Below are 55,290 nucleotides of genomic sequence, written 5' to 3'. Positions count from 1 at the left end.
AGGTCGTGGTCAGGGAGGGGCTGTCCAGCACGCCTTACTTCGGGCTGGCGCGGGGGTTCCTGACCGGCAAGTACGCGCCCGGGGCGAACGTGGACTCCCCTCGGGCGGGGAAGGCGGCCGAGTACCTGGAGACCGAGCGCGGGCCGAAGACGATCGAGGCGCTGGCCAGGGTGGCGCGGGAGCGGGAGGTCGCTCCGGCGTCGGTGGCGCTGGCCTGGCTCGCCGCCCAGCCGACGGTCACGGCACCGATCGCGAGCGCGCGGAACGTGGAGCAGCTGGGGCCGTTGATGGCGGCGGCGGCGCTGACGCTGAGCGCCGGAGAACTGGCCCTCCTGGACGAAGCCTCCCGCCCCTGACCCCTGACGCCTGGTCCCTGACCCTGACGCTTGGCTCCTGACGCCTGGTCCCTGACCCTGACGCCCGCCCTAACACCCGCTTTGTGCGCCCGGCCCGCTTGATCGCGGGCCGGAGGGCGTGGGCGGGTCGGCCGGGTCGGGCAGGTCAGCCGGAGGTCCAGCGAATCGGGCAAGTCGGGCAAGTCGGGCGGGTCAGGCAGAGGTCCAGCGGGTCAGGCGGGGAAGCCGTGGTCACGGCACCAGTCCGCGACGCTGCCCGCCTCGCCTTCGATGGTCTGCGTCCAGTGCGGGTCGGCGGTGATCGCGGCCTGGACCGAGTCGTGCGAGGCGAACACGGCGGTGAGCCCGGTGATCTTGAAGATGCGCGAGATGCGGTCCGTGGTCATCACGAGGGACAGCGACCCGTCCTGCGTACGCAGCCGCTTGAGCCCGCCGACGAGGACGCCCAGGCCGGTCGAGTCGAGGAACTCCACCGAGCTGAGGTCGGCGACGATGTGCACGACACCCTTGGCGGCGAGGTCGACCACCTGCTCGCGCAGCTTGGGGGCGGTGAAGACGTCGACCTCGCCGGAGATCTTGAGCACGGCACAGTCGCCGATCGGTCCGGCCACCTCAATGACGATGTCCTGCATTTCGCGCCTCACCATCGCTCGTGTCATCCACTACATTGACGGGGAACTCTCTGCATTTACACTACTGCGGTGAGCGAGCGCCTGTCAATGGCGGCCTGTCGGTGTCATCGTGCAGAATGACAACCGGGTTGGAGGGGTGAAGCGGATGCGGGTGGAAGAGGCCATCGGGCGGCAGATAGCCCGGCTGCGCGCGGAGCGCCGGATTTCGCTGACCGAGCTGGGCGAGGCCATGGGCCGTTACCTGGACAGGCCGTGGAGCCGCCAGGCCGTCCACCAGGCCGAGCGCGGTCAGCGGTCCTTCACCGCCGCGGAGCTGACCGCGCTGGCCCTGGTGCTGGACACGTCCGTGCCGGTGCTGTTCCGCGCCGAGGACGACGGGATCGAGCTGCCCGGCGGGGCCGTCTCGCCCGAGGACTACCGGGGGATCCTGCTGAACAGGGAGCCCGACATGCCGCTCGACGGGGTGGAGGAGCTCATCGTGGCCCTGCACGACATCGGGGAGGTGCTCGCCCGCCCCGCCCTGGCCCGCCTGGCCCGGATCGGCCGGGTGGCCGACCAAGTCGCGGGCCCCGACCACGGGCGGGACGGATGAACCCAGGGTCCAATGAGCCCAGGGGCTGGTGAGCCCAGGGGCTGATGACCCCGGAGGTGGATCGGTCAGTGGTGCTGGTCGGCTGAGGTCACGTCCAGGTCGCGGGGCGTGAGCAGCCACACCACGAGCGTGCCCGCCAGCATCAGCAGGGCGCCGATTCCGCTGGTCAGGACCAGTGACTCGGTGAACGCCGCCCTGGCCTGCTCCGCGATTCTCCCGCCTGCCGCGCCCAGCTCGGCGGCCAGGTCGAGTGCCCCGCCGAGCGACTCCCGTACGACCTCGCCGCCTGGCCCCGTGTACTCCACCCCGGCCCGGTAGACGGCGGCCGCGACGCTGCCCAGGACGGCCACGCCGAGCGCGCCGCCCACCTCGTAGCTGGTCTCCTCGATGGCCGCCGCGCTGCCCGCCTTGGCCGGCGGCGAACCGGACATGATCGCGGCCGAGGCGATCGCCAGCGAGCCGTTCCCGATGCCGATCAGCGTCAGGGCGATCGCGACCGGCCAGTAGCCCAGCGGGCTCGGGGCCGCGTACAGCAGCAGGAACGCCAGCGCGGTCAGCGCGAGCCCGCCCGCCAGCACCGTGCGGGCGCCGATGCGGCCGGCCAGCGCGGGGGCCAGCGGGGAGGCGACGATGGCGGCCAGCGCGGCGGGCAGCAGGCGAACGCCGGTCTCCAGCGGCCCGTACCCCTGCACGAGCTGCATCCACTGGGCCAGCAGCAGCAACACCGCGGCCATCGCGATCGACGTGGTCAGCGCCGTCACCACTCCGGCGGAGAAGGGCGCGCTGCGGAACAGCCTGACCTCCAGCAGCGGATCCGGCCTGCGCAGGCACCGCCGTACGAACCAGGTCAGCGTCACCACCGCCACGGCGGTCGCCACCAGGGCGGACGGGGAGGACAGGCCGTACTTGCCGATGTTCTTGACCGCGTACAGCAGCGCGACCATGCCCGCCATCGACAGCAGCGTGCCGAGCGCGTCCCATCGGCCGGGGGCCGGGTTCCTGGACTCGGGCAGCAGGAACAGCCCGGCGGCGATCGCGACCACCATGACGGGCACGTTCACCAGGAACGCCGAGTGCCAGCTGAAACGTTCCAACAGCAGCCCTGCCACGATCGGCCCCATCGCGGCTCCGACCGCGGCCATCGCGGCCCACACGCCCAGCGCGCGGGCGCGCTCGCCGGGGTCGGTGAACAGGTTACGGATCATGGACAGGGTGGACGGCATGATCATCGCGCCGCCGATGCCGAGCAGCGCCCGTACGAGGATCACCTCCAGGGCGCTGTCGGCCGCCAGCACCGCCAGCGAGGCCAGCCCGAACACCGCGAACCCGGTCATCAGCATGCGCTTGCGGCCCCACCGGTCGCCCAGCGCGCTCACGGTGACCAGCAGGCCCGAAAGGACCAGGGCGTAGGCGTCCACCATCCACAGCAGCTCGATCGAGTCGGGCCGCAGGTCCTCCGAGATGGCGGGCAGGGCCACGTTGAGAATGGTCATGTCCATGACCACGAGCAACACGCTGGCCGACAGTACGGCGAGGCCCGCCCAGCGTCGCCGGCTCGACGCGACGGGCGGCGTGGTGGTCTTCATGAGTCCTCATTCCTGACGGCGGCGCCGTGCATGAACGTGGTGAACACCAGCCGGGAGGCGTCCCGGCGGGCGATGTCGCCGCGGCTCAGGCTCTCGCGTACGGCGACGAGCAGGCCGAACACGAGGTTGCTGATCCAGCGGGCGGGCAGGTCGGCCCGGAGCAGGCCCGCACGCTGGGCCGCGGCGTAGAAGTCGACCTCTCGCTCCTCCAGCTCGTCGGTGCGTTGCCGCAGCTCCGGATGGTCGTCCAGGGCGTGGTCGGTCAGGCTGAAGCCGTACTCGTCCGCGACGTCGGCCAGTCCGGCCAGCAACGCGTGCAGGGCCGCCTTGATCGCTTCCGGGTCGCCGGAGGCGGTCGCTTCGAGCAGGCCGCTGTCCACCTGCGCCTGGGCCCACTGCTCGTTGGCGCGCCGGCCGAGGGCGAGCGTGAGGTCGTCGCGGCTGGTGAAGTGGCGGTTGAGCGTGGCCCTGCTGATTCCCACGGCCTCGGCGAGCTGCGCCATCGAGAGGGTCGGGTTCTCGTTGAGGTGGTGGATGGCGGCCGTGATGATCTGGTCGCGCGTTATGGCCATATAAGACATCCATGCAGTGAATGAGACGTATTTGTCTCATATGCTACAGGATTGTCTCTGATGGTGTGACGGCGCGGCAGGGTCCTCTGCCTTTCCCGGCATGGCGGTGCGGTCGCGGGTGGGGCTAGGGTGCGAGCTGTGGTGATCGGTGTCGCTGACGCACGCACGCGCATCCTGGACGCGGCGGAAGAACTGTTCGCGGGTGGCGGGTACGAGGCCACCCCGACCGCGGTCATCGCCAAGCTGGCGAGGGTGCCCAAAGGGCTGATATTTCACTATTTTCCACGCAAGATCGACGTGCTGGTGGCCCTCGTTGACGAGCGTACGCAGGTCGAGGAGGGCCACGAGATCGACGCCGTGCCCGGCGACCCGGCGGGCACGCTGTCCCGGCTGGCGCGCGTGTTGCCGCTGCGGGCCTCACCCGCGATGCGGCGCATCCTGTTCCGTGAGGCCGACACGCACGGCTCCGTCAAGGAGCGCCTCGGCCGCCTCAACGGCGAGCTGATCAGGCGTTCCAGGTTCGCGCTTGAGCTGGCGCTGCCCGGCGCGCGCGGGGACGCGGCCAGGCTGGAGGTGGCGGCGGCCACGTTCGCCGCCATCCTGCTCTACCAGGAGAACCTCTGCCAGCTAACGGGCCACCAGATCGACCCCGACGCCGTCGCGGAACTCATCGCCCACTCGCTCGTCTAGCAGTTCGTCGAGCGCGGTGCGCAGGTGCTCCAGCAGGCCCCACACGTCGTCCATACGATCGGGGCAGGCCACGATGCCGAAGTCCAGCATGCCGTCGTAGGAGAAGCAGGTGATGTTGAGGCCGCCGCTCATGTCGGTCAGCACCGACAGCGGATAGTAGGACAGGACCCGGCCGCCGCACAGGTACAGCGGGAACTGCGGCCCAGGGACGTTGCTGACGATGAGGTTGATCGGCGGGCAGGCCAGCCCCGCCAGCCGGAAGATCAGCGGTGTCGCCAGGCTCGTGACCGGAGCGGGCAGCACCGAGCACAACTCGCTCAGCCAGGTCGCCGGCGCCAGCGCGAAGCGCCGCTTGGCCTTCCCCATCGCGCTGCCCACTTCCCGCAGGCGTTCCCAGGGGTCGGGCAGGTTCGTGGGCATGGGGGCGACCATGGCCGAGATCTGGTTGCCCACCAGGTCCTTCGCCTTGGCCCGGCGTACCGCGACGGGCACGCCCACGATCAGCGGCGCCTCGGGCAGCGCGTCCCGCTCACGCAACCACGAGCGCAGGGCCGACGCGCACAGGGACATCACGACGTCGTTGACGCTGATGTCGTTGGCCTTGGCGACGTTCTTGACGTCCTTGAGCGACACCGAGCCGAAGGACAGGTGGCGGCGGGCGCTGATGGGGCCGTTGAGCCGGGTGCGGGGCACGGCGAGGTTCGGCAGCTCCGGGCGGTGGGGGCGGTGGCCGCTGACGATGCGGGCCGCCTGGGCGATCAGCTTCGCGCCGGGCAGGCCGGCGACGACCGGGATGGCGTCCAGGTCTCCCGCCGCCCTGACCACGGACTGGACCGAACGTACGGGGTGGATGGCGGTACGCAGGGCGGCCCCGGCCAGCATCCCCAGCAGACCGGGCGCGTCGTCGTGCCGATCGGGCTCACTGGTTGCGGCGGGCTCACCGGTTGTGGCGTGCTCACTGGCTGCCGAGCGGTAACCGGCTGCGGAGGGGGCATCAGCGGCGGAGGGATGGCCGGTGGGGGAGAGGGCGATGATGGGGGCGGTTGGGCCGCGGGGCTTCGGAGGGGTGCTGGGCGGTTGGGGGCGGCGGGGCGTGAGGTGGCCGTCCGGGGTCAGGTCGAGCAGGGTAGCGAGGGTCTCGGCGCCTGAGATTCCGTCGATCGCGGCGTGATGCACCTTGGTGTAGACGGCCACCCGGTCGCCCGGCAGCCCGTGGATCAGATGCATCTCCCACAGCGGATGCGCCCGGTCGAGCCGGCGGGCGTGGATGCGCCCCACGGCCTCGGCGAGTTGCCAGTCGTCCCCCGGCGCGGGCAGCGTCTGCTCGAAGAGGTGGTTGCCGATGTCGAAGCGGGGGTCGGGCGCCCAGTAGGGACGGTCCAGCCCGAGCGGCACCTCGGCCAGGCGCAGGCTGAGCGCGGGGGAGAGATGCACCCGATCCAGCAGGAGCCTGGCCAGCGCGTCCCTGTCGACCGAGCCGTTCGCCGAGTCGAGTACCGCCAGCCCGGCCACGTGCGCGGCGGTCGTCGTGGTCTCGACATTGAGGAACTGAGCGTCGAGTGCGGTCAGCTGGCGCATCGGCTCTCCTTTTCCCGTTGTTTTATGGGCAGCATCACATGATGGGATGTCGGGGAGGTTTCTGCGCGAGTCTTTCAGATGAATTCAGTCGCGCCGAACACGGGTAAAGGAAATCTCCAGCTCAGCCCGGATAGGTGACATTTTTCTATCCATTGACGACGTGAATGGGGTGTTGCACGACGGCGTCGAAGTGATATCCGAACGGATGCCGTGGAGTGGTGAGGGGCTGCGTGGCGCCGGTCTCGTCGGTGGCGCGGGCCATGAGCAGCCGGGTGCCCGTCTGCTGGGGCGCCCACTCGATGTGCCAGGGCAGCCAGGCTTTCACCAGGCGATGCCCGCGGTGCTCGGCCCCGCGCCAGCTCAGCCCGCCGTCGAAGCTGACCTCGACCCGGACGATCCTGCCTCGCCCCGACCAGGCCCGCCCGCGCAGGATGTGCGGCCGGGAGACCGGCAGGCGCGCATTCCATTGGAGTTCGAATGCGCTCTTCACCGGCTGCGTCGTGACGTCGGCGTAAAAGACCGTGTTCCACGGCGTGAAGAGCGGTGCCGTTGAAACTTCTATATCGCCAAGCCATTTGATGGACGCGATTCCCACCCATCCCGGCACCACCAGCCGCGCCGGAAATCCATGGTCGGGCGGCAGCGGGACGCCGTTCATCTCGTACGCGACGAGGACGTCGTCCAGGGCCTTGCCGAGCGGCAGCGGCCGGCGTACGTGCCCATGATCCTCGAACGGCGCGTCGAGCCCGGTGGGCAGCACGTCCACCGCCTCCGGGCGCACTCCGGCCTGGTCGAGCAGGTATCTGAGCGGCACCCCGCGCCACCGCGCCACCCCGATCGCCCCGAGGCCCCACTGCGTGCCGGGAGCGCCGTCGTGCTGCTGCGTCCGGTAGAAGCGCCGGCCGTTGCCCGCGCACTCGATCGCCACGTCGTACGTGCGGGAGGGCATGGCTCGCAGGTCCTCGTAGCCGAACTCGCGCGGACATCGCACTCCGGCGCCATGGATCCGCAGCCGCCAGGTCGTGGCGTCGATGAGCGGGGTGAAGGTGTGGTTCCTGACGAAGAACCGGTCGTTCGGAGTGTGATAGCCGAGGCCCGACATGGCCTCCCAGCGCATCTCGGCGCTGTTGCCGTGGACTCTGAACAGGTGGTCGGGCAGCGGTTTGACGATCGCCGCCGTGGCTTGCTTCATGGGGCATCACCTCGTAGTCCCTATTTCCTACCTGTAAACCATTTAATCTCCTCACGCTGCCGTCCGCTGCCCTTCATTGCCAAAATCTGCCCCGAACGGCACAGGAACGTTCCATCGCTCCCTCTACCCGAGCCCGCCCCACGCCAACGCCGCCTCCCCGCCCGCGCGCACGACCGCGGCGATCCAGGCAGCCGGGCGCTGCGGAGCCAAGGGAAGGTCTGGCCTGAGCCTGCTGGGCTCCACAGAAGCCCGAACACTAGGGCAAGCATCCGCATTTATGGCGTTAAGTCCGTATTTGCGAGAAGGGGCTTGGCCGACGCACGTTTCTTCGTAAGGGGGACTGCTCATGGGAACCGCAATCAGAACCTTCGCCGGCCTCGGAACCGCCGCCGCGCTCACGCTCGCCACGCTCACCACCACCCCGACCAGCCACGCCACCGCGAGCACCGCTCCAGTGAGCGCCGCCACCACAAGCAGCGCCGCCACCGCGAGCGCCGCCACCACGGATGCACGCCAGGCCCCGAGCTGCCGCTACGTCAACATGACGGACAACCCGGCCCCCATCAGGCTGGGCCCCGGCAAGAAGTACCGGAAGCGCGCCGAGCTGGCGCCGTCAGAAGACCCCATCCGCGCCACCTGCGCCGCCCGAGGCCGTGGCCGCGACCACTGGGTGCAGCTGAAGAGCGGCGAGCACAAGGGCCTCTGGGTCTGGCGCAACCGACTCCAGACCTGGAGCGGGTGACCCCGCGCACGGGGGCAGCAGCTCCGAATGAGACGACGGGCCCGTGAACGGGCAGCGGCCTCACCTGGATTCGGAGGGGGTTGGTCAGCGGCCCAGGAAGGACAGGAGGCGGTCCAAGGGCCAGGTGTTGATGATGTCGTCCGTGGTCAGCCAGGCCCGTTGCGCGATCCCCACCCCGAACCGCTGGTTCGCCAGGTGCGGGATCGCGTGCGAGTCGCTGTCGATCGAGAACTTCACCCCATGGTGCCTGGCCAGCCGCACCAGGTCGGACGGCAGGTCCGAGCGGTCGGGGAAGGAGTCGATCTCCATGGCGGTGCCGGTCCTGCCCGCCGCGCGGAAGACGGCGTCCCAGTCGGCGTCCACGGCGTCGCGCTTGCCGATCTTGCGGGTCGTGGGGTGGCCGATGATGTCGACGTACGGATTCTCGCAGGCGGTGATGAAGCGGCGGGTCATCTCCTCGCGCGACTGGTTGAAGTGCGAGTGCACCGAGGCCACGCACACGTCGAACTCGCGCAGCACCTCGGCGGGCCAGTCGACAGAGCCGTCGGGGGCGATGTTGAGCTCGGTGCCGTGCAGGAGGCGCATGTCGGGATATTTCCCTTGCAGCTCGGCCACCCGGCCCCGCTGCTCCAGTGCCTTGTCCAGGGTCATGCGCTGCATCGCCAGGTCGGGTGCGTGGTCAGTGACCGCGTAGTAGGCGTAGCCGCGGGCGTGGCCGGCCGCCACCATGTCCTCCAGTGAGGCGATGCCGTCCGTCAGGTCGGTGTGGGTGTGCAGGTCGCCCTTGAGGTCGGCCAGTTGCACCAGTTCGGGCAGTTCGCCGGCGAGCGCAGCCTTGACCTCCCCGCCGTCCTCGCGCATGGGCGGCGGCACGTACTGCATGCCGAGCGCGTCGTAGATGTCCTCCTCGGACTCGGCGGCGATCACCCGCTCGCCCTCGAACAGCCCGTACTCGGACAGCTTCCAGCCCTTCTTCACCGCCATCTCCCTGATGGCGACGTTGTGCTCCTTGGAGCCGGTGAAATACTGCATGGCCGCGCCCCACGAGCCGGCGGGCACCACGCGCAGGTCCACCTGCAGGCCGGACGTCGTGCGGACGGAGGTCTTCTTGTCGCCCGCGGCGATCACGTCGGCGACGTAGGGCTGGGCTCGGAAGTCGGCCATGATGGACTCGGGCGCGACCGCGAGGATGTCGATGTCGCCGATCGTGTCCTTCATCCGCCGCAGCGAGCCCGCATAGGCGATGCGCTCGGCTTGCAGCGAGCCCATCACCTGCTCGGCCAGGGACATCGCGACGCCGATGTGCACCCGCAGGCCGGACAGCTCAAGCTGTTCGATGCCCTTGAGCAGGTTGAGCAGGGTCTTCGGGCCGAGGCCCTTGACGCCGTCGAGGCGGCCGGAGTCGATCGCCTCGCGCAGCGCCGTGGTGGAGTCGATGCCGTAGTCCTCGAACAGCATGATCGCCGTCTTGGGGCCGAGCGTCGGCACCCTGGTCAGCCGCCGCACCCCGTCGGGAACGCGGCCCCGCAGGTCGTCGAGCTGCCGGAAGCTGCCCCGCTGGAGGAACTCCTCCATCTTCTTCGCGATCGCCTCGCCCACCCCGGGGACGGAGCGCACGTCGGCGACCGAGATGTCCTCGGGGAAACCGGCGATCGCCTTGGCCGCCTTCTGGTAGCTCCGCACCCGGAAGGCGTCGCCGCCGCTGAGCGCGAACAGCTCCGCGTATTCCTGCAGCGCCGCCGCCGCCTCCTCGTTTGCCCGCATGCCCATACCTTAGGGGCCCGCCCCGACAATTCCGGCCGCCGAACGGCGGCCCCCGAAAGCGCGCCTCCAGCGGTTCCTAGAAGCGCACCTCACGCGGCCGGTACGGCGCCTCCAGGAAGGCCATCTCCTCCTCCGACAACGACACCGACACCGCGGCCACCGCGTCGTCCACGTGCCGCTCCTTCGTGGCGCCCACGATCGGCGCGGTGACGCCCGGCCTGTTCAGCACCCAGGCCAGCGCCACCTGCGCGGCCGGCAGCGAGCGCGCCGCGGCCACCTGCGCCACCCGGTCGACGATCAGCTTGTCGCCGTCCGGTTCGTACAGGGCGTCGATGCGCTCGTCCGAGCCGGTCCTGGCCGTCGTGGCGGCCGAGGAGCCGGCCCTGGCCAGTACGCCGCGCGCCAGCGGGCTCCACGGGATCACGCCCACGCCCTGGTCGGCGCAGAGCGGCAACATCTCGCGCTCCTCCTCTCGGTAAAGGAGGTTGTAGTGCGGTTGCATCGCGACGAACTTCGTCCACCCGTTGACCTCGGCCACGTGCTGCGCCTTGGCGAACTGCCAGGCCCACATGCTGGAGGCGCCCAGGTAGCGGGCCTTACCCGCCCTGACCACGTCGTGCAGGGCCTGCATGGTCTCCTCGATGGGCGTCTCGTCGTCCCAGCGGTGGATCTGGTAGAGGTCCACATAATCGGTGCCGAGCCGCCGCAGTGAGGCGTCGATGGCGTCATGAATGTGCTTGCGCGAAAGGCCTCGGTCGTTGCGGCCCCGGCCCATCGGGAAATACACCTTTGTGGCCAGCACGTAATCCTCGCGCCTGGGAAAGATCGCGCGGAGCAGATCGCCGGTCACGACCTCGCTCTCGCCGGCGCTGTAGACGTCGGCCGTGTCGAAGAACGTCACACCGGCGTCCGCGGCCCTGCGCACGAGCGGCTCGGCCGCGTCCCGCGAGAGCGCCCATTCCTGCCGGTCGGGGTCGCCGTAGCTCATCATGCCGAGGCACACCCGGGAGACCTTCAAACCGGAGTTTCCAAGTCGCTGGTATTCCATGACGCTCACCTTATGACCTCCAATGTCTGGTTGACCAAGTGGGTGGACGGGAAGTCAGGCGTGTCCAAAAGCGGAAACGACCTTTACACGGGCGATGGTGATCGGGTCCTTTAGAGGAACGTTGCAAAACGGTGGGCAGCCTGGCGACGCGGCGGACCAGACGTATACCGGGGGTGAGGTGGAGGAAACACATCGTGGACTCGTGTCTTGGGCGCGTACCAAAATCGAGTTTCTGTCATCTCCGTACTGGGTGGGCGGCCTGGGCCTCGGGGCGGGGATCATGGGACTGGCGGGGGCTGTCCTGTCCGGGCTGGGCGAGACGGGATCGGCCATCGAAGGGGCCGTCACGCTGCTCGTCCTGCTGACGCTGCACGTCAGGTTCATCACCGAGACTCCGGCGCGCCGGGCGGGCTCGTGGTGGATCGTGGCCGTGCAGGCGTGGCTGACGTACCTGCCGCTGCCCGCGTTCGGGGCGGGCTGGACCCCGGTGTGCGGGCTGCTGGCGGGCGCCATGATGGTGATGGCGGGCCGGATTCGCTCGGTCGTGCTGGTGCTGCTGGCGCTGGCCTGCGGGCCCGTGATGCTGGCCGCGCCCGATTCCTCGGCCATCGATCCGCTCTGGGCGCTGTCGGCCCCGCTGGTCGGCGCGGCCGAGTACGCCATGGTGAGCCTGGCGAAGCGGGCCGGGCGGCTGGGCGAGGCGCGTACCGAGACCATGCGCAAGGCCGTCGCCCTGGAGCGCCGCCGCTTCACCCGCGACCTGCACGACCTGGTCGGGCACCGGCTGACGGTGCTGGTGCTGAAGGTGCAGTTGCTGGAGCGGCTGGTGGTCGAGGGGGACGCCAAGGCGCGGGAGGAGGTGGGCGAGACGCTGGAACTGCTGCGCAGTCTGTCGTCCGACGTGCGGGCGGTGGCCCACGGCCTGCGCAGCTCCACGCTGGCGGCCGAGCTGGGCTCGGCGCGCGCGCTGCTGGAGTCTGCGCGGGTGCGCTGCCAGATCAGGGTGGCCTGCCGGGATCTGCCGGGGGAGGTGGAGGAGGCGCTCACGCACGCCCTGCGTGAGGGGGTCACGAACGTGCTGCGGCACGCCGAGGCCCGCCAGTGCAGCGTGCATCTTCTGGAACGTGACCAGATGGTGCGCCTGACGATCAGGAACGACGGTGTGCGCCCGCCGCGCCGGCCGGGCGACGCCGGCCAGGGCCTGCTCAACCTGGCAGAACGCGTCGCCAGCCTGGGCGGCTGGCTGGAGGCGACCTCCTCCAGATCCGGTCAGTTCACCTTCAGCGTGTACGTCCCACGAAAGAAATAATCGCGCCCCCGTTATATTGTGAAGGATTCACAAATGGCCATTAAATAGGCATGTAAATCGTCTGAACAATGTGACTAGCCGGACGGCCTCCACGGCGGCAAGCTTTGAGCCAGCACACCGCCCTGGAGGTCCCCGCCAGATGGACAAGTACGAGCTGTATTGCCTTGTGGATCCGCGTTTCTACGACACGCTGGAGCACACCACGGCCGACGACGCCGACTTTCCCATTCTGCGCAGGCCGTTGCCCACCGGCTGGTCCACCGCCCTCACCGACACCTGGTGCTATTACGCCCCGGAGACCGAGACCCCGCTTCCCATGCAGGGCTGGAAGATTCACGTTTCCGCCCGTGTGGAAGACGCCGAAAAAGCCATCGAAACCATCTGGGACTACTGCCTGCCGCGCGGCATCGCATTCAAGTTCCTGCGTGGCATGCCGGTGCTCGTCATGGTGAACTCCAAGGCCGCCTCCAGAGCCTCCAGCGGCAAGCTCGTCACCATCTACCCGAGGGACGAGGCGCAGCTCGAACTCGTGCTCAAAGAACTCGACGAGTTGTTACGCGACGTGCGCGGCCCCTACATTCTCAGCGATTTACGCTACAACGAGGGACCTCTGTTCATCAGGTACGGCGGCTTCGCCGAGCGCCACTGCCTGTCCCCCTCGGGCGAGCGCGTGCTGGCCATGGAGGACGGGGACGGCCGGCTCGTGCCGGACGTGCGCGGGGCCACGTTCTCGGTGCCGCCATGGACGACCCTGCCCGCCTTCCTGGAGCCGCAACTCGCCGCGCGCAACGCCGTGACGACGTCCGGGCTGCCGTACGACATCGAGAGTGTCCTGCACTTCTCCAACGGCGGCGGCGTCTACCTGGGGCGCGACAGGCGCACCGGCGAGCGCGTGGTGCTCAAGGAGGCCAGGCCGCACGCCGGGCTCGACGCGGCGGGACGCGACGCCGTCGCCCGCATCGAGCACGAGCGCGACGTGCTCGAACGCCTGTCGGGGCTGCCCGCGGCGCCGGCCCTGCTCGACTACTTCACGCTCGGCGAGCACCGCTTCCTCGTCGAGGAGTTCGTGGACGGCACGCCGCTCCAGCGCCGCCTGGTGCACCGCTACCCGCTGACCAGGGGCACCTGCACCGAGCGGGACCTGGCCGAGTACACCGACTGGGCGGTCGAGACCCTGGACACCGTGGCGGCGGCGGTCGGCTCGCTGCACGAGCGCGGGGTCGTCTTCGGCGACCTGCACCCCGACAACATCCTGCTGACCGACGACGGCCGGGTGGCGCTGATCGACTTCGAGGTCGCCACGAAGGCCGAGGACCGTGGCCGCGCCGCGCTCGCCCATCCGGCCTTCGCCGCCCCCGCCGACCGCCAGGGCGTGGAGGTCGACCAGTACGCGCTGGCCTGCCTGCGCCTGGGCCTGTTCGCCCCCCAGTGCACGATCATGTTGCCGCTGCACCGGCCCAAGGTCACCCACCTCGGCGAGATCGTCAAGGAGACGTTCCCGGTGCCCGCCGGCCTGATCGACGGAGCCGTGGACACCATCGCCGGCCAGGAGCGCGACGGCACCCCCGTGCCCATGCCGGGCGAGGCGGAATGGCCGGACCTGCGCGACGCCATGGCCAGGGCCATCGTGGCCAGCGCCACGCCGGAACGCGACGACCGGCTCTTCCCCGGCGACGTGGCCCAGTTCCAGCCCGGCGGCGGGCTCAACCTCGCCCACGGCGCGGCCGGCGTACTGTTCGCCCTGGCCGGGGCCGGGCTCGGGCCCTATCCCGAGTATGAGCGCTGGTTACGCGAGCGCGCGCTGCACCCCGTACGAGGCTCCGGCCTGGGCCTGTATGACGGCCTGCACGGGATCGCCTACGTCCTGGGCCTGCTCGGCCACCGGGATGACGCGCAGGACCTGATCGAGATGTGCCTGCGGGAAAGATGGGACCGCCTGGAATCGGCGCTCATCTCCGGACTGTCCGGCATCGGGCTGAACCTGCTGCACTTCGGGCACACCGAACTCGCCATGCGCGCGGTGGACATCTGCGCCGAGCGGCTCGGCACCCCCGTGCCCGAGATCAGCGGCGGCACCAATCCGCGCGCCGGGCTCATGCACGGCTCCTCAGGACCCGCCCTGCTGTTCCTGCACGCCTACGAGCACACGGGCGAGGCGTCGCTGCTCGACCTCGCGGCCACCGCGCTGCGTCAGGACCTGCGGCGCTGCCGGCACTCGGAGGACGGCTCGCTGCAGGTGAACCAGGGGTGGCGGCTGCTGCCGTACCTGGACGAGGGCTCCGCGGGGATCGCGCTGGTGCTTGAGCGCTACCTGCGGCACAGAACCGACGAGGTGTTCGCGACGGCGCTGGCCGAGCTGCGGCTGGCGGGACGCGCGGGCTTCTTCGTACAAGCAGGGCTGTTCACCGGGCGGGCCGGCCTCATCGCGGCCGGCGCCGGGGACGTGCCCGAACTGGTGAAGGGGCTGAGGTGGCACGCGCTGCCGCACGCCGGGGGCCTGGCTTTCCCCGGCGACCAGCTCCTGCGCCTGTCCATGGATTTCGCGACCGGAACGGCCGGCGTGCTCTTCGCCCTCGCCTCGGCGATGGGTGATGAACCCTGCCCACTGCCGTTCCTGGAGGCCCCCTCCGGGCCTGCTCCCTCGATACCGCGAAAGGAGGTGTAAAGACATGGTACTTCTCGACCTGCAGGGTCTTGAGGCTCCCGCGGCCAGCGACGTGGCCAGCGGCGGCAGCACGCTGACCGTTCTCTCTTGCCACTCCGGCAAGCCCAGCAACCTCAGTGTCGCTCTCTGCCACTGATAGCGATACACGCGGGTCCCCGCGCCGCCGCCACGGCGCGGGGACACCCACAATTCTTGAAGAGGAGCGCGGCGTGCGGGCAGCAGACCGGCTGGTGATCGACACGGTACGGCGCAGCGGCCCCTGGCCCGCCGTGCTGGCCGTCACAGCGGTCGTGGGAGCGGCGGCGGAGCTGGCCATCCCCTACCTGATCGGCCGCACCGTGGACGTCCTCGTGGCGGGCCGGCCGGACGGCATCCCCTGGCCGGCCCTCTGCGCCGGCGCGGTGGCCGCCGTCATGATCTGCGAAAGCCTCGGCGTGTGGGCGCGCGGCGCCAGCGGCGCCCACGCCGCCGCCACCCTCCGCTCCGGCCTGCTCCGGCACGTACTCGGCACAGGTTCCGCGGCCACCCGCCGCTTCCCCGAGGGCGAGCTCGTCACCCGAGCCGGCCTGAACACCGAGGAGGTCGGCCGGGCACCGGAGACGGTGACCAGCGCGCTCGCGCTTCTGGTGCCCACGGTGGGCGCGCTGGTCGCTCTCACCCTCATCGCCCCCGTCCTGACGCTCACGCTCGGGGCGGGCATCGTGGTGATCCTGCTCGTCCTGCGGGCCTTCCTGCGCACCACGACCACCCTCGCGGGCGGCTACCAGAAGGTGCAGGGCGAGATCGCCGCCCGCCTGGTCGAGGCCATGGACGGCGCGCGCACGATCGCCGCCGCCGGCACCGCCCGCCGGGAGGCGGGGCGCGTGCTGGCGCCGCTGCCCGGCTTACGGGCCCACGGGATGGAGCTGTGGCGGGCCAACGCCACGGCCGCCGTCCAGTCGGGGCTGGTCGTGCCGCTCCTGGAGGTCGCCGTGCTGGCCGCCGGCGGCCTCATGCTCGCCGCGGGCCAGCTCACCATCGGCGAGTTGTACGCCGCCGCCCGCTACGCCGTGCTCGGCGCGGCGCTCAGCACCGCGCTCGGCCACATCAGCGGCCTGGCCAGGGCGCGGGCCGCCGCCGAGCGGGTCTCGGAGGTCCTCGACCTGCCGCCCGTCGCGCATGGCACGCGCACGCTCCCGCCCGGCCCCGGCACGGTCGAGTTCCGGGACGTGGCCGCGAACGGCCTGACCGTCGGCGACCTGACGATCCCCGGCGGGTCGGTGACCGCCGTGGTGGGACGCTCGGGGGCGGGCAAGTCGTTGCTGGCCGCGCTGGCCGGGCGGCTGGTCGATCCCGGGCGCGGCACCGTGCTGCTCGACGGGGTCCCGCTCGCGGAACTGCCGGAGGAGGAGCTGAGACGGGCGATCGGGTACGCCTTCGAACGCCCCGTACTGGTCGGCGAGACGATCGGCGAGGCCATCGGCGCGGAGCCGGTGGCGGCGGCCCGGGCCGCGTGCGCCGACCCGTTCATCCGGCGGCTCCCGCTCGGCTACGACACCCCGCTCGCCGAGGCCCCCATGTCCGGCGGCGAACGGCAGCGCATCGGCCTGGCCAGGGCCTTCACCCGGGGTGAACGGCTGCTGGTGCTCGACGACGCCACCTCCAGCCTCGACACCGTGACGGAACGCCAGGTCGGCAAGGCCCTCACCGGCGCGCTCCACGGCCGTACCCGGCTGATCGCGGCGCACCGCATCGCCACCGCCGCCCGCGCCGACCAGGTCGTCTGGTTGGAGGACGGCAAGGTACGCGCCCGCGGGCCGCACCACGAGTTGTGGCAGGACCCGGACTACCGCGGCGTCTTCAAGGGAGCCGCCTCGTGAACCCCGCCGTCCGCGCGCTGCGGCGCGATCCGCGGCGCCTGGTCGTGCTCGGGTTGTGGTCGGTCGTGGAGGCCGCGCCCGCCTTCCTCATCGGGTACGCGATCGCGCGGGCCATCGAGGACGGCTTCGCCCGGGCCGAGCCGCTCGTCGGCCTCGGCTGGCTGGCGGCGCTCGGCGTCACCTGGCTGGCGGGGGCGGTGGCCGCGCGGCAGGTCGTGCTCTCTGTCGCGGCGATCGCGGAGCCCTTCAGGGACGACCTCCTGACGCACGTGGTCCGGGGCGCGCTGCGGGCGCGGGCGGGACGCGACAGTGGCGCCGTGGCCAGGGCGGGCCTCCAGGTCGAGCTGGCCAGGGACGCCTTCGCGGCCGTGGTCACCACCGTGCGGGGGTTCGTGTTCACGGTGGTCAGCGTGGTGCTGGGACTGCTGACCCTGGCGCCGGAGACGCTCGTGCTGGTGATGCCGCCGTTCCTGGCCGGGCTCGGGCTGTTCCTGGCCTCGCTGCCCGCGCTGGCCCGGCGGCAGCGCGCCTACCTGGTGGCCGACGAGCGGCTGGCCGAGACGATGACGGACATGGCGGGCGGGCTGCGCGACATCGAGGCGTGCGGCCTGCGCGAGCGCGTGGCCGGGCGGCTGGGGCTGCGGGTCGGGGCGCAGGCCGCCGCCGCCCGCGCGCTGGCCGGGGTCACCGCCGCCCGCACCTTCGCGCTGGCGGCCGGCGGCTGGCTGCCCGTCGTGCTCGTCCTGGCGGGCACCCCGTGGTTGCTCGGGCGCGGCGTCGGGGCCGGCGTGATCGTCGGCACCCTCGCCTACGTCACGCAGTCCCTGGCGCCCGCGCTCGGCGGCCTCGTGCAGGGGCTCGGCGTCAGCGGCGTCCGGCTGGCCGTCTCACTCGGCCGCATCCTCGCCATGGCGCCCCCCGCCCCGCCGGACCTGCCCGCCATCCGGCCGCACTCCTGCGACGTGCGGCTCGACGGCGTCACCTTCGCCTACGGGCCGCACTCCGCGCCCGTCGTCGAGGGCCTGGACCTCGACGTGCCCGAGGGCGACCACCTGGCGGTCGTGGGGCCCAGCGGGGCGGGCAAGTCCACGCTCGCGGCGCTGGTCAGCGGCCTGCTGCGGCCGGGCGAGGGCGAGGTGCTGGTGGGCGGCGTGCCCGCCGACCAGATCGACCCCGCCGCCCGGGTGCTGATCCCGCAGGAGGCGTACGTCTTCCGCGGCACGCTGCTGGCGAACCTGACGTACTACGCGGGCGACGACGAGCCCGGCGCGGGCGTGGTGGCGGCCGCGGTGGCCGCAGTCGGGGCGGGCGGACTGGTGGCGGAGCTGGGCGGGCTCGGGAGCGAAGTGGATCCCGCCGCGCTCTCGGCCGGCCAGCGGCAGCTCATCGCCCTCGTACGCGCCTACCTGGCCCCCGCCTCGCTGGTCATCCTCGACGAGGCCACCTGCCACCTCGACCCCGCCACCGAGGCCAGGGCCGAGGCCGCGTTCGCGGATCGCGGCGGCACGCTCATCGTGGTCGCCCACCGTCTCACCTCCGCCCTGCGCGCCCGCCGCATCCTCCTCATGGACGGCGCCCAGCTCACCGTCGGCACGCACGACGAGCTGGTGCGGACCTCCCCCTTGTACGCAGACCTGGCCGGCCACTGGCACCCGGAGCCCGTGTCATGAAATTTCCAGACAACTACCCGCCCGCCGACCGTCTCCCCCTCACCGAACACCGCCACGGCCACGAGATCGACGATCCGTACCGCTGGCTGGAGGACCCCCTCGACTCCCGCACCCAGGACTGGCTGACGGCCCAGGACAGGCTGTGGCATGACAGCGCCGCCAGGCTCGCGCGGCGGGAGCCGTTCCTCGCCCGGCTGACCGAACTGCGCGAGACCGGCCTGGTGACGCCGCCGGTGTGGCGCGGCGACCAGCGCTTCCACCTGCGCCAGTCCCCGACGCAGGAGCACCCGGTGCTCTGCCGCGACGACCGCGTGGTGCTGGACCCCATGGAGCTCGACCCCACCGGCCTCACCACGCTGGACGACTGGCAGCCCGACCTGGAGGGGCGCCGCCTGGCGTACCAGATCTCGCGTAGCGGCGACGAGAAGGCCTGCCTGTACGTGCGGGAGCTCGCCACGGGGGAGATCATCGACGGGCCCATCGGCGGCTGCCGCTACTCCGCTGTCGCCTGGTTGCCGGGCGGCGAGGAGTTCTACTACGTGCTCTTCCGTCAGGGCGTGTTCCTGCACCGGATCGGCTCCTCCGAGCCCGACGTGCCGGTGTTCACCAGGGGGCCGATCGCGTACGGCGTGCAGCTCAGCCCGGACGGCCGCTGGCTGACGATCTCGGCGGGCACCGCGTCGGGCAACTCGCTCTGGCTGGCCGACCTGGCCGGCGAGGATCCCGCGCCCCGGCCCGTACAGGAGGGCTCGCACGCCCGCACGGCCGGCGCGGTGGCCTGCGACGGCCGCCTGTACCTGCTCACCGACCGCGACGCCCCGCGCCGCAGGCTCTGCGTGGCCCACCCCGAGACGCCCACCGCCTGGCGGGAGCTGATCCCGGAGGACAAGGAGGCCGTGCTGGGGGCGTTCACGCTGCTCGACGGGGACCGGCTGCTGGTGTCCAGGACGCGCCACGCGGTCGGCGAGATCGTCGTCCACCACGCGCACACGGGGGAGCGGCTGGGCACCGTGCCCCTGCCCGGCAGCGGCTCGATCGCCTCGCTCACCTCGCGTCCCGAGGGCGGCCCCGAGGCGTGGTTCGCCTACACCGACGCCGTCACGCCCGCCGAGATCTGGCGCTACGACGCCCGTACGGACGAGACCACCCGCTGGTCCGCCGCGCCCGGCCGCGTCACGCTGCCCGCCGTGCACAGCCACCACATCGAGTACACCTCAGCCGACGGCACCCCCATCCGCATGGTCGTCGTCGCGCAACCCTCCGACGGCGGCCCGCGCCCGGCCATACTCAGCGGGTACGGCGGCTTCGGCATCCCCCTGATGCCCGGCTACGCCGCCGACTCGCTGGCCTGGGTCGAGGCGGGCGGCGTGCTGGCCATCGCCAACCTGCGCGGGGGCGGCGAGGAGGGCGAGGCGTGGCACCGCGACGGCATGCTGGAGCGCAAGCAGAACGTGTTCGACGACTTCGTGGCCGCCGCCGAGAAGCTGATCGCCGACGGCTGGACCACGCCGCGGCAACTCGGCATCTGGGGCGAGTCCAACGGCGGCCTGCTCGTCGGCGCGGCGCTCACCCAGCGGCCCGACCTGTTCGCCGCCGTGGTGTGCTCGGCCGGGCTGCTCGACATGGCCCGCTACCACCTCAGCGGCCTCGGCCCCTCCTGGACCGGCGAGTACGGCGACCCCGACGACCCCGAGCACCTGGCCTGGCTGCTCGGCTACTCGCCCTACCACCACGTCGGCAAGGGCACGGACTTCCCGGCGACGTTGTTCACGGTCTCGGCGGCCGACACGCGCGTGGATCCGATGCACGCCCGCAAGATGTGCGCGGCGCTGCAGTGGGCGACGGGCGGCGACCGGCCGATCCTGCTGCGGCACGAGCCGGACGTGGGTCACGGCGCGCGGGCGGTCAGCCGGTCGGTCGGACTGGCGGCCGACGTCCTGGCCTTCCTCGCCGCCCACACGAACGGCTCAGATCCGTCCTGAATCGCTGAGTTCCGGCCCGATTTGCTCAAATCCGGCCGGAACCGCTCAGATCCAGCCCGACTCCCTGGCGATGCGGATGGCGTCGATCCTGCTGCGCGCGCCCAATTTGGCCGTGGTTTTCGAGAGGTAATTTCGGACAGTTCCTTCTGCCAAATATAACGAGGCCGCGATTTCCCCGATCGAGGCGCCGTCCGCGGCTGCCCCGATAACGTCCAGCTCGCGCTGTGTCAGGGGCGCCTCCGCCGGCCGCATGGCCGCGATCGCCAGTTCCGAATCGATGACCCGTTCGCCCTCGGCCACCCGCCGGATCCCATCGGCTAATCGCCCGGGAGGCGCGTCCTTGGCCATGAACCCGCGCACGTGCGCGTCGAGGGCCTTTTTCAGCAACCCGGGCGTGCCGACACCCGTCAGGATGAGCACCCCGCATTCGGGCATCTTCTCGTGCAGCTCACCCGCGGCCTCCAGCCCGTCCTTGCCGGGCAGGGCGATGTCGATCACCGCGACGTCGGGACGGCAGGCCCTGGCGGTGGACAGGATGAGGTCGCCCCGCTCCACCTCTGCCACGACCTCGATGTCCTCCTCGTAGGCCAGCAGCGCCACGAGCGCCCCTCGTACCAGATTCATGTCCTCAGCGAGCAACGTTCGAATCACCGTGCGTCCTTGCGGTCGTCCATGCTGGTTACGTCTGCGGGCCCCTTAATCCTGCCGTATTGACCCAATCATGAAAAGTACTTGTATTTAGACGTCAATGCAGTATTCGACCGATGGGGAGATGCTAGCGACCATGAGACCTCGCGTGCGGCCCCTTCCTCGTGAAGAATGGGACGACTTCACGGCGGCCCAACCGTACAACGTGTTCACCACTCTGGCCCACCACCCGGCCCTCTACCAGGCATGGCGGCTTTTAAACGGCGCGCTGCTGGACGGCGTGCTGCCCGCCCGTGACCGGGAGCTGGCCATCCTGCGCACCGCACACCACTGCGGCAGCGAGCACGAGCGGGCCAGGCACGCCCGCCTGGCCCGCGAGGCGGGCCTGACCGCCCAGGAGATCGAGCTGGTGGGCAGGCCCGACGCGCTCTGGTCGGTCGAGGATCAGCTCGTCCTCCAGGTCGCCGACGACCTGTACTACGGCGGCGACCTGACCGACGCGACGTGGGCGGCGCTGTGCGACCGCTACGACGTGGCGGGCAGGATCGAGCTGATCATGCTCGTGGCCCACAGCGGCATGCTGGCGATGGTGCTCAGGACGCTCCGGGTGCAGGCCGAAGAGGAGTGATCCTCAGGGCGTGTGCCTGGGAGTGATCATCGTCACGCCCGGCACCGAGCCGATCGAGGCCAGCGCCTTGCCGGCGTCCGCGAGCCCGATCGTGCGGGTGACGAGCTGGTCGGGATGCAGGACCCCGGCCCTGATCAGCTCCAGCATGGGCGGATAGGCGTGTGCGGCCATGCCGTGGCTGCCCAGCAGCCGCAGCTCGTAGCCGATCACCCGGTCCATCGGCACCGGCGTCGCCCCTCCGGGCAGCAGCCCGACCTGCACGTGCCGGCCCCGGCGGCGCAGGCTCTCGATGGAGGCGGCGCACGTTCCCCGGCTGCCCAGCGCGTCGATCGAGACGTGCGCGCCACCCCTGGTCAGCTCCCTGACCTGGGCCGCCGCGTCACCGGCCGAGCCGTTGACGAAGTGTGTGGCCCCCGCCACCTCGGCCAGGTGCAGGGCGTCGGTGCTGATGTCCACGGCCACCACCCTGGCCCCGGCCGCCGTCGCGATCATCACGGCCGACAGGCCCACGCCGCCGCACCCGTGCACGGCCACCCACTCGCCCGGACGTACCTCGCCCACCTGCGACACGGCGCGGAACGCGGTGGCGAAGCGGCAGCCGAGCCCGGCGGCGGTGGCGTAGGCCATGTCCTCGGGGACGTCGATCAGGTTGACGTCGGCGTGGTCGATGGCGACGTACTCGGCGAAGGAGCCCCAGTGCGTGAAGCCGGGCTGCGTCTGCCGCTCGCAGACCTGCTGGTCGCCGGTGGCGCAGCTGGCGCAGGAGCCGCAGGCGCAGATGAACGGCACGGTCACGCGCCGTCCCGGCAACCAGCCGCGCACGTCGGAGCCGACCGCCTCCACCACGCCGGCCAGCTCGTGGCCCGGCACGTGGGGCAGGACCTTGATGTCGGAGTCGTGGCCCTGCCAGCCGTGCCAGTCGGATCGGCACAGTCCTGTCGCCTCGACCCTGATCACCGCTCCGTGCGGGGATGGGGCCGGGTCGGGCAGCTCGCGCACGTCGAGCTCTCCACCGAAGATGTCAAAGGCAACCGCTCGCATCTCACGAGCTTAGGGTCAATTGCCGCAGCTCGCGCAAGGCTTGGTGGGACGGCGAGCCCGGTTCGGTGGTGTAGAGCACCAGACGCAGGTCCTCCCGGTCGGGTACGGGCATGACCTGGCAGATCGTGTCGATCACGCCGACCACCGGATGGACGACCCGCTTGCGCTGCTCCCGGCGCACCTTCACCTCGTGGGTTGCCCACAGCTCGGCGAAGTGCGGGCTGAGCGCGAGCATCTCGGTGACGAGCGCCCGCAGCGCGCGGTCGTCGGGGTAGCGGCCCGCGGCGGCGCGCAGGTCGGCGACCGAGGCGCGGGCGAAGCGGCCCTTCTCCTCGTCGTCCAGGTGTTCGGCGAGCTCGGGCGACATGAAGACCCAGCGGATGACGTTGCGCTGACCGGGCTCGGTGCTCTCCAGGCCGCCCATGAGCGCGCTGGCCATGGGGTTCCAGGCGCGGATGTCGTAGCGGGCGTCCAGGACGTACGCGGGGACCTCCTCCATGAACGAGATCAGGTGCAGCAGGCTCTCGGGCACGTCCTCCCTGATGAGCGGGGACTCCAGCGGCTGGCCGCCCAGGTGGAACAGGTGCGCCCGCTCGTCCTGGCTCAGCATGAGCGCCCTGGCCAGCGCGTTCAGCACCTGCCTCGACGGGTGCGGGCCGCGGCCCTGTTCGAGCCGGATGTAGTAGTCGATCGACATGCCCGCGAGCTGCGCGATCTCCTGCCTGCGCAGGCCGGGCGTGCGGCGGCGCCCGCCCTCCGGCAGCCCCACCTCGGCCGGGGTGACGCGGGCGCGCCTGGCACGGAGGAATTCGGCGAATGCGTCGCGGTTCATGCCTCCATCTTCGGCGACGGGCAGCCCGTCGTGAGTGGTACCGCTGATACCAGCCTCTCCAGGTCTCTCCCGCCGTTCCCTCGACCAGGGCGAACGTGGGGGAATGACCAGAATCGCGCTCATCACGGGCGCCAACAAGGGAATCGGCTACGAGATCGCGCGGCTGCTGGCCGGGCAGGGCGTCACCACGATCGTGGGGGCGCGCGACGAGGAGCGCGGCAGGGCCGCCGCCGAGCGGCTCGGGCAACCGTACGTGCGGCTGGACGTGACCGACGAGGAGAGCGTGGCCGCCGCCGCGAAGTGGATCGACGGCGAGCACGGCCGGCTCGACATCCTCATCAACAACGCGGGCATCGCCGGCGACCTCAACGCCCTCGTGCCCAGCACCGTCACCGCGGCGGCGATCAGGGAGGTCTACGAGACCAACGTCTTCGGCGTCGTCACCGTGACCAACGCCATGCTGCCGCTGCTGCGCAGGTCGGAGTCGGGCCGGATCGTGAACATGTCGAGCGAGCTCGGCTCGCTGGCCATGGCGATGGACCGGGAGGGCCCCCTCTGGGAGGCCAACTTCCTGCCGTACAACTCCTCCAAGAGCGCGCTCAACATGATCACCGTCTGCTACGCCAAGGAGCTGATGGACACCCCGATCAAGGTGAACGCGGCCAACCCCGGCTACTGCGCCACCGACCTCAATGGGCACTCGGGCCACCGCACGGCCGAGCAGGGCGCGGCCATCGCCGTACGGCTGGCGACCCTGGACGGGGACGGTCCCACCGGGGCCTACCTGGAGGATGCCGGTTCCCTGCGCTGGTGAGGTGTCAAAGCTGACGTTCCGGACAGAGTGGGGTGATGGGACGAGATCTGGATAAAGAGCGATTTACTGAGGCGGAATTTGCACGTTTTGGGGAGCGTATCCAGGAGCAGCTTGAGGTACTGCGCGAGCTGCTCGCCACCCCCGGCTTCGGCGAGGGCCCGACCACCATCGGGGCCGAACTGGAGTTGTTCCTGGTGGACGAGGACGGACGGCCGCTGCCGCGCAACAGCCAGGTCCAGGAGAGCCTGGACGATCCCCGCGTGGTGCTGGAACTGGGCCGGTTCAACATCGAGGTGAACCTGACCCCGCTCCCCCTGGCGGGCGCGCCCTTCGAGGCCATGAGCGGGGAGGTGCAGGAGACGATCACCAAGGTGGACGGCGCGGTCGAGGGCGGCGGCGCGCTGCCCATCGGCATCCTGCCCACTCTTGACACCGAGGACTTCACGCTGGGCGCGATGAGCGACCAGAACCGCTACCGGGCCATGAGCAGGGGCATCAGGCGGCTGCGGCTGGAACCGTTCCTGGTCAAGATCGACGACCTGGAGCTGTCGGTGGAGGACGTGATCCTGGAGAGCGCCAACACCTCCTGGCAGGTGCACATCCGCACGCCGCCCGAGCGCTTCGCCCGGCTGTTCAACGCCGCCCAGCTCGCCATCGGCCCGGTGCTTTCGGTCTGCGGCAACTCGCCGTCCTTCCTGGGGCGGGAGTTGTGGGAGGAGACGCGCATCGCGCTGATGGAGGAGGCCGCCGACGACCGGGACGTGCAGCGGCGCGAGCGCAGGGACGGGCGGGTGACGTTCGGCTCCGACTGGGTGCGCGATGGCGCGATCGAGCTGTTCGAGCGGTACGTACGCGACTACGACCCGATCCTGCCCGACCTGACCGAGGGGGGACTGCCGCACGAGGTGCCGGAGCTGCGGCTGCACCAGGGCACGATCTGGCACTGGAACCGTCCCGTCTACGACCCCGCCGACGCCGGCCACCTGCGGATCGAGATGCGGGCGCTGCCTGCGGGGCCGTCGTGCGCGGACATGGCGGCGAACACGGCCTTCCTGCTCGGGCTGACGTTGTCGCAGGCGGAGCGGGACCTGACGGGCTACCGGTTCGCGACGGCGTACCAGAACTTCTACCGCGCGGCCAGGGAAGGGCTGGACGCCAAGTTGTCCTGGCCGGGCAGGGACGGCGAGTTCGAGGCGGCGGAGCTGGTGCTCTACCTGCTGCCGGAGGCGCGGGCGGGGCTGCTCAAGGCCGGGGTGTCGGCGCACGACGCCGATCGTGCGCTGGAGGTGATCGAGCAGCGGACCCGGCTGCGGCGTACCGGCTCGGTGTGGCAGCGCGAGACGCTGGCCCGCTTCGGCGGCGACCGGCGGCGGCTCGTCCGGCGTTATCGCGAGCTGGCGCTGTCCGGGACCCCCGTTCATTTGTGGAAGTGATGCCAACAATGGATCTCCCCGTTCCGTCAAACTGGTCAAGAGACGGGAAAGGTGAGAAAGATATGGCGGAAACGGGGATGGTTCCGACAGATACGGCGACCTTCGTCCTGAATCGGGCGACGGGCGACCTGGCCGAGGGGGCGGCCAAGCTGGCGGGCGAGATCGGCAGCACGTCGGTCGAGGCGGTGCTGGCGCAGGCCAACAGGACCGGCGTGAACAAGGGGGCGGGCGCGGCGATGGGGTCGATGGACCCCAAGCCGGCCGCGTGGTACGCGTTCGACGAGAAAGACCAGGACACCGTGGACTGGTATCCGCAGGGCCTGACCGGCAGCGACGACTCGGGCAACATCGGGATCCCGGCGTTCATGATCAGCTGGTACTTCAAGCCGGAGGGCGGCGAGCGGGGGATCCGGGTGTCGTTCCTGAGCCCGAAGTCGCTGAAGTACCAGCACGCGCTGCTGGTCCAGGCCAAGCCGGACGGCACCTACGGGCCGATCGACATCCACGCGGGGGGCATCGCCTGCTTCGGCGACCTGCTCTACGTCGCCGACACCGTGCGCGGCCTGCGCGTCTTCGACCTCAACAACGTGCTCGACCTGCGTACCGTGCAGAACGACCTGGGCGACGGCAAGCGGATCGGGCGCCACGGCGGCAAGCTGCACGCCTTCGGCTACCGCTACATCATCCCGCAGACCGACTCCTGGGAGGTGGCGCAGGCCGGGCCGCGCTTCTCGTTCGTCTCGATCGACCGCAGCGGTGACACGCCGCGGCTCATCACCGGCGAGTACCGCGACGACGACCCCGGCGGGTGGGTCGGGCGCTACGACCTGGAGCTGGCGGCCGGCGCGCCGCAGGACGCCTTCATCATGGGGCACGCCAAGATCCAGGGGGCGATGACGTACGAGGGCAAGTGGTACCTGAGCCAGTCGGCCGGCTCCGGCGCCAACGGCAGGCTGCTGGTCTACGACGGCGGCGAGCTGACGACCAGGCCGTTCCCGATCGGGCCCGAGGACCTGGCCGTGCAGGACGGCAAGTTGTGGAGCGTCAGCGAGTTCAAGGACAAGCGCACGGTCTTCGGCGTCAGCCTGTGAGGTGTCGGCGTCAGTCGTTCAGGTCGAGGTGTTGCTGCAGGACCTCTCTGTAACGACGGTCGAAGTCGTCATAGCGGGCCCGCAGTTCGCCGCCCGGCCAGCGCGCCGGCAGCAGTTCGCCGGGGAGCAGCGGGTCCGCCAGCAGGTGGCGCAGCACCGCGGCCGAGACGAGGAACCCCTCGGCCAGCCCTTCCGCGCGATCGAGGGCGCTCTCCAGCCGCCGCGCCTCGGCCGCCCAGCCGTCCAGGTCCCACAGCAGGGGAGTGGGGTCGTCGTGCGGGCGGCCGTCGATCAGCGTGCACTGCGCCGTGACGATCTCCGGCCAGGCGGCGCGTACCAGGTTGGCCGGGCGCATCCAGGTGCCCTCACGCAGCTCGGCCAGGCGCAGCGCGGTCATCGTGTGCCGCAGCGCGGCCCGGTCGGCGGGCGCGCGCCGCTCGGCGGTCACCACGGCGACCTCCCAGGTGCCGTCCCACGGCCTGGTGTGCGGGTCGCGGCTCTCGTCCTGCCTGGCCTGGCGCTCGACGAGCCGCTCCGACAGCGTGTACCGGCCGTTCGTCTGCAGCAGGTCGCCGGCCGCGACCATGCGCGACAGCGCCACCCTGACCGTGCCCTCCGCGATGCCGAACAGGGCGCCGATGCGGACCAGGTGGCGGGCGGGCAGGCGGGGCGGGTGGCTGCCGAGCAACGCGCTCAGCACCGCCGACCGCGCGCTCATTGTTCCATTACGCTCTTCCATCGCGTGTCGAGTATATGTAACACTCGCGAGTATGAGCCGGTATCTCGTCGAAGAGTTCGACCGCAGCCCCCGCTACGCCACCGAGCAGTACCAGGGCGCGGCCGGACGCAACTGGTGGCGCAGTGACCCCACGCTGCACGTGCTCATGCGGCGGCACCTGGGCGACGGCTTCGGCTGGGCGCAGCCGCACCTCGACCGGCTGGGGGAGCTGACCGGGGGCCTGGTCGCCGGGTGCGCCGAGGAGACCGACCGCAATCCGCCGCGGCTGGAGCGGTACGACAAGTGGGGCAGGGACGTCAGCCAGGTCGTCATGCCGCCGTCGTTCCAGACCGCCCGCCGGGCGCTGATGGACAACAACTTCACCTCGCCGACCTTCGCCGCACAAGCACGTGCGAACGGGGCGAATCCGGTCGCGCTCGGTGCCGCGTGGACGTACCTCCTCGACCAGGCCGACATCGGGATGGGCTGCGCGCTCGGCACGGGCGGGGACATGGTGGTCTCGCTGGCCGACAAGCACGCGCCGCCGGACGTACGCGATCGGGTGCGGGAGATCTTCGCGGACGGCTACTACTCCGGCGAGGCCGCACAACTGTTCACCGAACGGACCGGTGGCTCGGACCTGGCGGCGCTGGAGACGGCCGCGACGCCCGCCGGTGACGCGTGGCTGCTGACCGGGTTCAAGTGGTTCGCCTCGAACGCGAACGGCTCGGCGTTCGTGGTGCTGGCCAGGCTGCCCGACGGGGCCGTGGCGCCGTTCCTGGTGTTGTGGGAGCGGCGCGACGGCAGCCGCAACGGGGTACGCATCCGCCGTCTCAAGGACAAACTCGGCACCAGATCCGTGGCCTCGGCCGAGGTGGAACTCACCGGCGCGGAAGCATTCCTCCTGGCCGCCCCCGCCTCTGCCCCCGCCTCTGGCTCTGGTTCGGGGCTGGGCACGATGATGAAGCTCACCAACGCCTCCAGGCTCGGCGTGGCCATGATGGGCCTCGGCGTGGCCAGGCGGGCGCTGGTGGAGTCGATCTGCTACGCCCGCGCCCGCGAGGCGTTCGGCCGCCCGCTCATCGAACAGCCACTGATGCGCCGCAAACTCGCCGAACTGATCGTCGAGGTGGAGGCCGCGCAGGCACTTGTCTTCGACGGCCACCTCGGCCCCCGCCTGCGCCTGGCCCCCGCCCTGATCAAACTCCGCACCGCCCGGCTCGGCGTGACCGCGGCCAGCGACGCGATCGAGGTGCACGGCGGCAACGGCTACATCGAGCAGTGGCCGGTGGCCCGGCTGCTGCGCGACGCCCAGGTCAACCCGATCTGGGAGGGCGGCGACAACATCCTCTGCCTGGACGTGCGCCGGGCCATGGCCAAGGAGCGGGCCCACCTGCCCTTCCTCGACCACCTGCGCGGCCTGGCCACCTCCGCCCTGGTACGCACGCGCATCGACGACCTGACCAAGGCCATCGAGACCTGGTCCGCCCTGGACCGCCCGGTGGCCGAGGCACGGCTGTACCCGCTGGCCCAGTTCATGGCCGACGTCTACGCCGCCGCACTCCTGGAGGACCAGGCCACCTGGGGCCTGGACGACGACCGCAAGGCCCTGGTGGCCCGCCTCTACACCGACACCCACCTCACCGACCCCGGCCCCCTACGCGGCATCGACCGCCCCGCCGAAGACCCCCTGGACGAGCTGCTGGCGGGAACGATCACGCTCTGATCTTCAAACGGATGTCTTTCCGCGAACAGCGTCGCTCTCCGTGAAGAGGTCATCCATGGTGTCGAAGCGACGGGTGCGGCCGCCTCGAAAATCGGTGTCCGCCTCGGCTTCGGCCGCCTGCCAGCCGGACGTCCAGTACCAAGCGTCGTCGGCGCTAGAAGTCAAATAGGCCGCCTTTTGCGCCTGCGATGAATGTGTCCCAGACGGCCCGGCGGACCACCCACGGGTCGCTGCCCGGCTGCTCGGTATCGCGCAACGCGATACGGCCGTCGGACAGATGCTTGGCTTCCAGGCACTCGCCGCCCTGACCGCTCGACGCGGTGATCCATCCGCCGGGGTTCGCGATCTCTTTCCTTGTGCTCTCGCTCAGCTCCATGCCGCCACTCTCGCCGTGATCCGCTCAATTGACATGTACTCGGGAAGCGCCGCCCTGCGCACGCATTCGAGCCGGTCCATGAGCCGCTTTATCTCGTCGGGCTCGTCGATGACGCGACCCTGGAGCGCGGACTCGACGTAAGCGGCGACAGGCGATCCATTCTCCTGGGCCACGACGACCGGACCCACCAACACCGCTGTGCACAGGGCCTCGTAGGGCAGGAGTTGGACGCTGAACCAGTTGTTCTCGGCCATGGTGATCAGATGTTCCAGTTGGCGGCGCATTACGGAATCATCTCCAACTGGACGATACAGGATGCCTTCGTCCACGACCACAAGGTACTGAGGCGGCACGGGCCGGTCGAAGATTTCCCGGCGTTCCAGCCGAGCTTGGACGGACTCCTCTATCTGCTCAGGCGTTATGTACGGCTCTCCGGCGAAGACGGCGCGGGCGTATTCCTTGGTCTGCGCCAGTCCCGGCACGATCAGCGGAGCGACACTGATGATGTGGTCGGCTTTCCGCTCGATCGGCGGCCACTGCCGGTACCACTTGGGTATGCGGTTGCCGCTTATGGCGGGCCATTGGGAGAGGAGGGCTCCGTCCAGGTTCAGTGCTTTTTCGCAGAGCTCGATCAATTCGCGAGTGGGTTTCTCATCTCCGCGTTCCACGTTTCCGATACGGCTCTTGCTGTAGCCGACGCGTGTCGCGAGCTGCTCCTGCGTCAATTCGGCGGCATATCGGTATTTGCGCAGATCTGCACCGAAACGTGCTGCTGGGCCCGTAGTCGGGTCGAGCTCCTTGGGTGCCGGCATTACCGCTCCCCTCGCCACGCTGTTCCAGCCATGCTGGCTTGGTGCCAGCAAAAGTCTGGGACCGCTCTGGGATTGTTTCACAACGCAAGATAGCTCGTTCCGGTCAATGTTTATAGAGGTGATCGGGCAGCGTTCCAGCCGAGCATGCCAGAAGCCGGCAGATCGCGAAGTGGTATGCGCTATTTGTGAAGGATGGGCGATAGTGGCGAATATGACGGCGGCTAGAATGCGACTCGTCGACGAGATGCGTTTTCCCGGGCGCCCCGAGATTCTCAGGGACGTCCGGACCTATGTCGCTCGCCGTCTGGTCATGGAGTTGCCCGAAGCAGCCGACGACAGCAGGCTTCTTGACGATCTGCGTCTCCTGGTCGCCGAACTCTCCGCGAACGCGATCAAGCACACGGTCTCCGGTCGATGGAGACGTGGCTCCTTCGAGGTCCGCATGTGGCTCGGTGCCAACCACATCCGGATGGAGGTCAGGGACCAGGGCTGGTGGTCGGGCCCACGCATTCGCAACGACCCGGACGAGATCGGAGGGCGGGGCCTGCGCCTCGTGGCGGCCATGGCGACATGGGGGGTCAGCAGGCGCTGGTTCGGCCGGGTCGTGTGGTTCGAGATCCCCATCGAGAAGGGCTGCGCGGCATGACGGACATCCCCGACTTCCATGGCCCGCACGTCGACCCGCCCTTGCCCGGCCACATCAAACTGACCTGGTACGAGCCCACCGGCCGGGTGCCACGCGTCCGGGTGGTCTCGCACACCTGCGAATGCCGGGAAACGACGTACGAACTGTGCGCAGCGGCCGGCCGGGGCTTTGTCCGCCGTACCGACCGCGTGGAAGAGAACGTCCGAGAGATCGCGTGGACCTCGATCGCGACCGCCACACGCATCTTCCACCAGATCATGCACGGTGAGGCACGATGATCCAGGTGTCCGCCCGGGACAAAGGGGCCTTGGGGACGCAACCGTTCGGTGTCCTGACCACCTCCGCCCCAGAACCTGGGAGCCGCGATAGTGGAAACCACCCCGGATCGTTGATCGCGTGGGTAACGTTGCGGCCCTGAAACAGCTCAATCGGCGGGCCGGTCTGTGCACCCATCGAGTCGGTGAGAGAAGATGACCACGAGCAACAGGGGAGGTGTGCGGCATGGACGACATCAGGACTCGGAACGGCCTGCTCAACCAGAGCGACGCCGCCCGCTTCCTCAGCATCCCCCAGCAGACTTTCAACTATTGGGCGCGCGGCTACGAAAGAGGCCGTCCACTGCTGCATGTCCTTCCGCAGCCAGTGGACCACCGCATGGCCACCGTTCCCTTTGTGGCCATGGCGGAGGCGTACGTGCTGGACGCGCTGAGAGCCGCAGGCGTGAAGCCCCGCAAAATCCGCCCCGCGCTGGAGCGCCTGCAGCGAGAGTACGGACAGTATGTTCTGGTCGCCCCGGAACTGGCCACGGACGGCATCGATGTCCTCTGGGATTTCTCGAAGACCTCTCCAGAGGGCGAAGGGCTGATCGAGGGCAGTACGGGTCAGCAGGTGATCCGCGAGATCGTGACCGACTACCTCCAGTACGTTGTGCGAGCGGACGACGGCTACCCGGTGATGCTCCGCCTGCGTCACTGGGCACCTTCGAAGATCATCGTCGATCCGCTGAAAGCCTTCGGGCAACCAGTCTTCGAGGACTCTCGTACCCGTGTGGCGGATGTCGCCGCCATGGTGAGGGCCGGAGAGGACTTCGAGGTGATCGCCGATGAGCTCGGAGTCACCCTCGATGACGTCAGAACCGCCGCACGCATCCTCGTGGGCCACGCCGCCTGAGTTCTACCTCGACGAGAACAGCGTCAGTCGCACCATCCGCAAGCTGCTCACCGGCCTTGGCTACCGTGTTCACAGCCCTGCCGAGTTGTACGGATCGAGGGACAAGGCGTTGGGCGCCGAGGATGACGACTGGCTACCGAAGGTGGGCCTGCAAGGATGGGCTGTGCTTGCCACGGACTTTCGGATCTTCGAGCGTCCGCACGAGTATGAGGCGTATCTGAAAGCGGACGTTCCAGTCTTTCTGATGCCGGCCGAATCGAAGATTCAGGAGCGCGTTGACCTGATCAAAGTTTGCCTGTCGTCGATGTGCAGTGCCGCCAGTCAACGAGGGCCCGGTGTCTGGCGGCTCACGTTACACGGCGCGGAACTGTATACGGCGCCCGCAGCTCGCAAGAAGAGGCGCGGAACCCGAGAGGTGTGAGGTTCGCCGATCGCCTTCCCCGCGAATGTGCGGCATCTCCTCCGGAAGTCTCACCACACAGCCGATCGCTGGCCCGTGCCCGGACGTGGACGTAGGCTCAGCAGGTTCCCCGAGGAGAAGCCGCACGTCCCCCGAGGAGGGTCGCATGACCGTACGCGTGGAGCGTCAGGGCCCGGTCGCCACCGTGGTGATCAGCCGGCCGGAGGCGCGCAACGCCGTCGATCGCAAGACCGCCGACGCGCTGACGGAGGCGTTCGGCGACTTCGAGGCATCCGACGCCGACGTCGCCGTGCTGTGGGGTGAGGGCGGCACGTTCTGCGCCGGCGCCGACCTCAAGGCGCTGGACAACCACGTCGGGGAGGAGGGCGACGGGCCGATGGGGCCGACCCGCATGCGCCTGACCAAGCCGGTCATCGCCGCCGTCGCCGGGCACGCCGTGGCGGGCGGGCTGGAGCTGGCCCTCTGGTGCGACCTGCGAGTGGTCGAACAGGACGCGGTGTTCGGGGTGTTCTGCAGGCGGTGGGGCGTGCCGCTGATCGACGGCGGCACCGTACGGCTGCCCCGGCTCATCGGCTCCTCCCGGGCCATGGACATGATCCTCACGGGGCGGCCCGTGGCGGGGCCCGAGGCGTACGCGTGGGGGCTGGCCAACCGGCTCGTGCCCAACGGCACCTCCAGGCGGCACGCCGAGGCGCTGGCCCGGCAGCTGGCCGGGTTCCCGCAGGCGTGCCTGCGCGGCGACCGGATGTCGGTGCTGGAGCAGGACGGGCTGGAGGAGGGCGAGGCGATGCGGAACGAGTTGCGGCACGGGCTCGTATCGGTGCCGGACGCGTCCGAGGGCGCGGCCCGCTTCGCGGCGGGCGCCGGCCGCCACGGCTCCTTCCACGACATCTAGCGCGCTTTCCACGACGTTTGGCGCGCTTTCCACGACGTTTTGGCGTGTTTCCCACGACTCCAGCGACGTCTGGCGTGTCCCCGTTTCTCCACCACGTCGGGCGCGCTTCCGTCCTTCCGGTACGTCTGGCGCGCTTCCGGAGGTTGTCGGTCGGCCCGCGTAGTGTGACCTACATGCCTGACATCGAGGTCGCCGGGCGCGAGGTGCGCCTCACCAGTCCCGACAAGGTGGTCTTCCCGCAGTCCGGTCACACCAAGCTCGACCTGATCCGGTTCTACCAGGCCGTCGGCGGGGCGGCGCTGCGCGGCGTGCACGGGCGGCCCATGGTGCTCAAGCGGTTCGTGCACGGCATCGAGCAGGAGGCGTTCTTCCAGAAGCGCGCCCCGGCCAAGCGCCCCGACTGGATCGAGGTGGCCGAGCTGAAATACCGCTCGGGGCTGAGCGCGGAAGAGGTGGTGTGCACCGATCTGGCGCAGTTGTTGTGGGTGGTCAACCTCGGCTGCGTGGATCTCAACCCGCACCCGGTGCGCTCCGACGACCTGTCCAAGCCCGATGAGCTGCGCATCGACCTCGATCCCGTGCCGGGCGTCGAGTGGGCCGACGTGCTGCGTACGGCGCAGGTGGCGCGCGAGGTGCTGGCCGACCACGGCCTGGTCGCCTGGCCCAAGACGTCGGGGTCGCGCGGGTTCCACGTCTACGCCCGGATCGAGCGGCGCTGGCCGTTCGCGAAGGTGCGCAAGGCGGCCGAGACGGTGGCGCGCGAGGTGGAGCGGCGCGCGCCCGACCTGGCGACCAGCCGGTGGTGGAAGGAGGAGCGGCACGGCGTGTTCGTGGACTTCAACCAGAACGCCTACGACCGCACGGTGGCCTCCGCCTACTCGGTCAGGGCTGTCCGGGATGCCCGCGTTTCCACCCCGCTGACCTGGGATGAGGTGCCTGGCTGCGACCCGGCGAGCTTCACGATCGACACCGTGCCCGAGCGGCTGGCCGAGCGCGGCGACCCGTGGGAGGACATGGACCTGCACCCCGGCTCGCTCGACGGGCTGCTGGAGCTGGCCGAGGAGCTCGGTCCCGCGCCCAAGCCGCCCAAGGGCAGCGGCCGCAGGCAGCAGACGATGCCGGTGATCGAGATCGCCAAGGCCGAGCACAAGGACGAGGCGATGGCGGGCTTCGAGCGCTGGAAGGCCCGCCACCCTTCGGTCGCCGCCCGGCTGGAGCCCGCCGACGTGCTGGTGGACGGGATGCGGGGGCGCAGCAGCGTCTGGTACCGGATCCGCGTCAACCTGCAGCACGTACCGGAGCAGGAACGACCACCCCAGGAGCCCTTGGAGGTCGACTACAACCCCTGGGGGCACGGCGACGACCACTCCTGACGGCGGCGGTCGGCGGTGGGGGATTATCGCAATGCGCAATGGCTCTGTAACGGTGTGTGTCACCATACGTCGATGGCGGGCTTGCCGGGCACGGTCGTCCGTAGACTCAAGCTGTCGACAGGTGGGACAAAGTGGTCAGACCGCGGCACCCGATCAAAGAGTTGGAAGATGTTCTTGCCGCAGCCGAAAGGAAGGGCTGGAGCGTCATCAAGGCTAAGAAGTACTACAGCATGAAGTGCCCTTGCGGCCTTCACAGGAAGACAGTGAAGTGTACGCCGTCGGGGAACAACTACCGACGAAACCTGCTTGGGCAACTGAGCAGAGCCACGTGCTGGAGCGACGAGGAGACGCCATGAAGTACATGACGGTCCAGCAGGTTCGGTACAGCGGCGAGCTCGAGCGTTTCGACGAGCGGCTGGATGAGCTGATGAACGCGCTGCTCGACCTTGAAGACATGGACCCGGCGATCGAGGACCCCGATCTCGCGGCCACGCTCACCACGGGTGTCGTGGACGTGCAGATGATCACCGAGGCCGATGACCCGGCGGAGGCCATGGTCAAAGCCTTGTGCTTTCTCCGCTCCGCGCTGCACTCGATCGGCGACGCGACGCCCGGCTGGGAGACTCAGCGTGCGGTAATGCACGTCGCCCCCGCCGACGACACCGATCGCCTCGCACTCCACGGGTGACGTGGGCCGGTGGCAGCGCGGGTCATGGCCCCCGAAGTCTGGCTGGACGGGCGGGCTCCGGGGGACTGGGGGATCGCCCTGTTACCGGTTGGCGGAAAGCCCTTCCCGATCGTGTCCACGTCAGTCGGAGTGGAGCCCGCCCGGCGTCGGTCAGCGGCCTGAGATGAGGTTGGCCAGGCGGGCGTAGGGGGAGGTGGTGGTGCCGCGTTCGTTCTCGTGGCGGTCGGCGGCGCGGAACAGGGCGTAGATGAGCTGGACCCCGGCCCAGCGCAGCGGCTCGGGCTCCCACTGCCGCACCTGGCGGCCGACCCACGGCAGCCGGGTCAGCGGGGTGTCCCGGCGCAGGACCAGGTCGCGCAGGGTGCGGCCGGCCAGGTTGGTGGTGGTGACGCCGCTGCCGACGTAGCCGCCCGCCCAGCCGAGGCCGGTGGCGTGGTCCAGGTGCACGGTCGAGCACCAGTCGCGGGGGACGCCGAGCACGCCGGACCAGGCGTGCTGGATCCCGGTGTCGGCGGCGGCCGGGAAGAGTTTGACGAGCATGCGCCAGAGCAGGGCGACCGTCTGCGGCTGGGTGGCGCCGCGGCGGTCGATGCGCGAGCCGTACCGGTAGGGGATGCCACGGCCGCCGATCGCGATCCGGTCGTCGGCCGTGCGCTGGGTGTAGACGTAGGCGTGCGCCTCGTCCTCCAGCAGTTCGCCGCCCTGCCAGCCGATGTGCTTCCACACGTCGGCCGGCAGCGGCTCGGTGACGATCATGGAGCTGTTCATCGGCAGCCACTGGCGGTGCTGGCCGGCCAGGTTCGCGGTGAAGCCCTCGGTGGCGCGGATGACGTACTCGGCCGTGACGATGCCGCGCGTGGTGATCGCCGCCGCCCGTACGTCGCCGCGCCGGGGCAGGATCTCGGTGACCGTGGTGTCCTCGAAGATGTCCACGCCCAGGCGGGCCACCACCCCGGCCAGGCCGACGGCGAGCTTGGCGGGCTGGATGCGGGCGCAGTGCGGGGAGTAGGAAGCCTGCAGCGCGCCGGCCACCTGGACGCGTTCGCGCTGCTCGTCACGTTCCAGCAGCCGTACGTCGTCCTCGTCGTAACCCCACGTGCGCAGGTCGGCGACCTGGGCGCGCAGGCGGCGGCGCTGGGCGGGGTTGGTCGCGACGTGGATCAGCCCGCTCTTGCGCACGTCGGCGTCGATGCCCTCCGTCTCGGCCACCGAGATGACCTCGTCCACGGACCGGAACATCGCGTGCTGCAGATCGATCATGGCCTGCCGCCCGCGCGCCTTGGCGTGCCGCTTGCGCGACCCGGCGAACTCGGCCGACAACCAGCCGCCGTTGCGCCCCGACGCGCCGAACCCCGCGAACTCCTTCTCCAGGACCGCGATCCGCAGACCGGGATCGGCCCGCTTGAGGTAGTACGCGGTCCACAGGCCGGTGTAGCCCCCGCCGACGATGGCGACGTCGTAGTCACGCGGGCCGGGCAGCGCGGGCCGCCGGGCGGGCAGGCCGGTCTGCCGGTACCAGAAGGAGACCCCGCCGTTGGCGAAGTCCTTGGTCAGCGGGATGCCTCTCGTCACTGAACACATCCTCTGATAACACCCCGAAACCAACAAGTCGGCAAAGTGTAATAGAACAGGGCATCCCGTTAGCTTCGTGTCGGGCGTTCGTAGCCCTCGTCGCCCCCGTATACGCGCAGGTCAGGGTCCTGCTCCGGCTGAGTGGCCGGGCTGGTGGGCGAGGCGGTGTGCTCGGTGGCGAAGTCGTCCGACAGGACCGGCGGCGGTGGCAGAAGGTAGTCGTGCCACGTGATCTCGCCCTTCGGCAGGGCGTCCGTGGTGAGGTCGCCGGCGCGCTGGGCCGCGTACAGACGGCCCGGATAGCGTACGGACACGCAGGGGCGGCGCAGGCCCGAGGCGCTCAGCCAGTCCTTGACCAGGTCACCGGTGTTCAGGATCTGGGGGCCGCCGTATTCGATCTCCCGGCCGGCCGGGGCGGCGCTCAGCAGCGCGGCGGCGCGCGCGGCCACCTCACCCGTGTGCACCGGTTGCCAGGGCAGCGAGCGGTCCACGGGGAGCGCGGGCAGCGCGGCGAAGCCGTCCAGCCTGCGGTGCAGCCACTGGTGGAACGGGGTGCAGCGGAGGATCGTCCAGCCCAGGCCGCTCTCCGCGACCAGCCGCTCGGCCTCCAGTTTGTGGCGCAGGTGGCCGTGGGCGGCGCGGTCGGCGCCGACCATCGAGGTGAACAGCACGTGCGGCACGCCGGCCGACCGGGCGAGGATCAGCAGCGTCCTGGTGCCGGGGACGTCCACCGCGCCGCGCCCGTTGCGCCCGCTGGTGGCCAGGTGGGCGATGGCGTCCACGTCGCGCACGGCCTCCTTGACGCCGTTGCCCGAGATGAGGTCGCCCCACATCCACTCGACGTTGCCGCGATCGTCCCGCTTGGCACGGCTCAGCGCCCGCACCTCGTGCCCCGCCTTGAGCAGGGCGGGAACCAGTGCCCCGCCCAGCGTGCCGGTGGCTCCCGTGACCAGAATGCGCATGCGGCACCCCCTACCCGCCATTTTCCAGAAATGTCAATGAATCTCCTCCCGGGGTCTGTGACCGGCGGAGCGGGGTAGTGCCGCTCACATGGCTCGAATCGCATCGGAATCCCTGATCGAACGGCTCGTGGCATGGGGCGTGGACACCGTCTTCGGCCTGCCGGGCGACGGCATCAACGGCATCATGGAAGGACTGCGCCGCCACCGCGACCGGGTGCGCTTCGTCCTGGTCCACCACGAGGAGGCCGCGGCCTTCATGGCCACCGGCTACGCCAAGGCCACCGGCCGGATCGGCGTGTGCCTGGCGACCTCGGGCCCCGGCGGCATCCACCTGCTCAACGGCCTGTACGACGCCAAGCTCGACCACGTGCCGGTGCTGGCCATCACGGGCATGCAGGAGACCTCCGTGCTGGGCACCGCCTACCAGCAGGAAGTGCACCTGGACAGGCTGTTCGCCGACGTGGCCGAGTACAACATGATGATCACCAACCCGGCCCAGCTCCCGTCGCTGGTGGACCTGGCGATCAGGACCTCCTACGCGCGCCGCGGGGTCTCCCACCTCACGCTTCCCAACGACATCCAGGTGGCCGAGGCGGGGGCTGACCCGTACAAGAGCGTGGCTCCGGTACGGGCGCCCGAGACGGCCCCCGTCTACCTGCAACCGGGCGGCCTGCCCCGGCAGGAGGACGTGGAGTTCGCGGCCGACGTGCTCAACCGGGCCGAGCGGCCGGCCATGCTGGTCGGGCAGGGCGCGCTGCACGCCAGGCAGGAGGTGCTGGCGGTGGCCGAGGCGCTCGGGGCGCCCGTGGTCAAGACGTTGCCCGGCAAGGCGGTCATCCCGGACGACTCGCCGTACACGACGGGCGGGCTCGGCCTGCTCGGCACCCGGCCGAGCGAGGAGTTGATGGACGACGCCGACGTGCTGCTCATGGTGGGCACGAACTTCCCCTACTCCAAGTTCCTGCCCGAGGTGCGTGACACGCGGGTGGTGCAGTTCGAGGCGGACCCGACCAGGGCGGGGGCGCGGATCGCGACCGACGTGCCGGTGGTGTGCGACGCGAAGGAGGGCCTGGCGGCGCTGCTGCCGCTGCTGGCTCCCCGGGACGGCAACGGCCATCTGGCGAAATATCAGAAGATGATGGCGAAGTGGCGCTCCGACATGGAGGCGCTGGAGAACGCCGAGCGCAACCCCATCGCCCCGCAGTACGTCGTGTCCATGCTCGACCAGCTCGCCACCGACGACGCCATCCTGACCTGCGACAGCGGCACCATCGCCACCTGGGCGGCCCGGCACTGGACGATCCGCGGCGGGCGCGAGTTCTACCTGTCCGGCACGCTCGCCACGATGGCGCCGGGGCTGCCGTACGCGATCGCCATGCAGCACGCCTACCCCGGCCGCCAGGTCATCGCCTACGTCGGGGACGGCGGTTTCTCGATGTTGATGGCCGAGTTTCTCACCGCGGTGCAGCACCGGTTGCCGGTCAAGGTGATCATCAACAACAACAACTCGCTCGGGCAGATCCTGTGGGAGCAGATGGTGCTCGGCTATCCGGAGCACGGGGTACGGTACGCCGCCCCCGAGGCCGACTTCTCGGCCTGGGCCCGGTCCTGCGGCGGATTCGGGGCGAAGATCACCAAGTCGGAGGACGTGGCGCACGCGATCGGCCAGGCACTGGCCCACGACGGGCCCGCGCTGGTGGACGTGGACGTCAACCCGAACGAGCCGCCCATGCCCGGCAAGGTCTCCTACGACCAGGCCAAGAGCTTCGCCCAGGCGTTCCTCAAGGGCCAGCCACACAAGGCCGCCATCGCCACCACCCTGTTCAAGGACCGCATCCAGAAGCTCGGGGACTGACTTTGTAAAGGACCGCACCCGGAAGCCCCGCGCCGGAGCTAGGAGACCGATCGGGCGATCTGGGACGCGGCGGCGCGCAGCGGCTCCACCAGGCGGGGCAGCTCGCGGGCCCGCCTGGAGGACAACACGATGCCCAGCGCCGCCACGGGCCGCCCGTCCACCAGCACCGGCGCCGCCGCCGAGCACGAGCCGGCCGTCATCTCCTCGTACGTCAGCGCGTACCCCTGAGCCCGCACCGCCACCAGCTCCCTGGCCAGCCGCCCCGGCTCGGTGATCGTGTGCGGGGTGGGGCGTTCGAGCTTGCGCGCCAGGTAGGACTTGACGAACCAGTCCGGTTCGTACGCCAGCAGCGCCTTGCCCACCCCGGTCGGATGCATCGGCAGCCGGGCGCCGATCCTGGACACGATGGGCACGGCGCGCCTGCCGTACACCTTGTCCACGTACAGCACCTCAAGTCCGTCCCTGACCGCGAGGTGCACGTTCTCGCCCGTGGAGCCGAACAACTCCTGCAACCACGGGTGCGCCAGCTCCCGCAGCCGGCCCGGCGCGAGCTGGCCCAGCTCCCACAGACGCAGCCCCACCCGCAGCCGCCCGTCGGGGGCGCGGCTGAGCGCCTGCCACTCCTCCAGCTCGCCGGCCAGGCGGTGCGCCGTGCTCAGCGGCACCCCGCTGCGCGCCGCCAGCTCGGTCAGCGTGAGCTGCGGATGCGCGGCGTCGAACGCGCCCAGGAGAGCCAGCACCTTGGACGTCACCGAGCGCCCCGGCTCGCGCGCTCCACCTGACATGCGGCAATCCTGCACCAATCTTCCACTCAGCGGAAGCCGGTACTCGGCGCGGACCTGCCCGAGGCTGGATGCTTCCCTCATGCGAACTCAGGTCGGGATCATCGGGGCGGGACCAGCGGGTCTGCTCCTGTCACACCTGCTCCACCTGCGCGGCATCTCCTCCGTCGTGCTGGAGAAGCGCAGCAGGGACCACGTCGAGCGCCGCGTCCGCGCGGGCGTGCTGGAGCAGGGCACGGTGGACACGCTTGTGGACGCCGGCGTCGGCGAGCGCCTGCTGCGCGAGGGGCTGCCGCACCACGGCATCGAGCTGCGGTACGGGGGACAGGGCCACCGCATCCCGTTCGAGAAGCTGGTGCCGGGCAGGTCCATCACCGTGTACGGGCAGCAGGAGGTGGTCAAGGACCTGATCGCGGCCAGGCTGGCGGCGGGCGGCGACGTACGTTTCGAGATCGAGGACGTGGCGCTGCACTCGCTGGAGTCGGAGCCGTACCTGACCTTCGGCGGCGAACGGCTCGACTGCGACGTCATCGCCGGCTGTGACGGTTTCCACGGGGTGTCCCGCCCCGCCGTGCCTGAGGGCGTTCTGAGCGTCTTCGAGCGTGAATATCCCTTCGCCTGGCTCGGCATCCTGGCGAGCGTGGCGCCTTCGTCGGAGGAGCTGATCTACACCAGAACCGAGCGCGGCTTCGCCCTGCACAGCATGCGTTCACCCACCGTCAGCCGCTTCTACCTGCAGGTTCCCGCCGACGCCCGGCTGGCGGACTGGCCGGACGAGCGGATCTGGGCGGAGCTGAAGGAGCGGCTGGAGACCGTGCCCGGCTTCGCGCTGACCACCGGCGAGATCACCGAGCGGGGCATCACGCCGATGCGCTCGTTCGTGGCCGAGCCGATGCAGTACGGCCGGCTCTACCTGGCCGGGGACGCCGCCCACATCGTGCCGCCCACCGGCGCCAAGGGGCTCAACCTGGCCGTGGCCGACGTGCGCGTGCTCACCGAGGCGCTGGCGGCCTACTTCGCGGACGGCTCGACCGGGCCGCTCGACGGGTACTCCGAAGCGTGCCTCAAGCGGGTGTGGCGGGCGCAGCACTTCTCGTACTGGATGACGACGCTGCTGCACACCTTCGACGAGGACGACGCGTACGCGCGGCGGCTGCAGTTGTCCCACCTCGACTACGTGACCTCATCGGAGGCGGCGGCCACGACGCTGGCGGAGAATTACGTCGGGCTGCCGTTTTGACCTGGTAGATGCCTTAAGGTTGGCGGGTGGTCTTCGAGGAGGGATGGGCGGCTTCGCCCCTGCGCTGGCTGATGAACGCACTGGGCGACGCCCAGCTCGCCAGGATGGACGGCGACCCCGGGCTGGTCGCCGCCGTCGACCAGCACGCGGCGGTGCTGCGTGACGCGATCCCCCTGGACCGGGAGACGCTGGGCGACTACCTGCTGGGCTTCCTCGACGAGCTGCGGCACCGGGGCTGGGCCTTCAGCGGCGAGCCGGACGCGGCGTCGCTGCGGCTGACGGCGGTGTGCTGGCTGACGCGCGAGCTGGACCTCCTGGGCGACGGCGCCCCCGCCTGAAAACCCGTTCCAAGGCCCACGCCTGGCCCCCGCCTGGCCCCACGCCGCCCGGGTCATGAGTGCGAGTGCCGGGCGGCGTGCGGCGGTCAGCCGGGAGGGAGGTCGGAGCGGGTGGCGCCGCCGGGCGTCGTCCGGATCGGCGTCGTCTCCTCCGTCATTCCCCTGGCGTCCTCACGCCCTCGCTGGTACGCCTCCGCATGCGCCCTGGCCTGCGGAGCCTCCTGCTCGATGCGGCCCAGCCAGCGCTCCCAGCGCTGCTGCATGGGCCGGACGAGCCCGCCCCCGACGCCGATCGCCGCGATCGCCCCGATGGTGGCGAGCACCGTGACCAGCACCGGCGTCGTGACGGTCGTGGCCACGCCGATCTGGTTGAGCGCGGCGATGATGCCCAGCGCCCAGATGAACACCGCTGCCGCGGTCGCCAGGAAACGCCCGTAGGACAGCCCGCCGAGCGCGCCGGCCAGGATGTCCTTGACGGCCTTGGCCACGGCTCCGGCCACCACGATGATCACGATGGCCACGAGGGCCCTGGGCAGCCAGGCCACCACGCCGGCCAGCAGTGCCGAGACCGGGTTGGGGCCGAAGACGTTGAAGGCGATCTGCAGGGTGACCAGCAGGATCGCATAGAAGACGATCTTGGCGAGCAGGCTGCTGGCGTCGTACTTGCTGCGTTCGAGCCAACGCCGCACGCCGCTGCGCTCCACCGCGCGGTCGAAGCCGACCCGTTCGAGCACCTTGTCGACGACCTTCTCCAGCAGCTTGGCGACGATCCACCCGATGATCAGGATGACCACGAAGCCGATCAGCTTCGGGACGAACGTCGCTATCATCCGCCAGGCGTCGGAAAGACCTTGGCCTAGGTTGATGTCCATAGTTTCCCCCTCCCGGCTCCGGCGGGAGCCGATGCTCCGGCGCTACCCGCACCGAACCGGCATATACACGCAGAGAAACTAAAACTTCGCATAAAGCGACATTTGACCCTTCTGTTCCCTGCTTGCTGCAACGGATGCGCAATGCCGGGTGGCAACATCCGGTGCGTCCGACCGGATCGCCAGAAGGGACGTAAGACATGGCAAGAATGACCGCTGAACTCGCCGGGCAGATCGTGGCCGGCTGGCGCGGGGGCCCGCAGCCCGTCGAGGGCTGGGACAGCCCGGCGGGCCCGCTGTTCTCCAGCGGGGACTACGCCGAGGCCGACATCACGATGGAGGCGATCTTCGCCGCCTCGGGCTGCACCGGCGCCGGCTGCCCCCAGCCCACGACCACCCAGATATGCGGCTCGGCGTGCACCTATTCGCTCGGGCGTCAGTGCTGCTGACCCGACATGCGCAATGACGCGGTAAGCGACGCCGTACTGGGCTGCCTGCTCGAACCGGCTCTGGCCGGGCTCGCGGCCCAGCTCGGCCAGATCACGGGACTGTCAGAGGCGGAGCGCGAGGTCGTGCTGTCCGCCGCCAGGGCCGCCACGCTGGAGACGGTGCGGATCAAGACCAACCGGGTCCTGCTCGTCGAGCTGAACGCGGCCAGGATCACCGGCACACTCGTGGGCGAAGATCCGCGGGCCAGGTGGTGCGAATGGGAGGAGCGGGCCGCGACCAGGGCGTTCTGGGAGTCGCTTGCCGAGCACTACCCGACGATGTTGCCCCGGCTGGAACGGCTCGTGGCGGCCAGGTGCGCGGCGGCGCTCAGCCTGGCGACCCGCTTCGCCGCCGACCGCCGGGACCTCGCCGGGCTGGTGGACGCGGCCGGGATCGGCGGGCTGCAGGCGCTCGCGTTCGGCCAGGGGGACAGCCATCGCGGCGGGCAAACCGTGGCGATGCTGGCCTGCGCCGGCGGCTTCGTCGTCTACAAGCCGCGCCCGGTGTCCGTGGACGTGGCACTCGCCCGCCTGCTCGCGGCCGTGCAGAGCGACGACGTCTCAGGTCGCGGGATCGCGGTCCCCGAGGTGCTGGCCCGCGACGGTTACGGCTGGGCCAGGCACGTCGGGCACCGGTACTGCAAGGGCGAGGACGAACTGCGCGTCTTCTACCGCAACCTCGGCCGCTGGCTGGCCGCCATGCGCCTGCTGGGCGGCAGCGACCTGCACGCCGAGAACGTCGTCGCCGCCGGGCCCGTCCCGACCGTGGTGGACTGCGAGACCCTGTTCACCCCGCACCCGCCCATCAAGCCCACCGGGTACGGCCTCGCGCTCGACCGGGCCTCGGCGCTGGTCGGCGGCTCGGTGCTGGGCACCGGCCTGCTGCCGGGCCGCGGCCTGGCGCTCGGCTGGCGCGGCGTGGACATGTCGGCCATCGGTTCGCTGCCCGGCCAGCAACCGGCCCCGAAGATGCCCGTCATCGCCGACGCCGGCACCGACCAGGCCAGGATCGAGCAGGCCGAAGTGCCGCTCCCGACCGCGGTCAACCACCCCAGCCCGAACCCGGTGCTGGGCAAATACTGGGACCAGATCGTCGCCGGGTTCACCTCCCTGTCGGAACGGCTGCGGCGGATGGACCGGGAGGGTGAGCTGGAGCCGCTGCTGGAGGAGTTCGGGGACCTGCCGATCCGGGTCGTGCCGCGCTCGACCGAGAGCTACGTGGAGCTGGGCCGCATGTTGTGGCACCCCCGCTCCCTGCACAACGAGCCCGCCGCCCGCCGCCACGCCGCCGACCTGCTGGCCAGGCAGGCGGCCAACCTGCCCGGCCGGCCCGACGATCCGGCCGTGATCGAGGCCGAGGTGGCGGAACTGCTGGTCGGCGACGTGCCGTTCTTCGCCACGACACCGCGCAAGGGACGCCTGTGCGGTCCCCGCGGCACCACATGGGGGCCGCAGGAGGACCTCGTCGAGGCGGCGCTGAGCCGGTGGCGGGCCGCCGACCTGACGCTGGACCGGCAGGTGATCCAGTGCGCGCTGGTCAGCGCGTACCTGAACGAGGGGTGGCTGCCCGACCAGCGCACGCTGCTGCCGTCCCGGATGGACGAGCACGACCTGGACGGCCGCCGCAGGCGGCTGGCCGCGGAGCTCGTGCGGGGGCTGGCCGCGTCGGCCGTGCGGGCCGAGGACGGCACCGCCACCTGGATCGCCCCCGTCCTGAACCCGACCGGCTGGGCGGTGCTGCCGCTCGGCTTCGACATGTACGGCGGCACGTCAGGCGTGGCCGTGCTGCTGGCCGCCTACCAGCAGGAGACCGAGCGCGGCAGGGCCGATCCGGTGCCCGAGGTGCCCGGCCTGCTGGCCGACGTGTTGCGCACGATACGCGGGGTCGAGGACCGTACGGCGGAGGAGTCGGAGTTCACCGGCCGGCGCCGCCCCGACCCGGCCGGCGGCTACCTGGGGGTGGGCTCGCGGATCTGGGGCTGGCTGCTGCTGCACCGGCTCGGCGCGGTGGGCCGGCACGAGGCCCGCACCCGCGCGGCCAACCTCGTGCCCGACATCGCCGCGGCGCTGACCGACGACACGCCGCTCGACCTGGTACGCGGGATGGCCGGGGCAGTGGTGCCGCTGCTGCGGCTGGCCGAGCACACCGACGAGAACGACCCGGCGGCGCTGGCCGTGGAGATCGGCCGGCACCTGCTCGCGCGGGCGCGTACCGGCGACGGCACCGCCTGGTGGGAGAACCCCGGGTTCCCCGACGGGCTCGGCGGGCTGGCCCACGGGGTCACCGGGATCGGCTGGGCGCTGGCCCGGCTGGCGGCGGCCACCGGGGACGCCGACTTCGCCGCGATGGCCGAGGCCGCGTTCGCGCACGAGGAGACCCTGTACGTGCCGGAGAAGGAGGGCTGGCGGGACCTGCGCACGCCCGACAGGACGGCGGCGGCCTGGTGCCATGGCGCGGCCGGGATCGGCATCGCCGCGGCCGACCTCATCGGCGTCCCGTCCCCCACCTCCGGCCTCGCCGGCGGCTCGCCCCGTGCCTCCGGCCTGGTCGGTGATTCCCCGTACGTGCGTGATGTGTTGCGGCGGGCGGCCAAGGCGTGCCGGCTCGGTGGACTGGGCTGGAACCACACGCTCTGCCACGGTGACCTGGGTGTGTGGGAGGTGCTCGATCAGGCGCTCACGCTCGGGCTGACCGGACCGGACCTCGACCGGCGCGGCCTGGACGCGCACGCGTTGTGCAGCATGGAGGAGTACGGGCCGGTCAGCGGCTTCGCCAGGGACGCCTACGCGCCGGGGCTGCTGCCCGGGCTCGGTGGGGTGGCCTACCAGCTCCTCCGCCTGCACCCCGGCTGCACGCTGCCGTCGGTGCTCCTGCCCGACCCGGGACCCGCGAGCCGGCCTTGACCACACCTGGGCCGGGCGAGCCCGAGTCGAGTCGGCCCGCATCGGGCGATCCCGAGTCGAGCCGGTCCGCATCGGGCGATCCCGAGTCGAGCCGGTCCGCATCGGCGGAGCCTGGGGCCTCCGGTGCGCCGGAGATGGTCTCGCCGTACTGGCGGCTTGACGAGCCGGATGCCGATCCGGGCATTGTGGCCATGTTCGGGCGGTTGCCGGCCACGGCCAGGGCGGTGCTCGCGATCGTCGCGCGGGCGGCGCCCCGGCATGCCCTGCTCGTGCTGGGCCTGGAAGTGGTGTCCGGGCTGGCGACGGCGTTCGGGCTGCTGGCGGTGGCCGGGGCGCTGGAGCGGCTGCTGGCCGTCGGGCTGGTGGCGGCGCTGCCCACGATCGGGCTGGTTGTGGGCGCGTACACGCTGCGTGCGACGGTCGAGACGGTGGTCGCGGCGGTGCACGCGCGGGTGCCGCCGGCGGTGCGCAGGGTGGCGGAGGGCGACCTGCTCGCCGCGAGCCTGCGGGTGGAGCTGGCCGCGTTCGACGACGCCGCCTTCCACGACAGGATGCAACGGGCCCGCGACCGGGGCATTTACCACGTCGAGCGGGCCGTGGACAACGTGGTGGGGCTCATCGGCTCGGCGCTGTCGGTGACGGCCGCCTTCGCGAGCGTGGCGGTGCTGCATCCCGTGTTGCTGCCGGTGCTGGCGGTGGGGGTGCTGCCGTCGGCGTGGGCGATTCAGCGGGCGGCGCGGTTGTCGTACCGGCACATGACCGGCACGGTCACGCTCAACCGGCGGGTGCGGATGATCAGCGACCTGGCCACCGCCCGCGAGCCCGCCGCCGAGATCCGGGCCTGCCAGGCGCAGGAGTTCATGCTCCAGGAGTACGCGCAGGCGGCCGATCCGCTGCGGGAGGAGGAGGTGCGCGTGGCGCTCGACCGGCTGCGCGTGCACGCGATAGGGCGGGGGATGGGCGGCGTGGCGACCGGGGCGACGTTCGCCGCGCTGGCGGCGCTGCTCCAGGCGGGGTGGATCCCGCTGGCCGTCGCCGGGGCGGCGGCGATGGCCGTACGGACGGCGCGCGGCTCCCTGGCGCAACTCGCCGTCACCGTCAACCAGCTCTTTGAACAGGGCCTGTACGTGCACGACTACCAACGCTTCCTGCACGAGGCCGAAGCCGCCCCAGGCGCCGCCGCCGCGCGTCGCGCGCCTCGGCTGCCCGGCGAGGTCGCGCTGGAGGAGGTTCATTTCACCTACCCGGGCAGCCCGTTCCCGGCGCTGAAGGGCATCGACCTGACCGTGCGCGCGGGCGAGACCATCGCCCTGGTCGGTGAGAACGGTTCGGGCAAGTCCACCCTCGCCAAGATCATCGCCGGCCTGTACGCGCCCACCTCGGGCCGCGTCACCTGGGACGGCGCCGACCTGACCGCACTGGACCCCCGTACCGTCGCCGACCGCGTCACCCTGGTCCCGCAGGACCCGATCCGCTGGCCGCACACCGCCCGCGCCAACGTCAGGGCCGGCCGCCACGACCGCACCGACCCCGGCGACGCGGCCCTGCGCGCGGCGGCCGAACTCGCGGGCGCCGACACCGTCGTGGCGGGGCTCCCGGACGGCTGGGACACGCTGCTGTCCAAGGCGTTCCACGGCGGTCACGACCTGTCCGGCGGGCAGTGGCAGCGGCTGGCGATCGCCCGTGGCCTGTTCCGCGACGCGCCGATCCTCATCTGGGACGAGCCCACCGCACCCCTCGACGCCAAGGCCGAATTCGCCCTGTACGAGTCGTTGCGCGCCCTCGCCCCCGGCCGCCTGGTCGTCCTCATCACCCACCGGCTGGCCAGCGCCAGGAACGCCGACCGCGTACACCTCCTGCACGAGGGCGAGCTGGCCGAGCAGGGCACCCACGACGAACTCCTGGCCACCGGCGGCCGCTACGCCGAGCTGTACCACCTCCAGGCCCGCATGTACGCCAGCTAAAGGGGCCTATGGCCTCGTTCCGTCGGGGAAGCCGGTCCAGCGCAGGTCGGCCGGCAGGTGGCTCATGTCGTTGAACATCACCAGCGTCGGCGGCAGGCCGATGCGGTAGTCGATGACGGTCAGCGCGGTGTTGCCGCTGTTCATGCCGAGCCACCGGGACGGCGGCGCGTCCAGGGCGTGCCGTACCAGCCACGCGACCTGGAAGGCATGGGTCACCAGGACCTCGTGGGTGTCGGCCGCGGTGGGATCGGGGGACTGCGCGAACCGGGCGACCAGGGCTTCGGCGAGTTTCCGGCCCGAGGCCGCCTCGGCGTCGTCGTAACCGTCGAAGAATCCGGCCCAGGGCTTGGGCATCTCGGCCGCCGGGGGGACGTAGGGCACATGGTCGATGAGTTCGGCGGCCTCGGTGACGGGCGGGTTCGCGGGCAGGTGCCGGGCGAGTTCGTGCGCGCTGGCCACGGCGCGGGGCAGCGCGGAGTGCCACACGGCGTCGATCGGCAGGCGGGCGAGCCGTTCGCCCAGCAGGGCCGCCTGCCGGCGACCGACGTCGGTGAGGTTTCCGAACGCGTCGGCCGCGCCGTGACGTACCAGGTAGAGGTGTCGCGTGGTCATGAGCAGCAGGGGTGCGGGGCCCGCTCGGGCCCGCTTCCCTTCTCCTTTCGATCCGTGGGGTGTGGGTGATCGCTCACGTGCCGGCCGCCGTGATGGTGCCGGTGGTGCCGTCGATCGTGATGGTGGTGCCGTCGTGGAGGCTGCCCGTCGCGTTCGGGACACCGAGGACGGCGGGGATGCCGTGCTCGCGGGCGACGATCGCGGCGTGGGAGAGTACGCCTCCGGTCTCGGTGACGACGCCGCCCGCGATGCGGAGCAGCGGAGTCCAGGCGGGGTCGGTGAAGGGGCAGACGATGATGTCCCCGGGGTGCGCGCGGGGGAAGTCGCGGGGGCCGTGGATGATCCTCGCGGTGCCGGTCACGATCCCGTGGCTGCCCGGTGTTCCGGTCAGCGTGCCGGGGCGGCCGGCGGGTGACGGCCACGCCGGGAGTGCGGCGGTGACCGGGCGTGCCTGCAGAATCCAGGTACGTCCGCCGGCGATCGCCCACTCGATGTCCTGCGGTCCACCACGTACGGCGGCGACCTCCTTGCCCAGCTCGGCGAGCCGCACGGCGGTCGCGTCGTCGATCGCCGGCCGGTCGCGGTCGCCGGTGGGCACGTCTGTCAGGACGAGTTGCCCGCCGCGCCGGTCCAGGCGGGTCCGCTTGTGCGCGATTTGGTGGGTAACCCCTCCTTTCTCGGTGACGCGGTAGGCGTCAGGGGTGACCGTGCCGCCGACGACGCTGGGGCCGAGCCCCCAGGACGCCTCGATGCGGATCGCGTCACGCGGGTCCGTGAACATGACCCCGGACACCTCGGCGTCCAGATGGCGTTGCACGAGAACGGCCATGGCGAGATCGTCGAAGGACCCGCCGGATGCCCCTCGGTAGTCGATGGCGCGCGAAGTGAACAGCGAGGCCCAGCAGGCGCGTACGGCGTCGCCGACCGCGCCGACCCCGCGTACGGCGAGAAAGCTGTCGTGCTGACCGGCCGCCGACGTGAGGCCGGTGTCCTCGTGCGCGGCGGAGGACCGCACCGCGACGGGCGGATCGCCGAGCTCGCCCAGCGCGCGTCCGAGCGCGTCGATCAGACCGGCGGGAAGCGGGCGGGCCTCGATCGCCCGCCGGACGGCGTACCCTTCAAAGCGCAGATCGCGGTAAACGGCGAACGGCACGACGAAGCCGTCGGGAACCGGCAACCCCGCCCGGAGCAGCGCGCCGAGCGCACCGGCCTTGCCCCCGCACGTATCGGCCTCAGCCGACCCGAGGGGTACGATCATCCGCCCGCCTTTCAACGAAACATTGACAACAATTTATTGATTGTGGATCATAAGGGGCATGTCACGCAAGCAGGACATCAACCACACCGGGCGCGAGGACCACGCCCAGGCCGACCGCGAGCGCGACGCGACCGAACACCTCCTGCGCCTGGGCGCGGACACGCTCGACGCCCGCCCGTGGCGCCCCTCGCCGGCCCCGCCGTCGGCGCTGGACCTGGTCCAGTACGCCGTCTGGCGCAACGCCGACCTGGCCCCGGAGGAGATCCTGAGCGCGCTGACCCTCCTGCCCGCCGCCCGCGCCGAAGCCGAAGGGCTTGAGTCGGCCCTGCTGTTCACCGCCCGCAGCGCCGGGCTGACCTGGGCGCAGATGGCGAACGCGATGGGCTTCAACTCTCCCCAGGCATGCCAGCAGCACTTCAACCGCCTGGCGGCGCGGCAGGACGACGGCTCGTGACCCGCGACTCGCCGCCCGGCCTGCTGGTCCTGCACGCCGTGCGCGTCCTCGGGTTCGCCGACACTCCGGAGGTCGCGCGGCGGTACGGTCTCGACGCCGCCCTTACCGAGGAGCTGCTGGGTGACGCCGAGGCGTGCGGCTGGACCGGGAGCTCCGCCTTCGCCGGCACCGCGGGCTGGTCGCTGACCGAAGCGGGCCGGGCCGAGAACGAGCGGCAACTCGCGGCCGAGCTGGCGCGCGTCGGCGGCGCCGAGGAGGTCCGTGGCGTCTACCGCACGTTCCTCCCGCTGAACGCCCTCCTGCTACGGGCCTGCACCGACTGGCAGCTCCGGCCCACCGCCGGTGACCGGCTCGCCGTCAACGACCACGCCGACCCCGCCTGGGACGCCGGGGTCCTGCACGAGCTCGCCTGCGTCGATCGTGCGCTCACGCCCCTGGCCGACCGGCTCGGGAGCGTCCTGACACGGTTCCGCGGGTACGACACCCGGTTCGCCGCCGCCCTGGCGCGGGCGCGGGCCGGGGAGAACGCCTGGGTGGACCGTACCGACGTCGATTCCTGTCATCGCGTCTGGTTCCAGCTCCACGAAGACCTCATCGCCACGCTCGGCCTCGACCGGAACGCGGAGCCGTGACCAGCGCTAACCCCGCTTCAGCAGCGCCTCCAGGTGCGCGCGGCACCGCGGCCATTCCTCGGCGATGACCGAGAACATCGCCGAATCACGGAGCCGGCCGTCCTCACCCGGCGCCCACGACTGCGACCAACTGCGGAGCACGCCTTCAAAACGCGCGCCGACCTTCTCGATGGCGGCGCGCGAACGGCCGTTGCGGGCGTCCGTCTTCAGATCGACCCTGGCCACGTTCCAGCTCTCGAAGGCGTGCCGGAACAGCAGGTACTTCGCCTCGGTGTTCAGGCCGGAGCCCAGCGCCGATCCGCCGAGCCAGGTGAATCCGACCTCGACCGCCCGCAACCGGCTCTCGTCCGGCCACAGGCGCGGATCCCAGTAGGCGGTGACGCCGACGGCGCGGCCCGACGCCCTGGCCACCTGCGCGTACGGCGCCAGCCTGCCCGTCGCGGCCCGCGCGAGCTGCTCGTCGATGTAGCCGCCGACCTCGGCGGCCCTGGGCACCCAGGTGAAGGTGTACGCGCGGCGGTCCTGCTCCGCGGCCTCGGCCAGGTCGGTGACGTGGTGGCGGGCCAGGGGTTCGAGGCGTACGCGGTCGCCTTCGAGCACGGGTCCTTCGAGACGGAAGGTCATCGGTCGCTCCCCCAGTAGCCGGCCGGTTGGCGGCGATCATCCTGGTCCACGCCGGGGACGGCCGTCAACGGAAATATCTAAGGGACGACGGCCACGGTTTCGACGCCTCGCGCGGTGAACGGCGCGAGCGCGCCCCCGGTCGCCGACGCGTCCGTGACCAGGGTCCAGGACTCCGGCATGCGGGCCCAGGCGTGGAACGGGCGGCGGCCCAGCTTGGCGGCGTGCACCAGCAGGTAGACGTGCCGCGAGCGCTCCATCATCAGCTCCTTGAACCTGGTCTGCTGCAGGCTGGCCTCACAGATGCCCTCCTCCGCCGTCACCCCGTCGGCGCCCAGGAACACGCGGTCGAACGTCATCCGGCTCAGCGCCGCCTCGGCCAGCGGCCCCACGAAGCCCTGGCTGACGTGGCGCAGCGTGCCGCCCAGGCACTCGACGTGCACGCCTGTCGCCCCCACCAGCTCCTGCAACGCGGTCAGGCCCGTGGTCGCCACCGTCAGGTCCGCCGCGTTACGCAGCTCGTGGGCCAGGGCGCCCGTGGTCGAGCCCGAGTCCAGCAGCACCGTCTCGCCCGGGCGGATCTGGGCGGCGGCCCAGGCGGCGATGGCGCGCTTGGCCTCGAACGCCTCCCCGATCCGCTGCCGCAGCGACGCCTCCGGGTGGGTGACCACCGCCATGGCGCCGCCGTACGTACGGGCCAGCAGGCCGGCCGACTTCAGGTGCGCCAGGTCACGGCGGATGGTGGAGGCGGTCACGCCGAGCTGGGCCGACAGCTCCTCGACGCTGGCCAGGCCGGTGGTGGTGGCCAGGCGGACGATCTCGTCACGGCGTACCCGTGCCGCACGGCCCATCGTGGCGTCCTCCTCCCGCTACAGACCCTGCGCCGAGGAAAGCTCGGCCGCCTGCCGGAGGGCCTCGATCATGCTACCGGCGTCCGCGACGCCCTTCCCCGCGATGTCGAAGGCGGTGCCGTGGTCGACGGAGGTCCTGATCACGGGCAGGCCGACGGTGATGTTGACGCCCGCCTCCAGGCCCAGCACCTTGACCGGGCCGTGGCCCTGGTCGTGGTACATGGCCACGATCAGGTCGTAGTCGCCGCGCCCCGCCAGGAAGAACGCCGTGTCGGCCGGCAGCGGGCCGTGCACGTCCATGCCCTCGGCGCGCAGGAGCTCGACCGCGGGGACGATCTTCTCCGCCTCCTCGCCGTACCCGAACAGGCCGTTCTCGCCCGCGTGCGGGTTGATGCCGCACACGCCGATCTTGGGGCGTACGAGGCCGGAGCCGCGCATGGCCGCCTCGCCGCGCCGGATCGTGCGCTCCACCAGGCCCGGCTCGATGCGGGCGACCGCGTCGATGAGGCCGATGTGCGTGGTGACGTGGATGACCTTGACCTTGGCGGTGGACAACATCATCGACACCTCCTCGGTGCCGGTGAGGTGGGCCAGCAGTTCGGTGTGGCCGGGGTAGAGGTGGCCGGCGGCGTGCAGCGCCTCCTTGTTCAGCGGGGCCGTGCAGATGGCCCGGACCTGGCCGGACATGGCCAGTTCGCTCGCGATCCGCACGTACTCGTAGGCCGCGTTCCCCGCCACCGCCGACAACTCCCCCCACGGGAGGTCGTCGGGGAGCAGGCCGGGGTCGATGACGTTGATCCGGCCCGGCTCGAACACGGCCCCGGCCACGCCGTCCACGGTCACCACCTCCGGCCGCAGGCCGAGGAACCCGGCGGCCTTGCGCAGGCGTCCGGCGTCGCCGATGACCACGGGGCGGCAGAACGCGGCGGGCTCGGGGGCCTGCAACGCGCCGACGACCACCTCCGGCCCTACGCCGGAGCCGTCTCCCATGGTGAGGGCGATGAGAGGTGTGCTCATGTCAGCCTTTCTTCTGATCTGAAGCTTTCCGGGGAGAGATGAGCTGCTATGCGGAGAAGGCTGTCGCGGTCGCCGAAACTGCCCGGCCTCGTCACCACCGAGTGGCCCAGGGGAGTGCGGCAGTGGACGGCGCCGTGGTGCACCTGGCCGATCGGGGTCAGCTCACGGACACCGAGCGCGTCCAGGACCCGCCGCGCGGTCTCGCCGCCGGTCAGGACGAGGTGCGCGGGCCGGTCGGCGAGGGCCCGCGCGACGATGGCGCCCAGGATGGTGGTGAGGGTGGCGGGGTCGGCCGCGCCGGCGACGGTCAGCACCGTGGGGGCGGTGGTCAGGGCGTCGCGTACGCGGTGGGCGGTGGTTTCCTGCGCGTTCAGGGCGTTCGTGTCGAGGGGGAGCAGGCGGGCGCCGTGTTCGGAGAGGAGTTCGGCCTGGGCGGTCGCACCGGGGTGCGCGGTCCCGACGACGACGAGCAGCGGGGTGTCCGGGGACGCGGCTTCCCGGGCGACAACGTTCCCAGGGGCTTTCCCGGCGGCTTTCGGGGCGGCCTTCTGGGCGGCCTTCTGGGCGGCTTTCCCGGCGGGAAGAGTGCGGCCGAGGGCGGTGGCGAGGCCGCCGGCGCCGATCAGGCGCGTGCCCGGGCCGGCGGCGAGCGCGCCCGCCGCCACCAGGTCGAGGTCGCCGTCGGTCTCCGCGTCGCACACCGCCACCCGGCCGCCGGCCCCCGCCCGCCTGAGCGTCTCGGCCAGGACCTCCCGACCGGCGCGAACGGTGGCGAGGGGAACCTGCGCGACCGGGACACCGCGCAGAGCCTCGGCGACGGACGCGGGCGCGGGCCGGGATTCGGCGTGCCACATGCGCGTTTCGCGCAGCGGAATCCCCTTGATGTACGGCACGCCGCCCACCACCGTCCGCCCGGCGACCGGCAGCGCGGGGGCGAACACGACGGGGGCATCGAGGCAGGCCGCGACCGTGGCCGCGACACCGCCGCGCAGAAGGGAGTCGACCTTGACGAAGACGCGGCGGCCCGCGGCGTGCGCGAGCGCCTCCCGTACCAGCTCGGCGGCCCTTGGGTGATGGCGGCTGTCGAGGTCGGCGACCAGCACGTGCGGGTCTGAAGGGTATGGCGGGCCGGACAGCGCGATGCGCGCGGAACGCGCGGAGGTCATGAGCGCGGCAGCCGTCTCCGCCGCGCCGGAGAGGTCGTCGGCCAGCGCGAACATCGGCCTCACCTCCAGATTGCGCAGATCACGCGAGAAGTATTGCACGATTCGCGCAGATCATGCCAGAGTGCAACCATCGCAAGCGCCACGGCGGAAGGAGCC

Annotated in this window: 52 protein-coding genes and 1 pseudogene (1 of these 53 cut by a window edge); 30 read left to right on the top strand and 23 right to left on the bottom strand. The window is 71.1% G+C overall.

Translation table 11 applies throughout. The features are described 5' to 3' along the window. Window positions 1–356, top strand: partial view of an aldo/keto reductase gene (locus tag AB0I81_RS06270; protein WP_360650851.1) — the 3' portion only. 574 nt of this gene lie to the left of the window's left edge; the window shows 356 of its 930 coding nt (coding positions 575–930); the start codon falls outside the window, past its left edge; it ends in the stop codon at window positions 354–356. Window positions 357–649: 293 nt separating this feature from the next. Here the strand turns inward: AB0I81_RS06270 and AB0I81_RS06265 are convergent. Continuing rightward, window positions 650–988, bottom strand: a pseudogene (locus tag AB0I81_RS06265) (STAS domain-containing protein); the annotation flags it as partial. A gap of 145 nt (window positions 989–1,133) precedes the next feature. On the opposite strand from AB0I81_RS06265, the gene AB0I81_RS06260 reads away from it, so the two are divergent. Next, window positions 1,134–1,580, top strand: a complete 447-nt coding sequence (locus AB0I81_RS06260) for a helix-turn-helix transcriptional regulator (protein WP_360650847.1) — start codon at window positions 1,134–1,136, stop codon at window positions 1,578–1,580. 65 nt (window positions 1,581–1,645) lie between these two features. On the opposite strand, the gene AB0I81_RS06255 is transcribed toward AB0I81_RS06260, so the two are convergent. After that, entirely contained in the window at window positions 1,646–3,166 is a 1,521-nt protein-coding gene (locus AB0I81_RS06255) for an MFS transporter (protein WP_360650844.1), read from the bottom strand. After that, window positions 3,163–3,738, bottom strand: coding sequence for a TetR/AcrR family transcriptional regulator (locus tag AB0I81_RS06250; protein WP_360650841.1), 576 nt, complete (start codon window positions 3,736–3,738; stop codon window positions 3,163–3,165). The genes AB0I81_RS06255 and AB0I81_RS06250 overlap by 4 nt, the downstream gene beginning before the upstream one ends. A gap of 141 nt (window positions 3,739–3,879) precedes the next feature. Between AB0I81_RS06250 and AB0I81_RS06245 the strand changes: the two genes are divergently transcribed. Then, entirely contained in the window at window positions 3,880–4,428 is a 549-nt protein-coding gene (locus AB0I81_RS06245; RefSeq protein WP_360650838.1) for a TetR/AcrR family transcriptional regulator, read from the top strand. Here AB0I81_RS06245 and AB0I81_RS06240 read toward each other — a convergent pair. Both AB0I81_RS06240 and AB0I81_RS06235 read right to left on the bottom strand, forming a co-directional pair. Next, a complete protein-coding gene (locus tag AB0I81_RS06240; RefSeq protein ID WP_360650835.1) occupies window positions 4,366–6,006 on the bottom strand; it encodes a wax ester/triacylglycerol synthase family O-acyltransferase in 1,641 nt (546 codons plus the stop codon). The genes AB0I81_RS06245 and AB0I81_RS06240 overlap by 63 nt on opposite strands. A 145-nt stretch (window positions 6,007–6,151) precedes the next feature. Beyond that, window positions 6,152–7,198 (bottom strand): sulfite oxidase, encoded by a 1,047-nt coding sequence (locus AB0I81_RS06235; RefSeq protein WP_360650832.1) that lies wholly within the window; start codon window positions 7,196–7,198, stop codon window positions 6,152–6,154. Window positions 7,199–7,544: 346 nt separating this feature from the next. Here AB0I81_RS06235 and AB0I81_RS06230 point away from each other — a divergent pair, with 346 nt between their 5' ends. Continuing rightward, entirely contained in the window at window positions 7,545–7,940 is a 396-nt protein-coding gene (locus AB0I81_RS06230) for a hypothetical protein (protein ID WP_360650829.1), read from the top strand. Window positions 7,941–8,024: 84 nt separating this feature from the next. Here the strand turns inward: AB0I81_RS06230 and polX are convergent, their stop codons facing one another. Next, complete coding sequence (gene polX, locus AB0I81_RS06225) at window positions 8,025–9,704, bottom strand: DNA polymerase/3'-5' exonuclease PolX (protein ID WP_360650827.1); 1,680 nt, start codon at window positions 9,702–9,704, stop codon at window positions 8,025–8,027. A 76-nt stretch (window positions 9,705–9,780) separates the two neighbouring features. After that, a complete protein-coding gene (locus tag AB0I81_RS06220) occupies window positions 9,781–10,752 on the bottom strand; it encodes an aldo/keto reductase (protein WP_360650824.1) in 972 nt (323 codons plus the stop codon). 202 nt (window positions 10,753–10,954) lie between these two features. On the opposite strand from AB0I81_RS06220, the gene AB0I81_RS06215 reads away from it, so the two are divergent. The 6 genes from AB0I81_RS06215 to AB0I81_RS06190 all read left to right on the top strand — a co-directional run bounded on the left by AB0I81_RS06215 (window position 10,955) and on the right by AB0I81_RS06190 (window position 20,237). Beyond that, complete coding sequence (locus tag AB0I81_RS06215; protein ID WP_360650821.1) at window positions 10,955–12,061, top strand: histidine kinase; 1,107 nt, start codon at window positions 10,955–10,957, stop codon at window positions 12,059–12,061. Between the two features lie 139 nt (window positions 12,062–12,200). Then, the gene (gene lanKC, locus AB0I81_RS06210) at window positions 12,201–14,726 is read left to right on the top strand and encodes a class III lanthionine synthetase LanKC (protein ID WP_360650818.1); all 2,526 of its coding nucleotides are present in this window, start codon (window positions 12,201–12,203) and stop codon (window positions 14,724–14,726) included. A 4-nt stretch (window positions 14,727–14,730) separates the two neighbouring features. After that, window positions 14,731–14,862, top strand: coding sequence for a SapB/AmfS family lanthipeptide (locus tag AB0I81_RS06205; RefSeq protein ID WP_103955008.1), 132 nt, complete (start codon window positions 14,731–14,733; stop codon window positions 14,860–14,862). A gap of 73 nt (window positions 14,863–14,935) precedes the next feature. Next, window positions 14,936–16,585, top strand: coding sequence for an ABC transporter ATP-binding protein (locus AB0I81_RS06200; RefSeq protein WP_360650814.1), 1,650 nt, complete (start codon window positions 14,936–14,938; stop codon window positions 16,583–16,585). Next, window positions 16,582–18,255, top strand: coding sequence for an ABC transporter ATP-binding protein (locus tag AB0I81_RS06195; protein WP_360650811.1), 1,674 nt, complete (start codon window positions 16,582–16,584; stop codon window positions 18,253–18,255). Before AB0I81_RS06200 ends, AB0I81_RS06195 begins: the two co-directional genes overlap by 4 nt. Next, window positions 18,252–20,237: a prolyl oligopeptidase family serine peptidase gene (locus tag AB0I81_RS06190; protein WP_360650809.1), complete on the top strand. Its 1,986-nt coding sequence runs from the start codon at window positions 18,252–18,254 to the stop codon at window positions 20,235–20,237. The genes AB0I81_RS06195 and AB0I81_RS06190 overlap by 4 nt, the downstream gene beginning before the upstream one ends. Window positions 20,238–20,282: 45 nt before the next feature. Here the strand turns inward: AB0I81_RS06190 and AB0I81_RS06185 are convergent, their stop codons facing one another. Continuing rightward, entirely contained in the window at window positions 20,283–20,888 is a 606-nt protein-coding gene (locus AB0I81_RS06185) for a response regulator transcription factor (RefSeq protein WP_360650807.1), read from the bottom strand. Window positions 20,889–20,985: 97 nt separating this feature from the next. On the opposite strand from AB0I81_RS06185, the gene AB0I81_RS06180 reads away from it, so the two are divergent. Further along, a complete protein-coding gene (locus tag AB0I81_RS06180; RefSeq protein WP_360650804.1) occupies window positions 20,986–21,513 on the top strand; it encodes a carboxymuconolactone decarboxylase family protein in 528 nt (175 codons plus the stop codon). Window positions 21,514–21,516: 3 nt separating this feature from the next. On the opposite strand, the gene AB0I81_RS06175 is transcribed toward AB0I81_RS06180, so the two are convergent. Next, the gene (locus AB0I81_RS06175) at window positions 21,517–22,554 is read right to left on the bottom strand and encodes a zinc-dependent alcohol dehydrogenase family protein (RefSeq protein ID WP_360650801.1); all 1,038 of its coding nucleotides are present in this window, start codon (window positions 22,552–22,554) and stop codon (window positions 21,517–21,519) included. A gap of 1 nt (window position 22,555) precedes the next feature. Beyond that, window positions 22,556–23,386, bottom strand: coding sequence for a helix-turn-helix transcriptional regulator (locus tag AB0I81_RS06170; protein ID WP_360650798.1), 831 nt, complete (start codon window positions 23,384–23,386; stop codon window positions 22,556–22,558). Between the two features lie 103 nt (window positions 23,387–23,489). On the opposite strand from AB0I81_RS06170, the gene AB0I81_RS06165 reads away from it, so the two are divergent. The 3 genes from AB0I81_RS06165 to AB0I81_RS06155 all read left to right on the top strand — a co-directional run bounded on the left by AB0I81_RS06165 (window position 23,490) and on the right by AB0I81_RS06155 (window position 26,724). Next, a complete protein-coding gene (locus AB0I81_RS06165; RefSeq protein ID WP_360650795.1) occupies window positions 23,490–24,200 on the top strand; it encodes an SDR family oxidoreductase in 711 nt (236 codons plus the stop codon). A 35-nt stretch (window positions 24,201–24,235) separates the two neighbouring features. After that, entirely contained in the window at window positions 24,236–25,633 is a 1,398-nt protein-coding gene (locus AB0I81_RS06160) for a glutamate--cysteine ligase (protein WP_360650792.1), read from the top strand. A 77-nt stretch (window positions 25,634–25,710) separates the two neighbouring features. Further along, complete coding sequence (locus AB0I81_RS06155) at window positions 25,711–26,724, top strand: hypothetical protein (protein ID WP_360650789.1); 1,014 nt, start codon at window positions 25,711–25,713, stop codon at window positions 26,722–26,724. Between the two features lie 10 nt (window positions 26,725–26,734). On the opposite strand, the gene AB0I81_RS06150 is transcribed toward AB0I81_RS06155, so the two are convergent. Next, window positions 26,735–27,442: a PaaX family transcriptional regulator C-terminal domain-containing protein gene (locus AB0I81_RS06150; RefSeq protein ID WP_360650786.1), complete on the bottom strand. Its 708-nt coding sequence runs from the start codon at window positions 27,440–27,442 to the stop codon at window positions 26,735–26,737. 52 nt (window positions 27,443–27,494) lie between these two features. Here AB0I81_RS06150 and AB0I81_RS06145 point away from each other — a divergent pair, with 52 nt between their 5' ends. Continuing rightward, a complete protein-coding gene (locus AB0I81_RS06145; RefSeq protein WP_360650783.1) occupies window positions 27,495–29,168 on the top strand; it encodes an acyl-CoA dehydrogenase family protein in 1,674 nt (557 codons plus the stop codon). A gap of 154 nt (window positions 29,169–29,322) precedes the next feature. On the opposite strand, the gene AB0I81_RS06140 is transcribed toward AB0I81_RS06145, so the two are convergent. Together AB0I81_RS06140 and AB0I81_RS06135 are read right to left on the bottom strand one after the other, a co-directional pair. Then, a complete protein-coding gene (locus AB0I81_RS06140) occupies window positions 29,323–29,544 on the bottom strand; it encodes a DUF397 domain-containing protein (RefSeq protein WP_360650780.1) in 222 nt (73 codons plus the stop codon). Further along, complete coding sequence (locus AB0I81_RS06135; protein WP_360650777.1) at window positions 29,535–30,356, bottom strand: helix-turn-helix transcriptional regulator; 822 nt, start codon at window positions 30,354–30,356, stop codon at window positions 29,535–29,537. Before AB0I81_RS06135 ends, AB0I81_RS06140 begins: the two co-directional genes overlap by 10 nt. A gap of 211 nt (window positions 30,357–30,567) precedes the next feature. Here AB0I81_RS06135 and AB0I81_RS06130 point away from each other — a divergent pair, with 211 nt between their 5' ends. From AB0I81_RS06130 to AB0I81_RS06100, 7 genes are all read left to right on the top strand, one after another. Beyond that, window positions 30,568–31,002 (top strand): ATP-binding protein, encoded by a 435-nt coding sequence (locus AB0I81_RS06130; protein WP_360650774.1) that lies wholly within the window; start codon window positions 30,568–30,570, stop codon window positions 31,000–31,002. Continuing rightward, window positions 30,999–31,280 (top strand): hypothetical protein, encoded by a 282-nt coding sequence (locus tag AB0I81_RS06125; RefSeq protein ID WP_360650772.1) that lies wholly within the window; start codon window positions 30,999–31,001, stop codon window positions 31,278–31,280. The genes AB0I81_RS06130 and AB0I81_RS06125 overlap by 4 nt, the downstream gene beginning before the upstream one ends. Before the next feature lie 223 nt (window positions 31,281–31,503). Beyond that, complete coding sequence (locus AB0I81_RS06120) at window positions 31,504–32,172, top strand: DUF433 domain-containing protein (protein ID WP_360650769.1); 669 nt, start codon at window positions 31,504–31,506, stop codon at window positions 32,170–32,172. Beyond that, the gene (locus tag AB0I81_RS06115; protein ID WP_360650766.1) at window positions 32,126–32,593 is read left to right on the top strand and encodes a hypothetical protein; all 468 of its coding nucleotides are present in this window, start codon (window positions 32,126–32,128) and stop codon (window positions 32,591–32,593) included. Before AB0I81_RS06120 ends, AB0I81_RS06115 begins: the two co-directional genes overlap by 47 nt. Before the next feature lie 145 nt (window positions 32,594–32,738). Continuing rightward, window positions 32,739–33,488, top strand: a complete 750-nt coding sequence (locus AB0I81_RS06110; RefSeq protein WP_360650763.1) for a crotonase/enoyl-CoA hydratase family protein — start codon at window positions 32,739–32,741, stop codon at window positions 33,486–33,488. Between the two features lie 173 nt (window positions 33,489–33,661). After that, on the top strand, window positions 33,662–34,861 hold the full coding sequence (gene ligD, locus AB0I81_RS06105) for a non-homologous end-joining DNA ligase (protein WP_360650760.1): 1,200 nt from the start codon (window positions 33,662–33,664) through the stop codon (window positions 34,859–34,861). Between the two features lie 352 nt (window positions 34,862–35,213). Next, window positions 35,214–35,549 (top strand): hypothetical protein, encoded by a 336-nt coding sequence (locus tag AB0I81_RS06100; protein ID WP_360650757.1) that lies wholly within the window; start codon window positions 35,214–35,216, stop codon window positions 35,547–35,549. A 150-nt stretch (window positions 35,550–35,699) separates the two neighbouring features. On the opposite strand, the gene AB0I81_RS06095 is transcribed toward AB0I81_RS06100, so the two are convergent. Together AB0I81_RS06095 and AB0I81_RS06090 are read right to left on the bottom strand one after the other, a co-directional pair. Then, window positions 35,700–37,130, bottom strand: coding sequence for an FAD-binding oxidoreductase (locus tag AB0I81_RS06095; RefSeq protein ID WP_360650754.1), 1,431 nt, complete (start codon window positions 37,128–37,130; stop codon window positions 35,700–35,702). A 59-nt stretch (window positions 37,131–37,189) separates the two neighbouring features. Continuing rightward, window positions 37,190–38,083 carry an NAD(P)H-binding protein gene (locus AB0I81_RS06090; RefSeq protein ID WP_360650751.1) on the bottom strand — a complete coding sequence of 298 codons (894 nt, stop codon included), beginning with the start codon at window positions 38,081–38,083 and terminating at the stop codon, window positions 37,190–37,192. 88 nt (window positions 38,084–38,171) lie between these two features. Between AB0I81_RS06090 and AB0I81_RS06085 the strand changes: the two genes are divergently transcribed. After that, window positions 38,172–39,938 (top strand): thiamine pyrophosphate-dependent enzyme, encoded by a 1,767-nt coding sequence (locus tag AB0I81_RS06085; RefSeq protein WP_360650748.1) that lies wholly within the window; start codon window positions 38,172–38,174, stop codon window positions 39,936–39,938. A 38-nt stretch (window positions 39,939–39,976) separates the two neighbouring features. Here the strand turns inward: AB0I81_RS06085 and AB0I81_RS06080 are convergent, their stop codons facing one another. After that, entirely contained in the window at window positions 39,977–40,723 is a 747-nt protein-coding gene (locus tag AB0I81_RS06080) for an IclR family transcriptional regulator (RefSeq protein ID WP_360650745.1), read from the bottom strand. A gap of 79 nt (window positions 40,724–40,802) precedes the next feature. Here AB0I81_RS06080 and AB0I81_RS06075 point away from each other — a divergent pair, with 79 nt between their 5' ends. Beyond that, window positions 40,803–41,960 carry a 4-hydroxybenzoate 3-monooxygenase gene (locus AB0I81_RS06075; protein WP_360650742.1) on the top strand — a complete coding sequence of 386 codons (1,158 nt, stop codon included), beginning with the start codon at window positions 40,803–40,805 and terminating at the stop codon, window positions 41,958–41,960. Window positions 41,961–41,986: 26 nt separating this feature from the next. After that, a complete protein-coding gene (locus AB0I81_RS06070; protein ID WP_360650739.1) occupies window positions 41,987–42,298 on the top strand; it encodes a DUF6401 family natural product biosynthesis protein in 312 nt (103 codons plus the stop codon). An 86-nt stretch (window positions 42,299–42,384) separates the two neighbouring features. On the opposite strand, the gene AB0I81_RS06065 is transcribed toward AB0I81_RS06070, so the two are convergent. Beyond that, a complete protein-coding gene (locus tag AB0I81_RS06065) occupies window positions 42,385–43,164 on the bottom strand; it encodes a hypothetical protein (RefSeq protein WP_360652016.1) in 780 nt (259 codons plus the stop codon). Window positions 43,165–43,367: 203 nt separating this feature from the next. Here AB0I81_RS06065 and AB0I81_RS06060 point away from each other — a divergent pair, with 203 nt between their 5' ends. The 3 genes from AB0I81_RS06060 (at window position 43,368) to AB0I81_RS06050 (ending at window position 48,523) form a co-directional block, all read left to right on the top strand. Beyond that, window positions 43,368–43,616, top strand: coding sequence for a DUF6229 family protein (locus AB0I81_RS06060; protein ID WP_360650736.1), 249 nt, complete (start codon window positions 43,368–43,370; stop codon window positions 43,614–43,616). Window positions 43,617–43,622: 6 nt separating this feature from the next. Beyond that, a complete protein-coding gene (locus AB0I81_RS06055; RefSeq protein WP_360650733.1) occupies window positions 43,623–46,559 on the top strand; it encodes a type 2 lanthipeptide synthetase LanM family protein in 2,937 nt (978 codons plus the stop codon). Between the two features lie 134 nt (window positions 46,560–46,693). Then, complete coding sequence (locus AB0I81_RS06050) at window positions 46,694–48,523, top strand: ABC transporter ATP-binding protein (RefSeq protein ID WP_360650730.1); 1,830 nt, start codon at window positions 46,694–46,696, stop codon at window positions 48,521–48,523. 6 nt (window positions 48,524–48,529) lie between these two features. Here AB0I81_RS06050 and AB0I81_RS06045 read toward each other — a convergent pair whose 3' ends face one another. Beyond that, window positions 48,530–49,135, bottom strand: a complete 606-nt coding sequence (locus AB0I81_RS06045) for a histidine phosphatase family protein (RefSeq protein ID WP_360650727.1) — start codon at window positions 49,133–49,135, stop codon at window positions 48,530–48,532. A 73-nt stretch (window positions 49,136–49,208) separates the two neighbouring features. Beyond that, window positions 49,209–50,393 carry a PEP/pyruvate-binding domain-containing protein gene (locus AB0I81_RS06040; protein WP_360650724.1) on the bottom strand — a complete coding sequence of 395 codons (1,185 nt, stop codon included), beginning with the start codon at window positions 50,391–50,393 and terminating at the stop codon, window positions 49,209–49,211. 58 nt (window positions 50,394–50,451) lie between these two features. Here AB0I81_RS06040 and AB0I81_RS06035 point away from each other — a divergent pair, with 58 nt between their 5' ends. Beyond that, window positions 50,452–50,847 (top strand): DNA-binding protein, encoded by a 396-nt coding sequence (locus AB0I81_RS06035; RefSeq protein WP_360650721.1) that lies wholly within the window; start codon window positions 50,452–50,454, stop codon window positions 50,845–50,847. Next, window positions 50,844–51,479, top strand: coding sequence for a transcriptional regulator (locus AB0I81_RS06030; protein ID WP_360650718.1), 636 nt, complete (start codon window positions 50,844–50,846; stop codon window positions 51,477–51,479). Before AB0I81_RS06035 ends, AB0I81_RS06030 begins: the two co-directional genes overlap by 4 nt. A gap of 6 nt (window positions 51,480–51,485) precedes the next feature. On the opposite strand, the gene AB0I81_RS06025 is transcribed toward AB0I81_RS06030, so the two are convergent. The 4 genes from AB0I81_RS06025 to AB0I81_RS06010 all read right to left on the bottom strand — a co-directional run bounded on the left by AB0I81_RS06025 (window position 51,486) and on the right by AB0I81_RS06010 (window position 55,188). Next, the gene (locus AB0I81_RS06025; protein WP_360650715.1) at window positions 51,486–52,103 is read right to left on the bottom strand and encodes a GNAT family protein; all 618 of its coding nucleotides are present in this window, start codon (window positions 52,101–52,103) and stop codon (window positions 51,486–51,488) included. A 77-nt stretch (window positions 52,104–52,180) separates the two neighbouring features. Further along, window positions 52,181–52,951, bottom strand: a complete 771-nt coding sequence (locus AB0I81_RS06020; RefSeq protein ID WP_360650712.1) for a DeoR/GlpR family DNA-binding transcription regulator — start codon at window positions 52,949–52,951, stop codon at window positions 52,181–52,183. Between the two features lie 18 nt (window positions 52,952–52,969). Further along, window positions 52,970–53,968, bottom strand: coding sequence for a 4-hydroxythreonine-4-phosphate dehydrogenase PdxA (gene pdxA, locus AB0I81_RS06015; RefSeq protein WP_360650709.1), 999 nt, complete (start codon window positions 53,966–53,968; stop codon window positions 52,970–52,972). Continuing rightward, window positions 53,965–55,188, bottom strand: a complete 1,224-nt coding sequence (locus tag AB0I81_RS06010) for a four-carbon acid sugar kinase family protein (RefSeq protein ID WP_360650706.1) — start codon at window positions 55,186–55,188, stop codon at window positions 53,965–53,967. Before AB0I81_RS06010 ends, pdxA begins: the two co-directional genes overlap by 4 nt. Window positions 55,189–55,290: the final 102 nt, after the last annotated feature.

This window comes from Nonomuraea sp. NPDC050404 (assembly GCF_040655495.1).
Classification (GTDB): Bacteria; Actinomycetota; Actinomycetes; order Streptosporangiales; family Streptosporangiaceae; genus Nonomuraea.
This window is presented reverse-complemented; position numbering and strand designations above follow the sequence as displayed.

Bases quoted from the DNA above. Each gene is read 5' to 3' on its own strand.
- AB0I81_RS06120 (WP_360650769.1), top strand. From the start codon at position 31,504: ATGGACGACATCAGGACTCGGAACGGCCTGCTCAACCAGAGCGACGCC.
- pdxA (WP_360650709.1), bottom strand. From the start codon at position 53,968: ATGAGCACACCTCTCATCGCCCTCACCATGGGAGACGGCTCCGGCGTA.
- AB0I81_RS06170 (WP_360650798.1), bottom strand. From the start codon at position 23,386: ATGAACCGCGACGCATTCGCCGAATTCCTCCGTGCCAGGCGCGCCCGC.
- AB0I81_RS06255 (WP_360650844.1), bottom strand. From the start codon at position 3,166: ATGAAGACCACCACGCCGCCCGTCGCGTCGAGCCGGCGACGCTGGGCG.
- AB0I81_RS06045 (WP_360650727.1), bottom strand. From the start codon at position 49,135: ATGACCACGCGACACCTCTACCTGGTACGTCACGGCGCGGCCGACGCG.
- AB0I81_RS06055 (WP_360650733.1), top strand. From the start codon at position 43,623: ATGCGCAATGACGCGGTAAGCGACGCCGTACTGGGCTGCCTGCTCGAA.
- AB0I81_RS06190 (WP_360650809.1), top strand. From the start codon at position 18,252: ATGAAATTTCCAGACAACTACCCGCCCGCCGACCGTCTCCCCCTCACC.
- AB0I81_RS06235 (WP_360650832.1), bottom strand. From the start codon at position 7,198: ATGAAGCAAGCCACGGCGGCGATCGTCAAACCGCTGCCCGACCACCTG.
- AB0I81_RS06125 (WP_360650772.1), top strand. From the start codon at position 30,999: ATGACGGACATCCCCGACTTCCATGGCCCGCACGTCGACCCGCCCTTG.
- AB0I81_RS06145 (WP_360650783.1), top strand. From the start codon at position 27,495: ATGAGCCGGTATCTCGTCGAAGAGTTCGACCGCAGCCCCCGCTACGCC.
- AB0I81_RS06240 (WP_360650835.1), bottom strand. From the start codon at position 6,006: ATGCGCCAGCTGACCGCACTCGACGCTCAGTTCCTCAATGTCGAGACC.
- AB0I81_RS06205 (WP_103955008.1), top strand. From the start codon at position 14,731: ATGGTACTTCTCGACCTGCAGGGTCTTGAGGCTCCCGCGGCCAGCGAC.
- ligD (WP_360650760.1), top strand. From the start codon at position 33,662: ATGCCTGACATCGAGGTCGCCGGGCGCGAGGTGCGCCTCACCAGTCCC.
- AB0I81_RS06035 (WP_360650721.1), top strand. From the start codon at position 50,452: ATGTCACGCAAGCAGGACATCAACCACACCGGGCGCGAGGACCACGCC.
- AB0I81_RS06100 (WP_360650757.1), top strand. From the start codon at position 35,214: ATGAAGTACATGACGGTCCAGCAGGTTCGGTACAGCGGCGAGCTCGAG.
- AB0I81_RS06050 (WP_360650730.1), top strand. From the start codon at position 46,694: ATGGTCTCGCCGTACTGGCGGCTTGACGAGCCGGATGCCGATCCGGGC.
- AB0I81_RS06010 (WP_360650706.1), bottom strand. From the start codon at position 55,188: ATGTTCGCGCTGGCCGACGACCTCTCCGGCGCGGCGGAGACGGCTGCC.
- AB0I81_RS06130 (WP_360650774.1), top strand. From the start codon at position 30,568: ATGACGGCGGCTAGAATGCGACTCGTCGACGAGATGCGTTTTCCCGGG.
- AB0I81_RS06175 (WP_360650801.1), bottom strand. From the start codon at position 22,554: ATGCGAGCGGTTGCCTTTGACATCTTCGGTGGAGAGCTCGACGTGCGC.
- AB0I81_RS06095 (WP_360650754.1), bottom strand. From the start codon at position 37,130: ATGTGTTCAGTGACGAGAGGCATCCCGCTGACCAAGGACTTCGCCAAC.
- AB0I81_RS06230 (WP_360650829.1), top strand. From the start codon at position 7,545: ATGGGAACCGCAATCAGAACCTTCGCCGGCCTCGGAACCGCCGCCGCG.
- AB0I81_RS06150 (WP_360650786.1), bottom strand. From the start codon at position 27,442: ATGAGCGCGCGGTCGGCGGTGCTGAGCGCGTTGCTCGGCAGCCACCCG.
- AB0I81_RS06040 (WP_360650724.1), bottom strand. From the start codon at position 50,393: ATGATCGTACCCCTCGGGTCGGCTGAGGCCGATACGTGCGGGGGCAAG.
- AB0I81_RS06020 (WP_360650712.1), bottom strand. From the start codon at position 52,951: ATGGGCCGTGCGGCACGGGTACGCCGTGACGAGATCGTCCGCCTGGCC.
- AB0I81_RS06025 (WP_360650715.1), bottom strand. From the start codon at position 52,103: ATGACCTTCCGTCTCGAAGGACCCGTGCTCGAAGGCGACCGCGTACGC.
- AB0I81_RS06080 (WP_360650745.1), bottom strand. From the start codon at position 40,723: ATGTCAGGTGGAGCGCGCGAGCCGGGGCGCTCGGTGACGTCCAAGGTG.
- AB0I81_RS06090 (WP_360650751.1), bottom strand. From the start codon at position 38,083: ATGCGCATTCTGGTCACGGGAGCCACCGGCACGCTGGGCGGGGCACTG.
- AB0I81_RS06260 (WP_360650847.1), top strand. From the start codon at position 1,134: ATGCGGGTGGAAGAGGCCATCGGGCGGCAGATAGCCCGGCTGCGCGCG.
- AB0I81_RS06085 (WP_360650748.1), top strand. From the start codon at position 38,172: ATGGCTCGAATCGCATCGGAATCCCTGATCGAACGGCTCGTGGCATGG.
- AB0I81_RS06135 (WP_360650777.1), bottom strand. From the start codon at position 30,356: ATGCCGGCACCCAAGGAGCTCGACCCGACTACGGGCCCAGCAGCACGT.
- AB0I81_RS06155 (WP_360650789.1), top strand. From the start codon at position 25,711: ATGGTTCCGACAGATACGGCGACCTTCGTCCTGAATCGGGCGACGGGC.
- AB0I81_RS06115 (WP_360650766.1), top strand. From the start codon at position 32,126: ATGACGTCAGAACCGCCGCACGCATCCTCGTGGGCCACGCCGCCTGAG.
- AB0I81_RS06250 (WP_360650841.1), bottom strand. From the start codon at position 3,738: ATGGCCATAACGCGCGACCAGATCATCACGGCCGCCATCCACCACCTC.
- AB0I81_RS06220 (WP_360650824.1), bottom strand. From the start codon at position 10,752: ATGGAATACCAGCGACTTGGAAACTCCGGTTTGAAGGTCTCCCGGGTG.
- AB0I81_RS06075 (WP_360650742.1), top strand. From the start codon at position 40,803: ATGCGAACTCAGGTCGGGATCATCGGGGCGGGACCAGCGGGTCTGCTC.
- AB0I81_RS06165 (WP_360650795.1), top strand. From the start codon at position 23,490: ATGACCAGAATCGCGCTCATCACGGGCGCCAACAAGGGAATCGGCTAC.
- AB0I81_RS06140 (WP_360650780.1), bottom strand. From the start codon at position 29,544: ATGGAGCTGAGCGAGAGCACAAGGAAAGAGATCGCGAACCCCGGCGGA.
- polX (WP_360650827.1), bottom strand. From the start codon at position 9,704: ATGCGGGCAAACGAGGAGGCGGCGGCGGCGCTGCAGGAATACGCGGAG.
- AB0I81_RS06160 (WP_360650792.1), top strand. From the start codon at position 24,236: ATGGGACGAGATCTGGATAAAGAGCGATTTACTGAGGCGGAATTTGCA.
- AB0I81_RS06110 (WP_360650763.1), top strand. From the start codon at position 32,739: ATGACCGTACGCGTGGAGCGTCAGGGCCCGGTCGCCACCGTGGTGATC.
- AB0I81_RS06180 (WP_360650804.1), top strand. From the start codon at position 20,986: ATGCAGTATTCGACCGATGGGGAGATGCTAGCGACCATGAGACCTCGC.
- lanKC (WP_360650818.1), top strand. From the start codon at position 12,201: ATGGACAAGTACGAGCTGTATTGCCTTGTGGATCCGCGTTTCTACGAC.
- AB0I81_RS06060 (WP_360650736.1), top strand. From the start codon at position 43,368: ATGGCAAGAATGACCGCTGAACTCGCCGGGCAGATCGTGGCCGGCTGG.